47 protein-coding genes (2 of these 47 only partly in view) are annotated in these 57,671 nt (G+C 40.3%); 24 read left to right on the plus strand and 23 right to left on the minus strand.

Annotated features, from left to right (window positions below):
* The 6 genes from DVR12_RS01065 to DVR12_RS01090 all read right to left on the minus strand — a co-directional run.
* Positions 1-1,890, minus strand: partial view of an efflux RND transporter permease subunit gene (locus DVR12_RS01065; protein WP_116973601.1) — the 5' portion only. Its footprint begins 1,215 nt before the window's first position; only the first 1,890 of its 3,105 coding nucleotides appear in the window; the start codon lies at positions 1,888-1,890; its stop codon lies beyond the left edge, outside the window.
* 10 nt (positions 1,891-1,900) lie between these two features.
* Positions 1,901-2,938, minus strand: coding sequence for an efflux RND transporter periplasmic adaptor subunit (locus DVR12_RS01070; protein WP_116973602.1), 1,038 nt, complete (start codon positions 2,936-2,938; stop codon positions 1,901-1,903).
* A gap of 10 nt (positions 2,939-2,948) precedes the next feature.
* Positions 2,949-4,316, minus strand: coding sequence for a TolC family protein (locus tag DVR12_RS01075; RefSeq protein ID WP_116973603.1), 1,368 nt, complete (start codon positions 4,314-4,316; stop codon positions 2,949-2,951).
* A gap of 120 nt (positions 4,317-4,436) precedes the next feature.
* A complete protein-coding gene (locus DVR12_RS01080) occupies positions 4,437-5,054 on the minus strand; it encodes a TetR/AcrR family transcriptional regulator (protein ID WP_116973604.1) in 618 nt (205 codons plus the stop codon).
* A 51-nt stretch (positions 5,055-5,105) separates the two neighbouring features.
* On the minus strand, positions 5,106-5,948 hold the full coding sequence (locus DVR12_RS01085) for a hypothetical protein (protein ID WP_116973605.1): 843 nt from the start codon (positions 5,946-5,948) through the stop codon (positions 5,106-5,108).
* 24 nt (positions 5,949-5,972) lie between these two features.
* Positions 5,973-6,773 (minus strand): alpha/beta fold hydrolase, encoded by an 801-nt coding sequence (locus DVR12_RS01090; protein ID WP_116973606.1) that lies wholly within the window; start codon positions 6,771-6,773, stop codon positions 5,973-5,975.
* Between the two features lie 161 nt (positions 6,774-6,934).
* On the opposite strand from DVR12_RS01090, the gene DVR12_RS01095 reads away from it, so the two are divergent.
* Together DVR12_RS01095 and DVR12_RS01100 are read left to right on the plus strand one after the other, a co-directional pair.
* Positions 6,935-7,594, plus strand: a complete 660-nt coding sequence (locus DVR12_RS01095; protein ID WP_116973607.1) for an HAD family hydrolase — start codon at positions 6,935-6,937, stop codon at positions 7,592-7,594.
* Positions 7,595-7,662: 68 nt separating this feature from the next.
* The gene (locus DVR12_RS01100) at positions 7,663-8,367 is read left to right on the plus strand and encodes an NUDIX hydrolase (RefSeq protein ID WP_116973608.1); all 705 of its coding nucleotides are present in this window, start codon (positions 7,663-7,665) and stop codon (positions 8,365-8,367) included.
* 4 nt (positions 8,368-8,371) lie between these two features.
* Here DVR12_RS01100 and DVR12_RS01105 read toward each other — a convergent pair whose 3' ends face one another.
* The 3 genes from DVR12_RS01105 to queG all read right to left on the minus strand — a co-directional run bounded on the left by DVR12_RS01105 (position 8,372) and on the right by queG (position 12,384).
* A complete protein-coding gene (locus DVR12_RS01105; RefSeq protein WP_116973609.1) occupies positions 8,372-10,198 on the minus strand; it encodes an alkaline phosphatase in 1,827 nt (608 codons plus the stop codon).
* A gap of 86 nt (positions 10,199-10,284) precedes the next feature.
* On the minus strand, positions 10,285-10,830 hold the full coding sequence (locus DVR12_RS01110; protein WP_116973610.1) for an RBBP9/YdeN family alpha/beta hydrolase: 546 nt from the start codon (positions 10,828-10,830) through the stop codon (positions 10,285-10,287).
* A gap of 627 nt (positions 10,831-11,457) precedes the next feature.
* Complete coding sequence (gene queG, locus DVR12_RS01115) at positions 11,458-12,384, minus strand: tRNA epoxyqueuosine(34) reductase QueG (protein WP_116973611.1); 927 nt, start codon at positions 12,382-12,384, stop codon at positions 11,458-11,460.
* 87 nt (positions 12,385-12,471) lie between these two features.
* On the opposite strand from queG, the gene DVR12_RS01120 reads away from it, so the two are divergent.
* Both DVR12_RS01120 and DVR12_RS01125 read left to right on the plus strand, forming a co-directional pair.
* A complete protein-coding gene (locus tag DVR12_RS01120; protein WP_116973612.1) occupies positions 12,472-14,475 on the plus strand; it encodes a DUF3858 domain-containing protein in 2,004 nt (667 codons plus the stop codon).
* A 1-nt stretch (position 14,476) separates the two neighbouring features.
* Positions 14,477-16,387 carry a DUF3857 domain-containing protein gene (locus tag DVR12_RS01125; RefSeq protein WP_116973613.1) on the plus strand — a complete coding sequence of 637 codons (1,911 nt, stop codon included), beginning with the start codon at positions 14,477-14,479 and terminating at the stop codon, positions 16,385-16,387.
* A gap of 74 nt (positions 16,388-16,461) precedes the next feature.
* Here DVR12_RS01125 and DVR12_RS01130 read toward each other — a convergent pair whose 3' ends face one another.
* Positions 16,462-17,733 carry an OmpA family protein gene (locus DVR12_RS01130; protein ID WP_116973614.1) on the minus strand — a complete coding sequence of 424 codons (1,272 nt, stop codon included), beginning with the start codon at positions 17,731-17,733 and terminating at the stop codon, positions 16,462-16,464.
* Between the two features lie 272 nt (positions 17,734-18,005).
* Here DVR12_RS01130 and clpB point away from each other — a divergent pair, with 272 nt between their 5' ends.
* The 9 genes from clpB to DVR12_RS01175 all read left to right on the plus strand — a co-directional run bounded on the left by clpB (position 18,006) and on the right by DVR12_RS01175 (position 29,858).
* A complete protein-coding gene (clpB, locus tag DVR12_RS01135) occupies positions 18,006-20,606 on the plus strand; it encodes an ATP-dependent chaperone ClpB (protein ID WP_116973615.1) in 2,601 nt (866 codons plus the stop codon).
* Positions 20,607-20,932: 326 nt separating this feature from the next.
* Positions 20,933-22,513, plus strand: a complete 1,581-nt coding sequence (locus tag DVR12_RS01140; protein ID WP_116973616.1) for a WG repeat-containing protein — start codon at positions 20,933-20,935, stop codon at positions 22,511-22,513.
* A gap of 3 nt (positions 22,514-22,516) precedes the next feature.
* Complete coding sequence (locus tag DVR12_RS01145) at positions 22,517-23,539, plus strand: WG repeat-containing protein (protein WP_116973617.1); 1,023 nt, start codon at positions 22,517-22,519, stop codon at positions 23,537-23,539.
* Between the two features lie 22 nt (positions 23,540-23,561).
* Positions 23,562-24,593, plus strand: coding sequence for a WG repeat-containing protein (locus DVR12_RS01150; protein ID WP_116973618.1), 1,032 nt, complete (start codon positions 23,562-23,564; stop codon positions 24,591-24,593).
* Positions 24,594-24,611: 18 nt separating this feature from the next.
* A complete protein-coding gene (locus DVR12_RS01155; protein WP_116973619.1) occupies positions 24,612-26,213 on the plus strand; it encodes a WG repeat-containing protein in 1,602 nt (533 codons plus the stop codon).
* 28 nt (positions 26,214-26,241) lie between these two features.
* The gene (locus DVR12_RS01160) at positions 26,242-27,276 is read left to right on the plus strand and encodes a WG repeat-containing protein (protein WP_116973620.1); all 1,035 of its coding nucleotides are present in this window, start codon (positions 26,242-26,244) and stop codon (positions 27,274-27,276) included.
* Positions 27,277-27,283: 7 nt separating this feature from the next.
* A complete protein-coding gene (locus DVR12_RS01165) occupies positions 27,284-28,279 on the plus strand; it encodes a WG repeat-containing protein (RefSeq protein ID WP_116973621.1) in 996 nt (331 codons plus the stop codon).
* 3 nt (positions 28,280-28,282) lie between these two features.
* Positions 28,283-29,284 (plus strand): WG repeat-containing protein, encoded by a 1,002-nt coding sequence (locus DVR12_RS01170; protein ID WP_116973622.1) that lies wholly within the window; start codon positions 28,283-28,285, stop codon positions 29,282-29,284.
* A 94-nt stretch (positions 29,285-29,378) separates the two neighbouring features.
* Positions 29,379-29,858, plus strand: coding sequence for a nucleoside deaminase (locus DVR12_RS01175; RefSeq protein ID WP_116973623.1), 480 nt, complete (start codon positions 29,379-29,381; stop codon positions 29,856-29,858).
* A gap of 30 nt (positions 29,859-29,888) precedes the next feature.
* On the opposite strand, the gene DVR12_RS01180 is transcribed toward DVR12_RS01175, so the two are convergent.
* From DVR12_RS01180 to DVR12_RS01195, 4 genes are all read right to left on the minus strand, one after another.
* The gene (locus DVR12_RS01180) at positions 29,889-30,242 is read right to left on the minus strand and encodes an anti-sigma factor family protein (RefSeq protein WP_116973624.1); all 354 of its coding nucleotides are present in this window, start codon (positions 30,240-30,242) and stop codon (positions 29,889-29,891) included.
* Positions 30,243-30,260: 18 nt separating this feature from the next.
* A complete protein-coding gene (locus DVR12_RS01185; RefSeq protein WP_116974219.1) occupies positions 30,261-30,839 on the minus strand; it encodes an RNA polymerase sigma factor in 579 nt (192 codons plus the stop codon).
* 71 nt (positions 30,840-30,910) lie between these two features.
* Positions 30,911-32,035, minus strand: a complete 1,125-nt coding sequence (locus DVR12_RS01190) for a zf-HC2 domain-containing protein (protein WP_116973625.1) — start codon at positions 32,033-32,035, stop codon at positions 30,911-30,913.
* Positions 32,025-32,600, minus strand: a complete 576-nt coding sequence (locus DVR12_RS01195) for a sigma-70 RNA polymerase sigma factor region 4 domain-containing protein (protein ID WP_116973626.1) — start codon at positions 32,598-32,600, stop codon at positions 32,025-32,027. Before DVR12_RS01195 ends, DVR12_RS01190 begins: the two co-directional genes overlap by 11 nt.
* Positions 32,601-32,692: 92 nt before the next feature.
* On the opposite strand from DVR12_RS01195, the gene DVR12_RS01200 reads away from it, so the two are divergent.
* The gene (locus DVR12_RS01200) at positions 32,693-33,466 is read left to right on the plus strand and encodes a C40 family peptidase (RefSeq protein WP_116973627.1); all 774 of its coding nucleotides are present in this window, start codon (positions 32,693-32,695) and stop codon (positions 33,464-33,466) included.
* Between the two features lie 216 nt (positions 33,467-33,682).
* Here the strand turns inward: DVR12_RS01200 and DVR12_RS01205 are convergent, their stop codons facing one another.
* From DVR12_RS01205 to purE, 4 genes are all read right to left on the minus strand, one after another.
* Positions 33,683-34,222 carry an inorganic diphosphatase gene (locus DVR12_RS01205; protein ID WP_199417014.1) on the minus strand — a complete coding sequence of 180 codons (540 nt, stop codon included), beginning with the start codon at positions 34,220-34,222 and terminating at the stop codon, positions 33,683-33,685.
* A gap of 200 nt (positions 34,223-34,422) precedes the next feature.
* Positions 34,423-34,902: a DUF4878 domain-containing protein gene (locus tag DVR12_RS01210; protein WP_116973628.1), complete on the minus strand. Its 480-nt coding sequence runs from the start codon at positions 34,900-34,902 to the stop codon at positions 34,423-34,425.
* A 215-nt stretch (positions 34,903-35,117) separates the two neighbouring features.
* Positions 35,118-36,074 (minus strand): PhoH family protein, encoded by a 957-nt coding sequence (locus DVR12_RS01215; RefSeq protein WP_116973629.1) that lies wholly within the window; start codon positions 36,072-36,074, stop codon positions 35,118-35,120.
* 100 nt (positions 36,075-36,174) lie between these two features.
* The gene (gene purE / locus DVR12_RS01220) at positions 36,175-36,630 is read right to left on the minus strand and encodes a 5-(carboxyamino)imidazole ribonucleotide mutase (RefSeq protein WP_116973630.1); all 456 of its coding nucleotides are present in this window, start codon (positions 36,628-36,630) and stop codon (positions 36,175-36,177) included.
* 253 nt (positions 36,631-36,883) lie between these two features.
* Between purE and DVR12_RS01225 the strand changes: the two genes are divergently transcribed.
* Entirely contained in the window at positions 36,884-39,529 is a 2,646-nt protein-coding gene (locus DVR12_RS01225; protein WP_116973631.1) for a PAS domain-containing sensor histidine kinase, read from the plus strand.
* A 9-nt stretch (positions 39,530-39,538) separates the two neighbouring features.
* Positions 39,539-39,928: a response regulator gene (locus tag DVR12_RS01230; protein WP_116973632.1), complete on the plus strand. Its 390-nt coding sequence runs from the start codon at positions 39,539-39,541 to the stop codon at positions 39,926-39,928.
* Here the strand turns inward: DVR12_RS01230 and rpe are convergent.
* From rpe to thrA, 5 genes are read right to left on the minus strand one after another with little or no spacing between them, the layout of a single operon-like run.
* Complete coding sequence (gene rpe, locus DVR12_RS01235) at positions 39,909-40,574, minus strand: ribulose-phosphate 3-epimerase (protein ID WP_116973633.1); 666 nt, start codon at positions 40,572-40,574, stop codon at positions 39,909-39,911. The genes DVR12_RS01230 and rpe overlap by 20 nt on opposite strands.
* 28 nt (positions 40,575-40,602) lie before the next feature.
* Positions 40,603-41,610, minus strand: a complete 1,008-nt coding sequence (locus DVR12_RS01240) for a tetratricopeptide repeat protein (RefSeq protein ID WP_116973634.1) — start codon at positions 41,608-41,610, stop codon at positions 40,603-40,605.
* Positions 41,611-41,634: 24 nt separating this feature from the next.
* The gene (gene thrC, locus DVR12_RS01245) at positions 41,635-42,930 is read right to left on the minus strand and encodes a threonine synthase (RefSeq protein WP_116973635.1); all 1,296 of its coding nucleotides are present in this window, start codon (positions 42,928-42,930) and stop codon (positions 41,635-41,637) included.
* Positions 42,931-42,949: 19 nt separating this feature from the next.
* Positions 42,950-43,876, minus strand: a complete 927-nt coding sequence (locus DVR12_RS01250; RefSeq protein ID WP_116973636.1) for a homoserine kinase — start codon at positions 43,874-43,876, stop codon at positions 42,950-42,952.
* 41 nt (positions 43,877-43,917) lie between these two features.
* The gene (gene thrA / locus DVR12_RS01255; protein ID WP_116973637.1) at positions 43,918-46,359 is read right to left on the minus strand and encodes a bifunctional aspartate kinase/homoserine dehydrogenase I; all 2,442 of its coding nucleotides are present in this window, start codon (positions 46,357-46,359) and stop codon (positions 43,918-43,920) included.
* Positions 46,360-47,214: 855 nt separating this feature from the next.
* Between thrA and DVR12_RS01260 the strand changes: the two genes are divergently transcribed.
* From DVR12_RS01260 to DVR12_RS01300, 8 genes are all read left to right on the plus strand, one after another.
* Positions 47,215-48,372: a homogentisate 1,2-dioxygenase gene (locus tag DVR12_RS01260; RefSeq protein WP_116973638.1), complete on the plus strand. Its 1,158-nt coding sequence runs from the start codon at positions 47,215-47,217 to the stop codon at positions 48,370-48,372.
* Between the two features lie 67 nt (positions 48,373-48,439).
* Positions 48,440-49,570 carry a 4-hydroxyphenylpyruvate dioxygenase gene (gene hppD / locus DVR12_RS01265; protein WP_116973639.1) on the plus strand — a complete coding sequence of 377 codons (1,131 nt, stop codon included), beginning with the start codon at positions 48,440-48,442 and terminating at the stop codon, positions 49,568-49,570.
* A 203-nt stretch (positions 49,571-49,773) separates the two neighbouring features.
* The gene (locus DVR12_RS01270) at positions 49,774-50,580 is read left to right on the plus strand and encodes a hypothetical protein (RefSeq protein ID WP_116973640.1); all 807 of its coding nucleotides are present in this window, start codon (positions 49,774-49,776) and stop codon (positions 50,578-50,580) included.
* Positions 50,581-50,846: 266 nt separating this feature from the next.
* On the plus strand, positions 50,847-51,596 hold the full coding sequence (locus DVR12_RS01280) for a L,D-transpeptidase family protein (RefSeq protein ID WP_116973642.1): 750 nt from the start codon (positions 50,847-50,849) through the stop codon (positions 51,594-51,596).
* A gap of 280 nt (positions 51,597-51,876) precedes the next feature.
* Positions 51,877-52,452 carry a gluconate 2-dehydrogenase subunit 3 family protein gene (locus DVR12_RS01285; protein WP_116973643.1) on the plus strand — a complete coding sequence of 192 codons (576 nt, stop codon included), beginning with the start codon at positions 51,877-51,879 and terminating at the stop codon, positions 52,450-52,452.
* A gap of 48 nt (positions 52,453-52,500) precedes the next feature.
* Complete coding sequence (locus DVR12_RS01290) at positions 52,501-54,198, plus strand: GMC oxidoreductase (protein WP_116973644.1); 1,698 nt, start codon at positions 52,501-52,503, stop codon at positions 54,196-54,198.
* Positions 54,199-54,300: 102 nt separating this feature from the next.
* On the plus strand, positions 54,301-55,998 hold the full coding sequence (locus DVR12_RS01295; protein WP_116973645.1) for a GMC oxidoreductase: 1,698 nt from the start codon (positions 54,301-54,303) through the stop codon (positions 55,996-55,998).
* A 95-nt stretch (positions 55,999-56,093) separates the two neighbouring features.
* Positions 56,094-57,671: the 5' portion of a glycoside hydrolase family 35 protein gene (locus DVR12_RS01300; RefSeq protein ID WP_116973646.1), read on the plus strand. 234 nt of this gene lie beyond the right edge of the window; 1,578 of the gene's 1,812 nt are visible here — the first part of the coding sequence; its start codon is at positions 56,094-56,096; its stop codon lies off the right edge, out of view.

The following is a 57,671-nucleotide window of genomic DNA, read 5'->3' on the forward strand; positions in this document are numbered from 1 at the left end:
TTTTTGTACTTGTGAAGTATGCGGATCGAGTTGCACAAATATCTGGGCATAGTCACTACGTTCATTTTCCTGCCCCTCATTGTAATAAATCCTTGGATTACCTTTACCCACATTACTGGCGAAGGAAGAAATAACCGGTTCCTGCTTTAATTCTTTCTCTATTTGCTGAACTATAGTATTGGTATAGGTAAGATTACTTTGTGGAGGTGCCAGTATATTGATCAGAAACTGTGGCTTCTCTGATGATGGAAATAAACTAAATCCAATAGCTTTGAATAACCCTAACGAGGCTATGAAGATCACTAAAGATACCATCAGGGCAAGTATTGGCCGTTGTAATGCTTTATCTAACAAACGAGCATAACTTCCATGAATCAACTTCTTTAACCCCCTCATAAATATATTACCATCCGGATGGCCCTGATGCTCTTTCAGCAGGCGACTGGCAAGAAATGGAATTATAGTTAATGAAACAGCCATAGAAGCCAGTACACTGAATATTACGGCCAAAGGAAGGCTACGGATAAAGTCGCCACTTCCTTCAGGCATAAACACCAGCGGCATAAAAGCTATGATGAGAGACGCTGTACAGCCTACTACTGCCAGGCCAATCTGACTGGTGGCCTTCAGCGTAGCTTCCATTCTGTTATATCCGGCAAGCATCCATCTTTCTATATTTTCAACAACAACAATACTATCATCTACCAATAAACCCAATGCTACTACTAATCCCACAATACTCAACTGATTCAGATTATAACCAAACAGGTGCAGTAATACAATCCCAAGCGATAGCGACAAGGGAATAGAGATCATCACAATTAAGGATGGGCGCTGCCCAAGGGGTAGCAAGGTTAATGCTACAAGCAGGATAGCAATCAGAAAATCTTTACCTAAACCACTCAACCTGCTGTTCACAGCTGCTGCCTGATCAAAATACTGAATCATGTCTATATTGGCAGGCAAGGTTTTCTTAAAGGCCTCCAGAGTGGGTTTATAGAGCTGTTGGGTTTTGGTGATGTTTTCTCCGCTTTTCTGAGCTGCTGATACTATAACACTCCTATGGCCATTCAGGCGAGCAAAATACTTCTCATCTTCGAATCCATAATAAATAGTTGCAATGTCTTTTAGGAGGATGTTTTTACCATTGGGAGCGGCTACAATTGTATTCCCTATTTCATCTATATGCTCATAACTGCCACTGGTTTTTATATTGAATGTTCTTTCACCGGCATCGATGCTGCCACCGGGAATGTTGGCCATTTCACTCTGAATCGCATTGGTAATGGCACCGATTGGCAAATGTAATTGAGCCATCTTGTCGAGTGCCAGTTCAATTCTTACCTGCTGATCAGGTAATCCATGGATCTTCACTTTCTTCAGGGCCGGAATTTTTTCCAGCTCGTCCTGTAAGTTATCGGCATACTTTTTCAATTGATCCCTGGAAGCATTTTCTGAGATTAGTGCAACCTGTAATACATTTACATCTGAAGGTTCCTGCTTTTTAACATCAATGCTATAAATATCGGCAGGGAGGTCTTTTCGCTTGTTATTTACTTCTCTTACCAGCTCCTGGTATTTCTGATCTACATTACTGCTATATTTATATTCTACTCTGATAACGGCCACACCATCGCTGATATTGGTCCTTATTTTTTTGATATCGTCGAGTGCATAGATTTCTTTTTCCAGGGGATCAACAACCAGGCTTTCCAGGTCTTTCGGACTGGTACCAGGATATAATACTACCACTGTAAATTGTGGGGCTCTCATTTCCGGGTCTTCCGATCTGGGCATCGTAAGTATAGTGGTTATTCCCAGTACGATAATCATTATAAAGATGATGAGCGTGAACTGGTAATTTTTAACCGCGTATTTAGCTATTTTCATGATAGTATTATTAAGGAATGATGCGGATTAAAGATTGATCTTTTAAGTATGCGCTACCGGAAATAATCAGTGCAGAAGCCTGTTCCAGCCCCCCGCTAATTAATACCTGGTCTTTTTCTATACCAGCTACGGATACAGGAATTCTGTGTGCTGTTTGTTTATCATTTGTGATAAATACAGCACCGGTGTTTCCGTCACCATCCAGCAGTGCAGCATACGGTATACGCCAGATGCCTTTTTGATTATTGGAGGAGGTGAGAATCTGACATCTGCCAAACATCCCTGTGGCAATAGGAACGGAATGCCGGTCGGTGATTTGAATATCTGTAAGGAAAGTGCCGCTTGCAGCTTCTATACCTTCAGCTTTACGACTAATTCGGGCATATAATTTCTGATCACCCACTTCAATAATGGCGCTGTCTCCGGTTTTCACCTGGCTCCATTCCTTATCGCTTAAGCCTACACGCAGTAACCAGGTAGATTTCCCTGCTCCATTGGTTTGTAATACGGCAGTTCCGGAGGTAATAAGTTGGCCTACATTGGCCATTTTGCGAAGTACATAACCGTTTTGAGTAGCCCGTATTTCTGAATGACTTCTATTGAATCCGGTGGTATTAAGTTGTTGTTTTGCCAGATCCAGCGAGGTTTTGCTATTGTCGAGCTGCTCGCGGGTAGATACACTGTCGTTGAATAATCTGAGAGTTCGGTCGTAGTCGCGTTGGGCTTTTTCAACGGTTAGTACATCTCTTTGCCATTGGGCATTTATTTCAGTAAGGTCTAAAGTAGCGAGCACCTGACCGGCACTTATTTTATCACCTTCTTTTACAAAGATTTGTTTGATGATTCCATTTGTTTTAAAGGAGAGCAGTACTTCATCATCAGTGGTAAATTGTCCGGATGCCTGTATAATATTGCTGCCGCTTTGTTGACTCAGTTGCATAATACGTACGGGTATGGTATCACTAACCTGAGTGGTATCAGGCTCAGTTTTCCGGCCGCAGGAAAATAGTATAACGGAAAAGGATAGAAGTAGGAATGTATTTTTCATGATGAGTTTTTTATTGTTGATGATCGTTGATATCGTAACCAGCTACCGCACGTTCTACGGCTGCATAAGCCGTTTGTACTGCGGCGAGGGCAATGGTATTTTTAAGTTGGGCCTGCGTTAATTGGTTTTGCGCATCCAATAGTTCGAGATAGAGAAGTTGGCCTTCCTTGTAAACTTTTAGCTGATCGCGGTAGTATTTTTCAGAGAAGGCAAGCTGACTTTTAGCTGCCTGCATATTTGCCAGGGCTGTCTGATAATTCTGGGTAGTCTGATATAGCTGTAGTTCAAGTGCATCCTGAGTTTTAGCTGTTTCATTTACTATTTCATGTACCTGGTTACTGGCTTGTTGTATGCGGTATTTTTGTTTGTTTGAAGAAAAGATGTTCCATTCCAGGTTTACACCAATCAGGTAGTAGCGGGTATCCTGGTTAAAGTGGGCCATAGCACCTTGGGAGCCGAGATCAACAAATGTATTGAGCTTGGGGATTAGGTAGGAACGTTGCATTTTTTCGTTAAGCTGATAGGCTGTGGTGGCGCTTTTATACTGTTGTAATTCCTCACGGCCATTAATGTCCTTCGCTGGTAATGCAACCCGAATTCCAAGCAGGGTACTGTCTAAAGTAATATCGGATTCCAGGTCTCTGTTTAAGAGGAAATTGAAGTAAGCCTGGGCGTTACGTCTGTTATTTTCGGCCTGATTGATGTCGGAAATAATTTTCTCCTGTTCTGTACGGGCGCGATAAACTGCGGTATTATTTCTTACACCATTTTTCACCATGCTTTCATTGATGCGAATGTTTTCATTAATTAGAAGCATGGCATTCCTGTAAATATCTACAGACTGAAACGCCTGGTAGTATTGGAAATACGCAGATTTTATGTCTTTAACCAACTCACGTTTGTATACATTGAGAGCGGCCTGTTGTTGAGATATTTGTTGCTGCTTTATTTTCTGATTGTAATAGATTTCGGCATTGATGAGCGGCAGACTGGCCCTTACTTTCGCATCGTAAAAGTTTTCCGGATTGAGTTGAAAGGAGACGTTGCTGAGGGTTGGAAATTGATGACTATTGGTAAGTTGGTTCAGGCTGCTGTATACAGGGTTCATTAAATCGCCGATGGGGAAGTCGATGGTTCTGCCCCCTTTGGATTTGGTGTAGGAACCGAGAACAGCCACATTGGGGCCGAAGAGGCTTCTGGCTTCCTGTAGTGCCAGCATAGACCGGGTTAGCTCAAACTGTTGTGATTTAAGGCCTTTGTTGTTATGAAAGGCTACCTGTATATACTCATCGAGTATATTTTGTTGCGCGAATGTTTGAAGAAAGAAAAGCAGCATCGGGCTTATTAACAATGCTCCTTTTTTGATTGACGTATACATAGTGAACGGTGTTTAGTGGTATCGAAAAAAATAAAGCCTCTGGCTTTTATTAATCGATGTTGATATACTGAACGGTGTTTAATATTCCTGTTAAAAAAAAGGCCATTGCCTTTTTAATATTTATGCTTTCATATTATTTAGAAATTCCCGCGCCGCTTTTTCAATTACTTGCGGAAGATCTTCCACTGTGTAACTGGTAGCTTTCAAACACCGGCCTCTTAATTGTAAGCTGATCAAACCGTGTGCAAAGGCCCACATAGACATCGCAGCCAAATTTGGGTCTGTGTATTTGATCACCTTTTTCTCAACACACTCATTCACAAGGTCTAACAGTGCAAGATAAGAACCATCTCCACCTTCCCACCTTTCTTCTTCCGGAATAGCATTCATGGGAGCTTTAATAATGAACATAAGATCATACAATTCAGGGTTTTCCCATGCAAACCCGATATAGGCCATTGCAAGCTGCTCTAACCGCTTAAATGGATCCTTATCAGTTATTTTATCCCTAAAATGATCAGTAAGTTTATGAAACGCCTCTGTTTGTACTTCATACAATAACCTGTCCTTATCCTTAAAATAAAGATAGATCGTAGCCGGACTATATTCTATTTTGTCTGCAATATTGCGAATAGATACCTTTTCGTACCCCTCCTCAACAAACATTTTGATAGCTACATCCGCTATTCGCCTGCGCATCTCCGCTTTTTCGCGCTCTTTTCTTTCTACTATTCCCAAATTAGAATTGTTTACAGTGCAAATATACTGAACAGTGTTTATTTTCCAAATTTATTTATTCCTTTCTTCAAAAATCCATAACCTACCGCTCAATTGCTGCATATCTATCGGAATGCAGGAAACCAGTAAATTCCTGTCCTCCATCTGCCATTCCCAGTTGGTAACGGTTTCCATATACGAAAATAACCGTATCGCCTTCTTATAGATTTCTTCCCTATTAATTGCCCTATCCCGGAGCTGCGTCATCGCATCAGATAAAATAGCCGGCAACTGATCGCCCGGACTGGCAAGCCGTAAAAGCGCTGCCGCTTCATCATTTACCCAGCCGGTAAAGCCATCACTATTCACAAATACCAATGCATGCGGTATATGATGCAAAATGGCTGAATAACGTATAGCTATTTTTTGAAAATAGGTTAACTGCCTCGTTTGCTCCTTCGTTTCCTTCAACCGTATTTTTATAGTTTCAATACAGTCCTTGAAGTCGGAATTAAAATCCTGCCCCGATTCCCACCCTATCAACAACACACTTTCCGTCGACATAGAATTAAGAGGTATCAGCACCAGAGAACTAATACCCTTCAGGATATCTTTCATTAGCTGGTAACCTAAGGCCGGTATCTCATCCCAATAAAGGATTTTTGAACCGTTTCTCCTTATTAGTTGCTGAATAGGCGTAGGGGTTAGGATAAAGTCATTGAAACTACCAGGTAAACTGAATTTTACCTTGGCGGTTTCTTCATCCTCAAAATCAAGCAGCAGAATAATATCTGCTTCTGTTGTTTGTCTGACCAACTGTAAATTGCTCATCCAAATATTAGAAGCCGGCTTGTCTTTATTTAAATTACCGGTTTGATTTACGAAATCGAGCGCTTTGCGGACCCAGGTACTCACAACACTGATGCGATTAATGATTAATTAAAGAAATGATTGAATAGCTGCAATCACTTCATGTGGTGCAGTAATCTGCGGAAAGTGGCCTTCTGTATGGATTTTTATACGTCGGCAGTCCGGAATATGAGCCTCCATATACTCACTTACCACAGCTGGTACTGCAATATCTTCGGCCGTTTGCATAACCAGGGTAGGTACATGAATCTTCGGGAGTTCGAAGCGATGATCCAGATAAAATATTGCCTTTGCTACTACAATGGCTATATCTTGTCTGATCTTCTCCAGATTCCTGGCAAACTCTTCGGCCAGTTCAGGCTTATCCTCATGCCGCATTACTGCTTTTGCAAAACCAGCTGCCCAGGCATGATAATTATTTTCCATGGCCTCAAATAAACTGTTGAGTGTAGGAATATCAAAACCACCAACATAATTGGTGGTGGGCTCATTCAGATAACGGGGGCTTGAACCTAGCAACATCAACTTACTGAAGCGCTCAGGATAATGAGTATAGGTTAATACACCTGTCATACCACTTACAGAATGCCCCAGGTAATTGATATTACTCAACTCCAGCGCTGTAATGATTTCTGCAAGATCTGTGGCGTATCCATTGATGGTTTCATAACGCTTAGGACTAAACGCATTAATATCTGATTTTCCTCCGCCAACATTATCAAACAAAACTATTTTATAGTCTTGCTCAAAAGCCGGTATTATGTCCTTAAAACAAGTTTGATCCAATCCAAAACCATGATTCAGAATAAGTGTTGATGGGGCATTCAAATTTCCAATAACGTGAATATTGTTTCTATGAATAATATCCATAATGTTTTTTTGAGTTTAACAATATTAATTGACGGAGCCAACTGATTTACGAATTTAAAAACTCCCTGGATTTTGGCGTTGCCCAAATATAACACTCATCTTTACAATTTTTATAACTTCTTATCTCATACTTTTTTCTGGCAAATGTTTAATTTGGCGCCATGAAAGAAAAAAGTAAAGCGTTCATATTTGATATGAATGGAACAATGATCGATGATATGCAGTATCATTTGGAGGGTTGGTTCAATATGTTACAGCGCTTGGGGGCAAATCTAACCAAAGAACAGGTGAGAGGCCATATGTATGGCAAAAATGAAGAACTGCTCATGCGCATATTTGGTAAAGATCATTTTACTATGCCTCAGATGATGGAAATTGCACACGAAAAAGAAGTGCTCTACCAGGAGGCTTTCAGACCACATCTAACGCTGATTAAAGGCCTTTCCGAATTTTTAGACAAAGCTGCTAAAGCCGGTATTCCAATGGCTATAGGTACTGCCGCCAACAGGTTCAATATAGATTTTGTACTCGATAACCTCAATATCCGTCACTACTTTAAAGCTGTAATCAGCGCGGAAGATGTTGCCAGCAGCAAACCCGATCCTGAGGTTTTCCTGAAATGTGCGGAAGCCATTGGGGCCGATCCTTCCCAATGCATTGTATTTGAAGATGCGCCTAAAGGTGTTGAAGCAGCTGAGAATGCAAAAATGCAATCGGTAGTATTAACGACCATGCATACTCGTGATGAATTTGATGCTTATCATAATGCAATCGCTTTCATTAATGATTATACTGATCCTGTGTTGCAACAATTATTATAGGCTCAACAACTATATTTTCTAATATCAGGCAGGTACCATAAATTACTGCCTTACATAAAAATTGCTGTATGACACGTTACTCAGGGCAATCGAGAATGTTGGTGGCGGTAGACTGTATTATTTTCGGGTTTGATGGTGAAAAACTCAAGCTGCTGCTTATTAAACGTGGATTCGAACCACAGAAGAATAAATGGAGCCTGATGGGAGGGTTCGTACAACCCGGCGAAGGGCTCGAATCTGCAGCTGCCCGTATCCTTCATAAACTAACAGGGCTGGAAGGTGTATATATGGAACAACTATTCGCTTTCGGTGAGCCGGAACGCGACCCGGTAGAAAGAACCATCTCTGTTACCTATTTTGCTCTAATAGATATCAATCAGTATGTTCAGCAACTAACCGACGAATATAAAGCTGAATGGGTTAGCCTGGATGCCCTCCCAGATCTGATTTTCGACCATGTGGAGATGGTAAACATGGCTAAGGAGAAGTTAAGATACAAGGCAGCAATCCACCCAATACTGTTTGAATTACTGCCTAGCAAATTCACTATCCCACAGTTACAACTACTCTTTGAGGCAGTTTATGATGTAACTTTCGATAAACGTAACTTTAGCCGGAAAATCTTGTCCACAGGCCTTTTGATTAAACAAAAGGATAAAGAAAGACTTAGTTCAAAAAGAGGTGCTTTCTATTATAAACTGGATAAACGAAAGTATAATGCGAAGTTCAACTCATTCCTCAATTTTGTAACTGATCCCGGAAATCTGAAGTAACCTGCTACTTACCGTAGCATGCCAGTATTTTTCTAAAGATCTCATTATTCTCATATACTCCTCTGAAGAGCTGTGAGTTTGGCCCATAGGCGAATACCATCACAGGAATGCCTGTATGATCATTGGTAGCAAAATGACCGCGCAACCAACCTTTGGATATTTCTCCATCCATTAATGCCAACCCACTTGTTTCATGATCCGCTGTTACAATTACGGTTGTCTGTTTGTCTGCATCTGCAAATTTCAATGCTTCGCCTATGGCTTCATCAAAATCCAGCATTTCCCTCACTAAATAATCGAGATCATTACTATGTCCTCCATTATCTATCCGCGAACCCTCTACCATTAAGAAGAACCCTTTGCCTTTGCTTAATTGCTGTAATGCCTTGCGTAATGCGGTTGTCAGATAATTGCCCCTGCCATTTCTCATGGTGGTAACTACCTTATCCGACAAAATCACCATCGTTCTTTCATTCTTCCCGGTATTCCAGGTATCGAGATTATCATAAAAAATTACTCCGGAAGAAGTCAGACTCTCTCTGAGCTCAGCGTCCAATTGTTCTTTACCTCCTCCAACTGCTAATTGTATGTTGCTTTTCAGAAGCTGATGTGCCAGGGTTGCTACACTATCACGGCTCCTGGTATGCCCATAAAAGGATGCTGGTGTAGCGCCCGTAATTTCTTCCGTTACAATTACTCCGCTTTTTATTCCTTTTGGTGCCAGCAGCTCCGGAATAACTGGTACGGCAACATAGGTATTATCTTGCCCGATTACTCCATTATTCGTTTTATGGCCACTACTGATCGCTGTACCTCCTGCTGCTGAATCGGTATGATAATTATCAACAGATTGGGTTTTGGATAACCCCAGTTGCTTCATCAGAAACAGGTTTAAAGCTCCCTTATTTGCTGTGTATCCTGCAAACTGCTGTGCCAGACCTGTTCCATCACCAATCATCAGAATTACATTCTTCGATTTTATGTTAGTTGCATCACTGGCATACGTAGGGGTGTATACGTTATGAACTGGCAGATTACTTACGGTAGTAGTTGCGGTATTATGCATTACATCATAAAGCTCGCTTGGGTAATCAGTTCCTATCCAGTCTGCTCCTAAATCCATTAGCTTGAAATAACATGATTTAGTAGACGGGGCTCCCCAGAAACGAAACGGGAATCCCAGTTGATGTACCTGGTCTATTACTGCCTTTACTTTTTGCAGCTCTGAAGGTATCATCGTTCCTTTTCCATTCCATCTGCTGTAATGATCAAAACTCACACTAATCATGGCTACCCGGTCTTTAACAGATGCAGGGTAGGTGCTGTCTGGTCTTCCGTCGAAATAAAAAATCTGATCAAACTTCTGCCAGTCGCTCATCGGTGGAAGATTTCCGGAAAGCACAATCTTTACGGCATTGGGATTAGCTTTTCTGTCGAAATACTGTTTGTATGGTGTAAGCAAAGTTTGTAATGCCTGTAGGGTAGGAGTACCTTCAGTCTTCAGGTCGATCAATAGTTGAAGCGGACTACCGTCGGCATACGGTTTGCCTTTATATAATGCGAATTGTCTGATAACCGGCTGTAGGTAAAGTGCTTCAAAGGTTCTGAAAGGATCAATATCTCTGCTGTCGTGTGCCACATACAGAACACCGTTTTGTAGATGAATATCGGCTTCTATAGACCCAAAATTCAAGGCAGCTGCAGCATAAAATGGAGTGGCGCGTTCATAGTCGTTGTGCGAATGAGCCTGTGCCATAGTATACTGTTTGTCTTGTGCCTGGGCGTTCGACAACAGTAACACGGCAGATACCCATGGGAGAAGTTTCTTCATTGTTTCCTGGAAATGTTGAAAAGATTGCGAAGGTAGTAACTAAAAGATGATATCAGCCAATCACTGGTTTACCTTTTTGTTAAGGGTTAAAGGGTTGGCCAGTTGTGAATTAATTCCTCTAAAAGATGTTGGCCTTCCTGCCAATCTCCAAGCCCCGACTGGCTGTTGATATGTCCTTTTGCTCCTACATTAACGAATCGGCTGCCCCAGTTTTCGGCAAAGTACATGGCACGTTCCAGTTTGCAGTAAGGATCGTTGTTGCTGGCAACAACAATACTTTTAAAAGGCAAACGCATTAGTGGTATTGGTGAAAAGCCGGTGGCTTCCGGCGGGAAGCCTGGTCGTTCTGCATCGGCAGGAGCTACCAGTAAAGCAGCTCTTATTTTTAATTTCGTTTGTGCGGCCCAGTGAGCCATTGTAATACAGCCCAGGCTATGTGCTGCAATAACTACATCTGGTCCGCTGGCAGCTACTACTTGCTCTACTGTTGCTACCCATTCACTACGCACCGGAGTATCCCAATTCGATTGCTCTATTCTCAAAATTCCTGGTAGTGTATTTTCCCAGACAGATTGCCAGTGAGTAGGACCTGAACCATTTAATCCAGGTAATGTTAAAACTTTAAGTTCCATGACAGGAAGATGTTGTAGATCCGAAATATAGTAAAATTAAATGGCTGCTTATAATCACCTGCACTGCCGGAAAAAATGAAAGGTCGAAAGAATTCGACCTTTATTGCTAAAATTCCACGTTATGGCACTCAGGTCCATAAAAAGTTAATATCTGTCTGAAATATATGCTTATAGCTGGTTCTCTTCACAATCTCCTTCTCACAAATTTTATTCAAACTACCATAAAAAGACTCAAAAAGGGGCAGTTTAGACATAAATTCAGACATATCTGATATGAAAAATTTATTCTCTTTCTTATACTCGTTTACGTTACATCAAGTGTAGCTTTTCTCTATAATTATCATGATATGTAGTTAGAAGCTGGCTTGTTGATATACCGTACTGACTTTATTACGATTTGTTTTGATGTGGTAAACCCTGATGATTAATGAGTTCTACCAATTTCAATTTAAAAAAATTTAATAAACGACGTAAATAAACGAAAAGTCACTACAAAAGTAGGGGAAGGCGGAAGGATTGTCAAGAAATCATTAAACAATCTTTGAAAAAAGTTGTGAAACTCGTCATTTTAACAATAATTTTTAATCTGGATAACTTTAATGGTCAGATTATCTGACAGATAAAAACTTATGTAGAGTGTCCATCCTGCCAAAACCGAAGATTTCGGCGAATGCCTGCAAATTTGCTTCTCTTTAGTGGCGAATGCCTGAATATTTCCTTAAACGACTCTTCAGTCATCTCTTCCCAGTCGGCCGTACTAAAATTCAGGATGGCTGGTAAAGGAGTAAACGCCTCCTCCTTATTAGCCTTTGAAAACCTGTTCCAGGGACAAACATCCTGGCAGGTATCACAACCAAAAAACCAATTTTCAAATTTGCCTTGCATCTGATCAGGAATCAGCTGTTCCTTTAGTTCTATTGTGAAATAGGAAATACAACGGCTTCCATCCACAACTCCCGGTGCCACCAACGCGGCTGTAGGACAGGCATCCAGGCAACGGGTACAGGTTCCGCAAAAATCTGCAACCGGCCCGTCATACTCTAATTCGAGATCCGTAATCAAGGTAGCTATAAAGAAAAAGGACCCGGCCTGCTTATGAATCAGATTACCATTTTTTCCTATCCATCCCAAACCACTACGTTTTGCCCAGGCCCGCTCTAAAACAGGGGCAGAGTCTACAAACCCTCTTCCCTGAACCTGACCAAATTTTTCCTGCATCTGCGCTAGCATGGTTTTCAACCGCTCTCTGATTACTTCATGATAATCTTGCCCGTATGCATACTTAGAAATTTGGGGCGCATCACTTCTTTGCTGCTCGGAAGGATAATAGTTGAATAAGAGGGTAATTACCGATTTAGCCCCATCAACAAGTTTTCGTGGGTCGATCCGCTTATCGAAGTGGTTTTCCATGTACTGCATATTGCCATGCATACCCTTATTCAACCAACTCTCGAGCCGCCGCGCGTCATCGTCGAGTAAGGTTGCTTCGGCTATCCCACAATAATCAAATCCCAATGTGGTGGCAAGCTGCTTTATGTACCGGGTTGGACTCATCTCCGCAAAATTACGTTTTTATAGAGTGATTCTATGCAATTCGAGTTATTGATTATATTTGCCCACAATTAACTTTCCCTGTACTATATGAAGCCAATTTTTGTTATCCTGATTTGTTTGTTTTCTGTTTCCACCTATGCTCAGACTGGAAGCAAGATGAAGTTCGGTAAAGTATCCAAAGAAGAATTTGCTATCAATTCCTTTAATGATGATACAAGTGCTCATGCCATCATCCTTACTGAAATCGGAAGTTCCCAATTCGAATCAGAAGGCAACTGGTTTAAACTAATCTACAGAGTACATCGTAGAATTAAGATCATCGATAAATTTGGTCTTGATGAAGCCAGGCATAAACTAACCCTTTACCGGGGCGGTGAAAAAGATGAGGAGTTGCTTAACCTGAAAGCTTCTACCTATAACCTGGTGAATAACGAGATCGTAGAAACACCAATGGACAGCAAAAGTGTGTTCACCGAGAAAGTAGATAAGGATTTTACCAATAAACGTTTTGCACTTCCCAATGTGAAGGAAGGTTCTATTATTGAATACAGTTATACAATCTCTTCACCCTATTTTCATCATCTGAGATCCTGGCGTTTTCAAGGGCAATACCCACGTTTGTGGAGTGAGTATAAAGTCGCTATCCCGGAGTATTTCGACTATATTCAGGTGCAGCAGGGGTTTGAAAAATTTGAAGTGAAAACCCGGGAGGTGAGCAGGCAAACCTTTTCCTTCCAGGACAAATCAAGTGCAGGGATAATGACCAATCAGACTTATACTGCATCTCCAACAGTTGGTAAATATACCTGGGCATTGAAAGATGTACCATCTATCCACCACGAAAATTTTATTACTACACTTGATAATTATTTTAGTCAGATAGAGTTTCAATTATCAGCAATTAATTTGCCGGATCGGGATAAGAAACCTACGGAAAGTACCTGGCCAGAGCTGATGAAAAGCTTGCTGGAAGACAAGGATATGGGTGCCTGTTTGAAAGAAGATAACTATTTCCTTACTTCAAAAGTAAAAGAGCTTACTGCAAAATCTACTGATGAAGAAGGAATGGCCAGAAATATTTATCAATGGGTACGTGATAATTTTGTAGTAACCGGAGATGATAAAATCTGGACCAATCAATCACTTAAAACAACATTCAACAGTAAAAAAGGAAATGTTACTGAAATTAATCTCCTCCTTACTGCAATGTTGTTGAATGCAGGTTTTAATGCACATCCCCTTGTTTTAAGTACGCGTGATAATGGATATGTTTTTCAGCAGTATCCCCTTTATACCCACTTTAATTATACGATAGTAGGATTATATTATGCAGATAAATATGTTTTGCTGGATGCTGCTACACCTTGGTTAGGCTTTGGGAAATTACCCGTGGAATGCTATAATGGCGGAGCCAGAAGGGTAGATGCTACCGGAGAAATGGTTATGCTGAGCGCAGATTCCCTTTTCGAGCAAACAATTACATCTGCTACGGTTACTGCCATAGAGGACGGACAATTAAAAGGGTTTATATTCCAGAAGCCTTCCTATTTCTCTTCAATCGATCTTCGGGAAAAAGTAGCCTCAATTGGAAAAGAGAAATTTTTGGAGAAATATAATAAGGAGCATAACGGAATTGTAGCGTCTGAAATGCAATTTGAAGAGTTAGATAGTTTAGAGGTTCCTTTAATGATAAACTATCAATTTAAGACAAATTTCGATAATAATGCAGATTTGATCTATTTCAATCCTGTTATGATTGACAGGCAGCAAAAAAATCCATTTATGGCTATGGAAAGAAAGTTTCCTGTAGAAATGCCTTTTGTAAACGATGAGCTTTATACCTTAAATCTCACCATTCCGGATGATTATGAAGTTGATGAGTTACCTAAATCTGCCAGAGCTACTTTAAGCGATAAGGATGGGTCTTTCGAATATCTGATCAGTCAGTTCGAAAATCGGATTCAATTCAAATTCCGACTGCAATTAAAGAAAGCGTATTTCGAACCTGATGAATATACCGCCCTGCGTAGCTTCTTTGATCTTGTAATAAAAAAACTGAATGAGCAAATCGTTCTGAAAAAGAAAAAATAATATGTCTTTATTCTTTAGGGTTATTTGTTGCCTTATATTTCTTTTGCCAAATTTTGTTGCGGCATCAGGCCCAAACTATGCTGTTGCTGATATTCCTTTAAACCTGAGACAGAATGCAAACGTAGTGGTCAGGCTGGATGAATTGGAGGTGCAGATCAGAAGTTTATCTGATATGAGAAAGACACACCATTATGTCATTACCATTCTTAATGAAGAAGGGGCTGAAGCTGCTGAATTCATAGTCGGGTATGATAAACTTAGTTCTATCAGATCTATTAGCGGTGTTTTGTATGATGAGTATGGTGCACAGGTAAAACGTCTGAAGAATAGTGAAATAAAGGATTATAGCGCTGTTGATAATTCAAGTCTGATGACAGATAATAGAGTAAAGGTGCATAGCTTTTACTATAACAGTTACCCGTATACAGTTGAATATACTATTGAACAATCTTCAGTAGTCACCCTTTTCTTACCGGTCTGGAGGCCTCAAAAAGGCTACAATTGTTCGCTGCAACATGCTAAACTTTCTGTAGAAACTCCAAAGGATTTTGTGTTAAACTATAAAGAATACCTGATTAAAGATAAACCTCAGATTACACAAAATAAATCTACAACCAACTACCTATGGGAACTTAACGACATCCCTGCTACGAAGTCGGAATATTTTACCAGCAAGCATTATCAGCTTTTACCTACAGTATATTTTGGTGCTAAGGAGTTTGAATATGGAGGAATAAAGGGAGATTTGAGTAGTTGGAAGACCTTTGGAGATTTTTTTTATAAATTGGATAAAGGTCGGGATGTATTACCAGCAAATATTAAAGCCACCGTACACAAATTAGTAGATGGACAAACAGATTCCAAAGAAAAGATAAAAATCCTTTACGAATATTTACAAAAAAATTATAGATATATCGGCGTGCAAATTGGTGTGGGCGGCATGCAGTCTATGGATGCTGAATCAGTAGCCAATAAAGGGTATGGCGACTGTAAGGCACTGACAAACTATATGATGGCAATGCTGAAGGAAGTTGGTATTCCATCAAATCCCGTAAATATAAAAGCAGGAGCCGGAGATTATACTATACGTGAGGATTTCCCATCCTGGCAATTCAATCATGTTATTCTATGCGTACCACAGGGAAACGACACCACATGGTTAGAGTGCACCAGTCAATCTTTACCGGTTAATTATTTAGGTGAGTTTACAGACAATAGATATGCACTTTTTATAGATGAAAATAATAGTAAGTTAATTCGTACTCCAACATATGGTTTGAAAGACAATCTCAAAATCCGGAATATTGATGCTACTATTAATGAGGAAGGAGATGCTACATTAAAAGCCAGTACACTATATACTGGTTTGCAACAAGACGACCTGAGCGATAGGTTACATGCGCTTAGTAAAGAAAAACAATTAGATTATTTGCGAAAGAACTTAAGTTTTTCGAGCTATGATGTAACCGGTTTTGAGTACAGGGAATTGCCAGCTTTAATACCGGCCATTCAGGAAAACCTCACGATACAGGCAAATAACTATGCATCTGTTACTGGTAAAAGGATCTTTATTGCTCCTAATCTATTGTCTCAAACTAATTATAACCTGAGTAAAAATGAGTCGAGAAAATCTACTATAGAGATCAAAATATCATACAGGGAAGCGGATACTGTACATATTAATCTTCCAGTTGGTTATGTACCGGAAAGTATGCCCGGGAATGTAGACCTGAGCACTAAATTTGGAAAATATTCAAATCAATATATCGTAACCAACAACAAGTTGGTAATGATCAGGAATAGAGAAAACTATGCTGGTGAATATCCTCCTGCTGATTACTCCGCATTGGTTGAGTTCTATAATGCTATATCCCAGGCCGATAAAGCTAAAATAGTATTCGTTAAAAAGTAAATGAGCTTTCAATAAACGAAGAAGAGGTTACCATAGCGTGGTAACCCCTTCTTCGTTTATTAGTATTTAGAAGCTTATTTTTCTCGTACACTAACGGAAATATGTCTGTCCATTTTTCTTTCTTCTTCAGGAGCATTGGCTGCTGCTTTGGCGAATTTAGAGCCATAACCTTCAGCGCCTAACAACTGTGCCGGATTTGTATTAGCTTTTTTCAGGGCTTCTTCTACTGAAACAGCACGTTCTTTAGAGAGCTTCATATTTGCTGCTTCATCTCCGGTTTTATCGGTATATCCACCAATCTTAATTTTCGCTTTAGGGAATGACTTTAAAATAGCAGCTATGTTATTCACCTGAACCATACTTTCCTCTGTGATCTCAGCACTACCGGTTTTAAATGTCAGGTTATCAAAATCGAACCATATATCATTACCAGGCTTTTTGGAGTCATCTTTCAGGAATCCAACAAGCTGGTCTTCTATTCCTCCCTTATATGCATTCAGTACAGTTCCATCCGGTAATGTAACCTGAATACTTTCCCGTGCAGGTGGAGTAGTGACTACCGGGGTAGTGGCAGAATCAACCAATTGACTGGTAGTAACACTATCCATCACCGGTGCGGCATTTTTACTACCTCCGCAACCACGCATTAAGTACCATAAAAGCACTATTGCTACAAGGATTAAGAGTAACGACCAAATCCACTTAGAACCTCCCTGTTTGGCTGTATTGATGCCACTATTCACAGCTGAAGTAGCGGAATGACCTACACCACTAACCAGGTTGCCCATTTTCTTTCCTAATTCTCCAAGGCTTCCCAATCCTAAGATACCCGCAAGATTTAAACCTCCTGGAACTGCATTCAGGATATTGTCTTTTTGCGTATTAAGGAATGAAAGGAAAGTGGAAGGATTAAGATTATTTTGTGTTGCATATTGTCCGACTGTTCCTAAGGTTGCCGGTGTTGCAGATTGTAACAGTGTATTAGCTGAAGATTCTTTGATCCCTGCAAAGCTCGACAACATTCCGATAATTGAATTTACCTTATCGCCGAACAGATTATGTAAAAGTTCTGAACCTTTACTGATTAAGCCGCCAGAGCCACTTTGAATGGCACCGGTCACTGCTGCAGGATTCGCATTGTCCGCTACACCTTTTACCATATTCAGCAAACCACCTGCTTCTCCTGATGATCCGGCTTTATTTAACAAGCCAGTCAGCACAGTAGGTATTATCCCACTCAATGCTTTTTGTATTCCTCCTTCACTCTCTCCAAGTTGTGAGGAGGCCTGGCTAATAACATTACTGTCAAAAATACTTTTTACACTCTCTAATAAGTCGAAAGCCATAATTGTAGGGTTTTGTATTGATGAAGAAATTTTGTTAAGGCTTATGGTTTAATATTCACCTATTGCTATGTAGGAATGATAGGTTAACATCCTTATACCCTTTGTTGTTTGGATTTTGCCCCCCAAATCTGAAAAAATAGCAGTTTAAAACCCATCAACCTGAAAAAAATGCAGTAAAAAATTAACTTATATGTCATAATTTCCGAATGTAGAACATTGGATTAGGATTTGTTGTTTTCTATAAACGTTCGAAAATCATCAAAAAGGAAGATATGAATCTGAATAATTTCACTATAAAATCACAGGAAATATTACAACAAGCCCAACAGCTTGCTTTTAATAATCAAAACCAATCCATTGAAACTGGTCACTTACTTAAGGCCCTCCTGGAAGACCAGGACAGCCCTATCGAGTACCTGTTAAAAAAGAATGATGTAAATCTTTCTTTTGTTAATACCAAGCTGAATGAACTACTACAAAAATATCCTAAAATAGTCGGTGGCGATGCCGGGCAATCGCTTAGCAGAGACGCAAATAACGCTATCCTCAGAGCAGGGGCGAACATTAAAGAGTTTAAAGACGAATTCGTAAGCGTAGAACATCTGCTTTTAGGAATCCTTCAGGGAAGTGACGATACCGCCAAATTACTAAAAGACGCAGGTCTTACAGAAAAAGGTTTGAAAGCAGCTATACTCGAGTTGCGTAAAGGTCAGACCGTCAACTCCCAAACTGGTGGTGCGCAATTCAACACCCTACAGAAATATGCCAAGAACCTGAACGAAATGGCCAGGGAAGGAAAGCTCGATCCGGTAATCGGGCGTGACGATGAAATCAGAAGAACACTGCATATCCTTTCCCGCCGATCCAAAAATAACCCGATCCTGGTTGGTGAACCAGGTGTTGGTAAAACTGCCATCGTAGAAGGATTAGGCCATAGAATCATCAACGGAGATGTTCCTGAAAATCTGAGATCCAAAACCATTTACGCTCTTGATATGGGGGCGTTGATGGCCGGTGCTAAATATCGGGGTGAATTTGAAGAGCGCCTCAAAGGTGTAGTAAAGGAAGTGGCTGAAAGCAATGGGGAAATCATCCTCTTCATTGATGAGATCCACACCCTGATAGGTGCCGGAGCCATGGAAGGAGCTATGGATGCTGCTAACATCCTCAAACCGGCATTGGCCAGAGGTGAGCTCCGTGCAATTGGTGCCACCACCCTGAATGAATATCAAAAGTATTTCGAAAAAGATAAAGCACTGGAAAGACGCTTCCAGAAAGTAATGGTAGATGAACCTTCTGTTGAAGATGCTATCTCCATCTTACGTGGACTCAAAGAAAAATATGAAAGTCATCACCATGTGCTGATTAAAGATGAAGCTATCATCGCAGCCGTGGAACTTTCACATCGCTATATCACTGATCGTTTCCTGCCCGATAAAGCAATTGACCTGATCGATGAAAGCGCAGCCAAATTAAGGCTGGAAATGAACTCCATGCCTGAAGAACTGGATGAACTGGAAAGAAGAATCAGACAACTCGAAATCGAAAGAGAAGCCATTAAAAGAGAAAATGATGAGGATAAGCTGAGAGAACTCGGTGAAGAGATCGCAAGATTAAGTGAAGAGAGAAATACTTTCAAAGCCAAATGGCAGGCAGAAAAAGAAATCGTAGACAAAATTCAAAATGCTAAATCCGATATCGAAAACCTTAAACTCGAAGCCGAACAGGCAGAAAGAAACGGTGATTTTGGTAAAGTAGCCGAGATCAGGTACGGAAAAATAAAAGAACAGGAAAAACTGGTAGCCGATCTGACTGAAGAACTGGATCAGATGTCGGCCAACCACAAACGTTTGCTCAAAGAAGAAGTAGATGCTGAAGATATAGCCGAAAATGTTGCTAAGGCAACCGGTATCCCGGTATCTAAAATGATGCAAAGCGAAAAAGATAAATTGCTGCATCTCGAAGAAGAATTGCATCAAAGAGTAGTAGGACAGGAAGAAGCCATCATCGCTGTATCTGATGCTATTCGCCGTAGCAGGGCCGGCTTGCAGGACCCGAGACGTCCAATAGGTTCCTTCATATTCCTCGGTACAACCGGGGTCGGTAAAACAGAGTTGGCTAAAGCATTGGCCGAATACCTGTTCGACGATGAAAATATGATGACGCGTATCGATATGAGCGAATACCAGGAAAAACACTCTGTAAGCCGCCTGGTGGGAGCGCCTCCGGGATATGTAGGTTATGACGAAGGTGGACAGCTTACTGAAGCTGTGCGCCGTAAACCATACTCAGTAATCCTGCTCGATGAAATTGAAAAAGCACATCCGGATACTTTTAACATTTTGTTACAGGTGTTGGACGACGGAAGACTCACCGATAATAAAGGTAGGGTCGTGAATTTCAAGAACACTATCATTATCATGACCAGTAACATGGGTAGCCATGTTATTCAGGAGAATTTTGAGAAGATAAACGACGAAAACAGGGATGAAGTAGTGGATGCTACTAAAGAAGAGGTAATGACCCTGCTTAAGCAGACCATTCGCCCTGAATTCCTGAACAGGATTGATGAGGTTATTATGTTCCAACCACTCATGAGAGAGGAAATTAAAGGAATAATTAACATTCAATTACAACAACTGAAAGACATGGTAGCTAAAAATGGCATGATATTGGAATTTTCTGATTATGCCATTGAGTATCTCTCTGTTCAAGGTTATGATCCTCAATTTGGTGCAAGACCATTGAAACGTTTGATTCAAAAAGAAATAATCAACCTGCTGAGTAAGAAAATTCTGGCAGGAGATATCGATAAATCCAAACCAGTACTCGTTGATGTTTTCGATGGTGTAGTGGTTATCCGAAACAAGTAATTCTAAATACGACGATACATAGTTACAATAAGCCCCGCGATTCTTCGCGGGGCTTTTCTATTATTTTTTTGTTATATGCGTTTGTATATGAGTATTATGCTATATATTGTGGCAAATATTTATGAGAAAATGATTACGTAGGGTAATTATCCTGTACCGAGCCATATCCAAATGCCAGTGCAGCAACCAAGATCTGACTACTTTTTCGTACGGCAGCCTGACTGAAAGAAAGAAAAACTTTGTTTACCTGTTGCTAACGTCTACCACTCAACGTAAGGTCTTGGTAAGTTGATGCCCGACTTAAATTTTAATGCAAATAAAAATCTATGAAAAAAGTGAACCGCCATCACTTCATTTCCTGGGTTGTTATGCTTTCATTTGTAATAGGGCCAATCTATGCCCAAACTATAGCAACAACCAAAGCTTCCAATCCCGAAAAATGGTACCCGATTTACAGAAAGGGTGATTGCAGTATGCCTGCCTTCATCAATAAAAAAGGTGAAGTAAAGCTGGCATTCGATAGCACCATCAAACTGGCATTCGAAAACCGCGTGATCGAAAATGTATTTGAAGGCCAGTACATCAGCGTAAAACGTAAAGTCGGAAATGACGTAATTTATTACCTGTGCGATAGAAAAGGAAATCTGACACCTTTACCGGTAGATATCGAAATTGTTGGGATCAACCCCAATAGCATAACTGTTACGAATCTCTACAGAAAATATGCACTCTGGAAATTTGACCTTACTCCACTTACCCCTTTTAAATACAAATATATTGCTGCGTATAGCGAAGGATATTTACTTGCCCATCCTATTAGCTCCACAGGATTTACCCTGTTAAATGAAAAAGGAGAAGAAACAATTCAGCCGGTTCATGAAGCAAGCCTTAGTGCTATTAAAGGCACCAATAGAGTTTCTGAAGGTATTGTGGGATATGTTTCAAATGACAAAATGGGAATAATGGATACAAAAGGTAAAGATATTACTCCCGCTATCTTCAACTTTGTATTGGACTTCAAAAATGGACTTGCCTTTGCTTCAAAAGATTATAAGTGCGGATACATCAATAAGAAAGGCAAATGGGTAATGGGGCCAGATAAAAATACTTATTCCGGCACCTTTGGTAATGGTATGTCTATTATCTGCAAAGTAGAAAATGGAGAAGAGTATTACACTTTTGTTGATACCACCGGCCAGATTGCAATTAAACAAAAGTTTAAGCGGGTAACTTCCTTTGAAAACGGCTTTGCAGTTGTGACCACCAAACAGAATAAGCCTAACGAACGGTCTGTTATTAACACTAAAGGAAATATCGTATTTACAGGTATGATGAGCTGGGTCGATTTTCTGGACGATTTAATAGTTATCAAAACTGAAGACAAGGACCCATCTGATAACATTAGAAAGAATAATTGGTATTATCTGGATTATAACTTTAAACCGGTTTGGGAACCCGATTGTACCGAAAAAACACTCAGTAGCATTAATAACTTAAGAGGATGTAAGTTTAAAGACTTTAAAAAAATAATTTTTGAAGGAGAGATCTGCAAAAGCTATTCACTGAACGATCTGAAAGAACTATTTGAAAACGCTAATCCCATAGAACTTTCAATTCAACTTAATTCCTCAATTTCTAAACTTCCCTCTGGTCTTAGTACTATGACCAACCTTGAAATACTGAAACTATCGCGCAATTACATTACCGAGTTACCTGATTTAAGTAAACTCACTAATCTAAAAGTACTGGATCTGGATAATACCAGTATCAAATCTCTGCCTAAAAGCATTTATAACCTAAAACAGCTAAAGCAAATCTCTGTAAGAAATACCAATCTGAGCCTGGATGATATTATGGAATTGAAAGAGCAGCTACCTGATACTAAAATTTTTTTTAAATCTAATTAGTTTATGTACACTAAAAACTATTCTGTTCTGTTGTTTGCAATTCTTTCCTGTTGCTTTATTCATCAGGTATCTTTTGCACAGATTGATGTTGGGATTATAGAATCAAAATCAATTGATAATTCCAAAAGGCCCGCCAGGGAGCTTGTTCCTTTCCTCAAAGGAAGACTATGGGGCTATTGCGATATTAATAAGAATATTGTCATTGAACCGAAATTCGACAAAGCAGAATTCTTCATGGAATATAAGGATACCTATTATGCTAAAGTTATTCTCAATAATGGCAAAACAACAATAACTGCTGATGGCAATACTGTTGGCATAAAAGTTCCGGATACCGAAATATTTGTAGATGAAGAACCACTGATGGATCAAATCAGACGTAATGTAACCATAGATGCAACTATACCTGGTTTCCAATATGATAAGGAGAAAAGACAATTAAAATTATCGGCAACCTACAGAAGTATTGAAAGTTTGATTGATGATGGAAAATTCGGAGTTGTAAGAGATAAGCATACAGGCCTGATAGGAGCAATTAATCCGGCTGGTAAAATACTTGTTTCCTTTAACTACGATAAGTTTATCGGTGTAGCCGGAGCAAATAATGAGTTGTTGATACTCCAGAATAACTGGAAAGTTGGAGTAGTGGATCTTAATAATAATATCATTGTTCCATTCGATTATGCAACAATTGAAGTAGTTAACAAACCAGGTACCAGTCTGCTGCTAACCAAGCCTGCTGAGATTTTCGAAACTCATAGCTACCTGGTAGATACCTCCAATAAAAAACTATTTGATGGCGAACTTTTGTTTGCCGAATATGGAGATGGACTTATAATGGCCGTAAGTAAAGGATATTTTGGTTATATAGATGGATCAGGAAAAGAAGTGATTCCATTTAAGTATGTAAATGCAAGACCATTTGGTGAATTACCTGCAGTGCGTGGATTTGCAAAGGTCACAAATACCAATAGTCAAACCTTTTTTATCAATAATAAAGGTGTTGAATTTATTAGTGAGAAATAATTTAAACGAATAACTTATCTATATGAGAATTCTAAGCCTGACAGCCTCTGTAATTGTAGCAGCTTTATGTTTATCTGACCTGAATGCCTATTCCCAGATTGGCGAACCAATTTATGAAGCTCCTGCCTATTCTTCCAGTGAGCATAAACTATTGGTGCCATTCCTGAAAGGTAAACTATGGGGCTTTTCCGATGTAAATAAAAAAATGGTTATTCAGCCAACCTTCGAAAAGGTTGAGTTTTTCAGTGAGTCCGGAAATATGTACTATGCTAAAGGGGAATTAAATGGGGAAAAAATTATTATTTCCGAAACTGGCAAGTATATGAAAGATGATACTCCGGGTTATGAAGAAATTCTAATGGGAAGTGGCCTGATTTCTGGCTACTCCGTTAGCTCTCAAATAATAAAAAAGGATGACAATTTAGATAAAAACGGCTTACACGGTTATACGTATGATGCTGAAAATAATGTTTTAATCACCTCTGGTTACTATGATAGTTTTATAAAACTAATTAATAAAGGAAAGTTGGCGCTTGCGAAAAACAAGAATCAAAAAATAGGATTGGTTGATCCTGGAGGTAAAGTTATTATTCCGTTTGAGTATGATAAATTCATTGGCTCAATAGGCCGTGGAAATGATTTGCTAATTCTGGAAAAGGATAAGAAAATGGGAATATTTGATCTTACAGGTAAGATACAGCTCCCGTTCGAATTCGATAAAATAGAAAAGCTGGAAGGGTACGGCAATATATTACTTCTGACAAAAAATACTAAAACATCAACCGAATCCTTCCTGGTAAATGCCTTTTTTATGAAATTATATGATGGTGTATTAACTGATGCTGTATACAGTAACGGATTAATCAGAGGGGCAAAAGATGGTAAATACGGATATATCAACACAGATGGAACTGTAGTAGTACCATTCAAATATAAAAAAGCTCTGCCTTTTGCAGAAAGACCTGCAATCAGTGGATTTGCGCTGGTTACCAATATGGATGGAGTAAGCTACTTCATCAATCAAAAAGGTGTTGAATATTACAGTGAAAAATAATCAAATGTCATTTTATCTATGAAAAGAGTGAACCGCCATCACTTCATTTTCTGGGTTGTTATGCTTTCATTGATAGCAGAGCCAATCTTTGCTCAGAAGAAAACTTCTACTGCCAAACCTGCTGTTCCTGAAAAATGGTACCCGATTTACAGAAAGGACGATTGTATTATGCCCGCACTAATCAATAAAGCGGGAGAAGTAAAATTGGTGTTCGATAGTATTACAACGTTTGCTTCTCAGATGATCATCGAAGACAACATATTTGAAGGTAATTATATCGGTGTTAAACGGAGAATTGGGGATAAGAAAATTTATTGCCTCTGCGATAGAAATGGAAAATTTACGCCCTTGCCTGAAGGAATTAAAATTGTTGCATTAAATCCTAACAGTATCACTGTGGAGAATGAATCCGGGAAGTCTGCGCTTTGGGGATTTAATCTTACTCCGATTACTCCTTTCATTTATTTAAGCATTCAGAGGTTTAGCGAAGGTTTGGCTGTTGCATTTCCTGCTGCCTCCAGAACATTTACCTTCTTAAATGAAAAAGGAGAAGAAACAATTCCGGCTACACATAGAATTAGCACGGTCGGTGATCACAGAAGTAGTTATGCTATGCGTAACCAGGTTTCGGAAGGCCTTTCAAATTATTCGCATAATGGATTATTGGGAATAATGGATAAAAATGGTAAAGATATTACGCCTGCTGTTTTTAGTAATTTATTTGAATTCAAAAATGGATTAGCTTTCGCTATAAGAGATAGAAAGGCTGGCTATATAAATAAAACAGGCGATTGGGTGATTGGTCCGGAATCTGGTGATACTTACTATGGCAATTTTGCAAATGGATTAGCGCCTAAAGAAATAAATGAAAATGGTGAATACTATTCCAATTATATCGATACTACTGGTAAAGTAATAATTAAGACTAAATTTAAACGCGCAAGTCTCTTTAATAATGGCTTTGCGGTTGTTACCACAAATGAGAATAAATCTTCAGAAAAATCTATTATTAATAAAACCGGGGAAGTTGTATTTACCGGCAACTTCTCACATGCGGCCTTCCTGGATGATCTGATTGTTATTACAACAGAGGTACAATTAAACAGTGATAATGTGAGAAGAAATAATTGGTACTATCTGGATTATAACTTTAAATTGATTTGGGAACCTGAATGTGGTGAAAGAGCACTTAGAAGCCTTACCAGTATTAGAAACTGTCAGCTTAAAGACTTCAAAAAAATAATTATCGAATCAGGAATAAGCAATGAATATTCATTCAGTGATCTCCAGGAATTATTTGAGAATGCCAACCCTGTAGTTCTTTCTCTTTCCTTAAATTATACTATTACTAAACTACCTAACGGACTTAGTAATATGACCAACCTGGAGGAACTTCGACTTTCAGGCAGGTTTACCGAGTTACCAGATTTAAGTAAGCTTAACAAGCTTAAGGAGATAGACCTGGATTATACGGATATTCAATCTCTACCTAAAAGTATTTATAAACTAAAACAGCTGAAAGAAATCTCTGTTGTAGGTACTAAGCTGAGTTTGAATGATATAATGGCACTGAAAGAAAATCTGCCGGATACCAAAATCACTTTTAAACGTTCTTTTTAATTCATAATTGCTGAAGAAGAAAATCTCTATGAAAATTTCGACTATAACAGCTACTCTTATAGTAGCAGTGCTTTGTTTAACCAGTATAAATACTTATTCACAGGTAGATGTCGGGTTGCTAACTGATGATGAGTTTGGTCCTCCTGTGAAAGACCCACAATTATTGGTTCCTTTTCTTAAAGGTAAATTATGGGGTTATACAGATGTAAATAAACGAATGATTATTGAACCAAAGTTTGATAAAGCCGGTTTTTTTCTGAGGAGCACTTCTTTATACTTTGCCAACGGGGTATACAAAGGAAAGAATGTGTTAATCTATGAAGACGGGAAATTTGTAAATAATGATTATGCCGATGGCAATTATATATTAGACGGAGGTTTGCTTGGCGCATCCCGAGCCGCCACTAAGGAGATACAAAAAGATTTTAATCTCGATAAAGATGGTTTACATGGTTATACCTATGATACCATAAGCGGTATTCTAACCTCCTCTTACTATTATAATCGCTTTATCAGATTGATTGAGAAAGGGAAACAGGCCATTGCAGAAAACAAATATCATAAAGTAGGACTGGTTGAACCAAGTGGTAAAGTAATTATTCCTTTTGAGTACGACGAGTTCATAGGTGCTGCTGGTGGTAGAAGAGAGTTGTTAATACTTCAAAAAAATAGAAAGCAGGGTGTAGTGGATTTCACAGGAAAGGTAGTTCTGCCTTTTGAATATGACGAAATAAAGATGGTAAATACATACGGAACAAGATTACTCCTAACAAAGTATACAAGTACATCAAAAGAATCTATTCTGGTGAGCGCTGCCTTTAAAAAGGTATTTGATGGGGTATTAACAGATGCTTCATTTGACGATAAATTTATTATGGGCGCAAAAGATGGTAAGTATGGATATCTGAATGACGCAGGAGAAATTGTCATTCCATTTATTTATAAGCAGGCATTGCTCTTTGGTGCAAGTCCAGCCATCGAAGGTTTTGCATTGGTTACAAATATGAAAGGAATAAGTTATTTCATTAATGAAAAAGGTATAGAATACTATTCTGAAAAATAATCAGCATATGAATATTATTAAAAACATAAGTGCAGCTACTATTATGAGTTTGTTGGTTTGCTCGGCAACTGCACAGGAAATGGGAGTAGTAACCGGCCCAACAAAAGAAACAGTCAAAGGTGAGTTCCTTGTACCTTTTTTAAAAGGAAAGCTTTATGGGTATAGCAATGAACAAAAGAAAATTATAATTGAACCTAAATTCGAGCATGTTAGTTTTTTCCGGGGAACAGCAGCTAAAGGTGTGTATAAAGGGAAGGACGTGCAGATTATGCGTGATGGCACTTTTAAAACTGTTATTGTAAAGAAAGAACCACCTCTTGTTGTTGAAAGAGTGCCGGTTCAGTCAATGTTTACGCCTGCCCAACAGGCAGATGACGCTACACTCGATATAGCTGGTAAGCACAGTTTTAAATTCGATAAGAAAACAAATACGCTATACAAATCACCGGCATATGATTCGGTATTATACTCGTTCAGCGACTGGAAAACTGTCCTTGTAAAACTTAAGGGTACTGGAAAAGTAGGAATGGTGGATAACTCCGGTAATATCCTTATCCCTTTTGAGTATGATGAATATGTATATGATTTGGGTTATTTTATGGAACCAGAATTAATTATGAGAAAGGACGGCAAGCTAGGAGTAATTAATAAACTGAACAGAATATTAGTTCCTTTTGAATATACGAGAATTGAGTTTTGTGGTTCAGTAGGCAACCTGTTTCTTTATAAAGGTAATAAAGCCACTTTAGTAGATTCTCAATACAAAAGTTTATTTGCAGACGAGCTGATAGATCCTGTTGTATGTATAGATATAATCAGTGCCTACACAGCAAAGGGTGCCGGGTATATTGATCAGAAGGGCAATGTAATAGTTCCGTTAAAGTATAAAGAAGTAAAGCCCTGGGGAACAGAACCAGCTGTATATGGTTTTGGATGGGTGACTGATAAAAGTGGAAGGAGCTTTTTTGTAAATGATAAAGGTGTTGAATTTTATAGCAATTAAAATATGAAAAAAACAAAATTCCTTATACCGTTTATAGCGGCAGTATTTCTTACAAATACATTGAATGCGCAGGTAGCAGGTTCACGCGTGTATGCGATGCCTGAAAGTAATGGCGCCTATAAATTAGTACCGTATCTGAAAGGCAAACTCTGGGGATTCAGCGATGCTAATGGCAATATAGTTATTGAGCCGGCCTATGAGCAGGTTGATTTTTTTGATTACTTTTCAGGTGTTGCCAAGGTCATTTTAAAAGGAAAGCAATTATTGATTGACCCTTCAGGAAAGGTTAAAGAAAATAAAGACAGTAGAGTGTTATTTGACGATTCACCAAGGATGGCAGAGCTTAAATCTGGTAAATACGGGGAGGATATTCAGGAAGCTTCATTATCTAAAAATGGGAAGCATGGATTTTATATTGATTATGATGAAGGAGTACTTCACAAAGCCCCGGTTTATGGAAAATCCAGAGGATACTTTGATAACTATAATAGCCTGATTATAGAATTGAAAAGTACTGGTAAATATGGTGGAGTCAATAAAGATGGAGATATTATTATTCCATTTGAATATGATGATTGGACTAATCATTTTGGAGATGGAGTATTCTTTGTAATGAAGATAGGAGAGAAGCTTGGAATGATTGATAGAAAGAACAACGTTATTTTTCCTTTCAAATATCAGAAAATTGAGAAATTGAATATGGAGGGTACCAACTTTCTGGTAAAAGATTCCGTTTATGGCTATCTGTTAGATACTGCTCGTAAACCTTTATATAATAAGCCTCTCAGGGATGTAGAATTTGCCAGAGACATGATAAAGGCCCGTGACGATAAAGGTTTATATGGCTATTTGAATACAGCCGGGCAGGTTGTTATTCCTTTTATTTATAAAGAAGCCAGGGCTTTTGGTGATTCAATCTCCAATAGTAACTATGCCTGGGTAACCAATAATAAGGGTGTTAGGTTTCTTGTTAGTAAAACAGGGCGTGAATACTATAGCAAGTAATGCATTATCATAATTCATTCAAAGAGGATGTATCTCAGATACATCCTCTTTTATTTTATATTCAGTAAATTTGGTTGAACTAAAACATCTGCTTATGATTGGTCCAAGAGAAAAGCGATTTATGCAACATGCCATTGCATTGTCCAAAAAAGGAATGGAAAAAGGAGATGGTGGCCCATTTGGTGCAATAGTAGTGAAAGGGGATGAAATAGTTGGAGAAGGCTGGAATCAGGTACTTCTCAATACCGACCCTACTGCTCATGCCGAGGTGGTAGCTATCAGGGATGCTTGTAATCGACTTGGCACTTTTCAGTTGACCGACTGTGAAATTTATACCTCCTGTGAGCCATGTCCAATGTGTCTGGGAGCTATTTACTGGGCAAGGCCTCAACGTGTTTATTACGCTAATTCTAAGGAAGATGCAGCAGCAATTGAATTTGACGACTCTTTTATCTATAGGGAATTGAATGTGCCGCATAGTGAAAAGAAAATTCCTTTGATTTCTATGCCAGATAATGGAGCGTTGGAGGTGTTTGCTGAATGGAAAAATAAAAGTAACAGAACTTTATATTAATAAAAAAGACAGGATACTGTCCTGTCTCTTTTATCTTCTGGCAACAAAGTAATAAGTCCAGAATATGCCAAGTAAGATCATCAGAATAATAAAAATTAATACCGCCAGAGAAATGTAGGTTTGCAACCGTCGTTTTGGCCTATACCGCTGCCTTAATTTTTTCAGCAGGTTCCACCTCATCTCAATAATCCACCCAGGGATTTTTTCCTTGTCCTTTATTGCAGCTAATCCATCGAGGGCTTCACTGCAAAGCTCACAATCTGCCAGATGCATTTCTACTTCATGTTGTTCACTGGCCGACAGTTTGCCTTGAACATAGTCAAGCAACTGTTGCTGAGATGGACAACCTGTAGTAACAAATATATCGTTGAAATGCTCGTTCATATCGTTATTAAATGCAAGTTAATGGTTTGTTCGTTGTTGTTTCTCCAACAAAAGTTTTAAATTCCGCTTTCCGTTCTGGATATAGCTTTTGACCTGAAGTAAAGAATAACCAGTTTGATCTGCTATCTCCTGGTATGACTTTTTCTGCATATAAAATAATTGGATGCAGGTCCTTTGTTCAGGGCTTAATTGCTGAATAGCCAGCTCCATATTTTCCAACAACAGATCTTTCTCCTGAAAGCTTTTCTTATCTAAGGGTTCGGCTTCCATATCAGCAATATGTTTCTCAGTTATCTCTGTTTTGTACTTCAATGGATTATTCCGCAACTGCATCAGGCAATAGTTTTTAGCAACCTGATAAATCCAGGCTTTAAAAAACTGGATTTCGTGCTTATTTACTTCTGATAAAACCTTAAGGAAGATTTGCTGTACAGCATCACGTGCATCTTCTTCATTTTTCAGATATTTCATGCACATACCAAGTAATAGCACGGCGTATCGGTCGAAGAGCACACCAATCCACTCACTGTTTTTGTCAGCTTTGAACCGTTGCAGTAGCTCCTGGTCTGTAAGTTGTTGTATGGCTGGATTATTCACAGGCAAAAATAATGGAATACTTAAGCTAAGATGCAGTTTTCACAAAATTGCATAAATAAATGCAAATTTTTTCACATAGCATCCAAAGCTAGTTGGGCAGAGTTTTTCATGGCACCATCCATTCTTACTACTTCTCTGAACATTCGTCTTGCTTTTCCCATTTGTCCTTTGCTTCTGTAGCATACAGCAATCTGATATCGTGCCATTTCCTGGTATCTGCCGGAGCTGACAGATTCTAATTTTCTGTATCTGTCAATTGCTTCACCATAATTGCCTTGTTGTTGGAATCCCATAGCTGCCTTATAGAGGTACTCATCACTATTAAGTGCTGCGGGAGGAGGGGTTTCTTTTTTAGCAGGTTCAGGGTTTGTTTCTGTGGTATTTTCCTGTTTTTGAGATTTCTTTTCCTCTTCTTCTTTTTCCTTTTTATTCTTCTCGGCTTCCTTCGCTTTTTCGGCTTCACGACGAACAGAATCCTGCTGGTTCTGCAGCATTTGAGCGCGTCTGATACGGGCCAGACTGTCGGCAGTTGCTTTGCGTTGCTGTGCTTTCAATGCGGCTGCTTTCTTTATTGCAGCAGAATCTACAGGTACGCTACCAGGGGTAGTGGTAGTTGCTGTAGTTGTTGCAAGTGGAGCATCCGGAAGTTGAATCGGATTAGGAGTAGATACCTCTGGCTGTGTATTGTTCACTGGTGTTACAACCGGGGGAGTAGCAGCAGGAGCAGGGGTACTTGTTTCAGCGGCTGAAGGTTCCCGGCTGGGGGTTACAGCAGCTACATATCGCACGGGAGGAGGTTGATTTCTGATATGGCCCTCCAGTACGTATACGCTACCGATACCTAGTCCAATAAAAGCAAGGAGCCAGAAATATAGCAGGAGATGTTCTTTCGCTTTCTCCTTCCTTGTGTATTGTGCTACTTTCTGTACGTGTGAAACAGGTTGAATACTGTTTCTCACAAAACGTTGCAGTTTATAGGTCAGATCCTGGTACTTATCCTGGTCATCTTCCTTTTCCAATGCCAGCAGGGCATTATAACACAGGTCACAATCGGCCAGATGTTGTTCTACCAGATGTTTTTCTATATCCGTTAATCTGCCATCCATATAGCGGGGAAACTGGTCTTTATTGAGGCAACGGATAGATGAAAAAATCTTTAGTACTTTATCATTTTTATGTTTGTTATTACTTAACATATCCCTGATTCATAAATAGCTTGGCTAGTTTTCCTTTGGCGCTTTTCAGTTGGGCCCTTACCTTATCACGAGGTTGTCCTGTTATGGCTGAAAGGTCGGCGAAGGATTTATTTTCTAGGTAAAATTGTTTTAATAGTGTTTTTTCTTCATCGTGAAGTCGATCCATGGCCTGTTCTAATCTGAGCATCAGTTCATTGCTGTCAATAACATTATTGGTGGCTTTATCTACCAGATTTTCTATATGCAGCAAATCTCTTACCTCACGAGATGGATAAAACGGGGTATTTTTCTCAGGTTTTCCCAGGAAGCCTTTTTGAATATGCAGAATCCATTCACTGGCTTTGTAAATGGTTTGAGTTTTGAGGCTAGCGCTTAACCGTTGCAGCAAAACAGGGAATATAGTACTGGGGTCCAGGGAGCTATCTTTATGCAATTGGGGCATTGTAACAGCAACCAATAAATGACTATATCGTTCCATCAATACACCTTCTGCCTCGCGATCATTTTGTCTTCTGGCGCGGGATATCAACTCTTTATCGGATAAATTGGTTAACTGTTGTTGCATACACTTATTAATTTATATTTACGTACAAAACCGGAAAAAGTTCATTTGAAGCATAGATTTATTGAATTATAAAAGGGAATTTTACAATTTATATGCCATACGCCATTATTATAGTGCCGATTGCGCCATTAAGAGCAACAGCTGCCCATAGAAGTGAAATGGTTTCTCAGTTGTTATGGGGAGCATGTGTGGAAATACTTTCTACAAGTTCTGATGGGTGGGTAGAAGTAAAGAATCAGTACGACGATTATGTTGGCTGGGCTACCATGTCACATCTGGAAATCATAGATGAGGGGCTTTATCGGGCAAAAGCTATTCATTATACTGCTTCCTGGAGTAACCGGGTTACGATGAATGGATTGCCTATGCAGGTTCCTTTTGGGTGTCTTATTAAGCATTATGCTGATAAAGGCGCTCAATGGGGCGATATCCAGGTGCGTTTTGAGGATCCGGTAAAAGCGGTAATGAGTCATGAGCCGGTAGATTTGGAGGCATTTAAGGCCACAGCATTCAATTATCTGAATACCGCCTATTTATGGGGTGGGGTGAGTGTTTTTGGTATTGATTGTTCGGGATTCACACAAAATGTATATAAATTATTTGGAATTCATCTGTTGAGAGATGCCTATTTACAGGCCACACAGGGTCAGGTGGTTGATTTTCTTCAGCAGGCCAGGTTGGGAGACCTTGCATTTTTTGATAATGAGGAGGGAAGAATCACGCATGTGGGCATTTTGCTCAATGATGAGGAAATAATCCACTCTTCGGGTAAAGTAAGGGTTGATATTATCGATAACCAGGGGATTATTAATAAGGATACTGGAGTACGCACCCATAAACTTCGGATTATAAAGCGGTATATTTAGCTCGCCGGCTCGCTTGTTTCTCGCAAAGAAGCAAAGCTTAATATTAAGAGGTATAAGGATTATTTAAGATAAAAAGATCGAAGCGAATATTTTAAGGACTTCTATTAGGTTTCAATAATATAAGAAACCAATCAGCAGTCCTTAAAATATTCGCTTCGATCTTTTTATCTTAATATTAATCTTTGCTTCTTTGCGAGAAACAAGCGAGCCAGCGAGCTAGCTTTGTTTGAAGATTTTACGGTAGTCTTCGAAGCTTTTAGTGATAATAGCTTCTGCTTTCACTTTATCCTGGAATTCTTCTACCACAACGGTTTTCTTCTCTAATTTTTTATATTCTTCGAAGAAATGGCGCATCTCATCGATGAAGTGAGGAGGTAACTCAGAAATATCGTTGATATAGTTTACGCTCATATCGTTAGCAGCAACAGCGATGATTTTATCATCGGCTTCACCGCCATCTACCATTTGCATAACGCCAATTACTTTAGCTTCGATGATGCACATAGGCACGCATTCTACCTGAGAAAGTACCAGGATATCCAGTGGATCATGATCATCGCAATAAGACTGTGGAATAAAACCGTAGTTGGCAGGGTAGTATACAGATGAATATAATACACGGTCCAGTTTCAAAAGACCGCTTTCTTTATCCAGTTCATATTTGGCACGGCATCCCTTTGGAATCTCTATAATAGCATTAACGATATGCGGCACTTCTGATCCAGGACTTACACTGTGCCAGGGATTTGTCATCATAATAAATCAACTTTACTTTGTATATAATTATTCTTTCGCTTAATGCAGCAGAAATAGGTTACTTTTCCTAAGTTCGTTGATATGGCTAGGTTTCCGGTATATAAAACTGGAAATCATCACCTATCCTTGCATTATTGCGAGGCAAAATTAAGGAACTAGGAGATAATTGTTAAAAATATCCTTTGCTTTCCCGAAGAAAATCAGTTTACTGGTATCTTGGTAGCGTTAGTAGCGGAGGAGTCGGCCTCTTCTTCTATCGTTGAATCAGCTGTATTACCTGATTGAGGCGTATAGTTAGGAATGATACTGTCAAATGTCAGTGATATTTTCCATTGTCCATTTTCTTTAACCATCTGTAATACCTCTTTTTGATGGGCAGAAGAGTTTAAGATAGTCACAGCAGCTTTATCACCGTTTTCTTCGATATTCACCACTTCAATCTTTGCATTCTTAATTTTTTCTCTTTCAGCCCCACTTCTGCGGCCGTCGAAGATTGCATAGATCTGAATTACCTGTTGAGATTCCTTTGTGGCATATTCTCTAGCCTGGTCGTAGTTCGAATCCTGAATGGCATGCATGAACGCTAGCGCTACCTCCTCCGGAGAAGCTCTTTTCTTACAACTACCCAACAGTATGGTTGTAAAGAGTGCCAGTGTTATGATTCGAAAAAATTTGGTCATGCGGTCGATAAATTATAGTATATCACAACAAAAATAGGGGTAAACTTCAATTCTGCAAAGTCAGGATCTATCGAATTGCTCATTCACAGGCTTCCGGACTGAATTTCCCACAGATGAACTTACGGCAATTGCCGTTAATAAAGCGTTAATATTTCAGGTTGGATTTAAATAAATCCGGTTCCCCTCCTGAGCTGGAAAGGAACCGGATTAATATCCTAACTATTCTTATGAGCGTCGTAGGCTTTAATAATAGCTTTAACCAAACGGTGTCTTACCACATCTTCTTCATCCAATTCCACATGCCCTATTCCATCTATATTACGTAAAATCCGGGTAGCCCTTTCCAAACCAGATTGCTGGTTTTTAGGCAAGTCGATTTGCGTAAGATCTCCGGTGATAATTGCTTGTGCGGAAGCGCCTATACGGGTTAGAAACATCTTGATCTGCAAGTCTGTGGCATTTTGCGCTTCATCCAGAATAATAAATGAATTATCGAGGGTACGTCCACGCATATACGCCAAAGGAGCAATTTCAATGATTCGGTTGGCCATATAATAACTGAGTTTCTCAGCGGGGATCATATCATCCAGTGCATCATACAACGGACGTAAATATGGATCGATCTTCTCTTTTAAATCTCCAGGCAGAAATCCCAGGCTTTCACCTGCTTCAACCGCCGGACGAGTAAGAATGATCTTTTTTACCGCCTTGTTTTTCAGTGCCCTTACAGCCAGTGCCACAGCTGTATAGGTTTTACCAGTACCAGCAGGGCCTATTGCAAATATTATATCGTTCTTCTCCGCCAGTGCTACCATTTTCTTCTGGTTACTGGTACGAGCCCGAACGGTACGACCATTAGGACCAAAAACTAATACTTCATTGGGATTGCGCTCACTGAAATTATCTATCCTTGCTCCTTCCTCATCTCCCAAAATCTGCTCAAAATAGTTCTCCGTCAGATTGCCATTTCGTTCCAGATATTTCACTATCTGATTGATCTTTTCTTCTGCTGTTGCCACTTCCTCCGGCGAACCACTCAACTTAAGCTGAGTACCTCTCGAAAGAATCTTAAGCAATGGGAACTTCTTCTTCAGCAGATCAAGCTTTCCGTTGTTAACACCGAAAAACTCTATGGGATTAATGCTGTCTAAATTGATAATGGATTCAGTCAATGATTCTATAGTTTAATTTTCCAGGAATATAATCGATACTTTCTATACCGAATTTATTTAATTATTGTGCAACCTGGACGACGTAGCTGTTAAGCTAATACTAAATTCTGTATCCGTTCTGTTTGAAGGATTCAACCTTAGCAGCAATATCTTTATTACCTAAGGCCAGAATACGTGCTGCCAATACAGCCGCATTACGCGCTCCCGCCTTTCCAACTGCTAATGTACCTACCGGTAATCCCGCTGGCATCTGTACGATAGAATATAATGCGTCAATTCCTCCAGGCAACCCGCCATCCAATGGAACACCTAGTACAGGGAGTGAGGTATAAGCCGATACAACTCCAGGTAAGGCTGCTGCCATACCCGCTGCGGCAATAATTACGCCAAACCCTTTTTCCTGCGCTGTAATACATAATTCTCTTACCTTATCCGGATTACGGTGCGCTGAAGCAACAATCATTTCATTTTCAATTCCAAAATACTGAAGGTGCTTCTGAGATTCTTCCATTACAGGTTTGTCACTCTCGGAACCCATGATAATCAAAACTTTCATTTGATAATATTTGTAAAAAATTAATGTAATAAATCATCCCAAAGATATTACTCGTTTGACAATTTCAGAAAATTGAAAATCCACAACGAGTGGATAAGAAATACTAAAATCTCCCCGCATTCCCGCTAATGGCCTATTACAATCATTCTCGTTATCATACATTTTCTTACTTTTATAGTAAATAATAGTGTTTTTTTATTATATAATGCCTACTTTGGGAATTGCTATACACAACGAATAGACTTGCTATCATATGAATGTAGTTAGGCTGGAACAGCACTACCGGTACTTACAGCATCTGGAAGCCGCTATCAATGCCTGTGCCTTTTCTGTTTCTATCGACGCATTAGGTATTGTTACTGCTGTAAATCTGCAGGTAACTACCTTATTGCATCAGTCGCCCGACCTCCTGATCGGCCGACCGCTTACCAGTATCCTCCCCCCCGAATCTCTCGTCCAATGGTACGATTGGTATTCGAAGGTGCTGGACGGTGCTTCCGTTAGCGGCGAAATAGGATTCAAATTGCCAGATAACTCCCCCCTCTGGCTCGAAGCCGGTTGCAGCCCTGTTTGTACCAACGACGGCCAGGTAGAAGGTTGTATTATCATCGGTATGGATATCACTTCCAAGAAATTGGCTGCTATTAAACGCGAACAAAACGAAATCTATTATAGCCAGGTACTCGAACACCTGCCCCTGGGCCTCCAACAATTCGGTACCAACGGCGAAAATATCGATATGAACAGCCGGCAACGTGAAATTTGGGGCGATGCCCATCCATTTTTCATAAATCCCGACTATAAATGGCTGCAAGACCCTTTCTACCGCCTGAACGGACTCGCAGCCATCTTTGAAGAAGCCAGAGATACCGGTAAAACAATCAAAAAAGAAATATTACTGCGTTACCGGGAGAAAAGAATCAGAAATATTACCCGACTTTATCCCGTGTATTTTGAAGCCACTGTTTTCCCGCTGACTGATAAAGCCAGAAACATGGCCAATTTATTTCTTATCCTCGATGATATTACCGAAAAGAAACTCTCTGAACTCAGCCTCCAGAAAAGTGAACGCCTCCTCGATAATATTATTGAAAACCTCCCGATAGGATATATCCAATTCGATAACTTCGGTTTTATAAGAAGAATCAATCAAACACAAAGAGTCTTCTTTAACTCCCCTAATCCCGCCATGCGACAGCCCTTCAATGTTATGAATGATGAACTGTCCATCGCTTTCGAATTGGATAAACTCTTTGCCCAGGCTCTCGATCAGAATAAAACCTTCAGAATAGAAAAGCGGATCGACTTCTCCCAGGATAGCAACTGGACCACCGTCGATCGTGAAGTATACCTGGATCTTACAGTGTTTCCCGTTGTTGAACCTGTAGATAAGGAAATGATAGTAGTGGCTCTGGTTAATGATATAACCGAAAAAAGAGCTCAGGAAGAAGAGAACAAGAAAAACCAGGTATTCCTGCAGCAAACCGGCAGCATCGGCAAGATCGGTGGCTGGGAACTGGATACGGATACCAGGTTTATGAGATGGACAGATCAATCTTACTTTATTCACGGTTGCCTGCCCCAGGAGGAAATCAGCTTACATAAAGCCCTCTCATTCTATTCTGCCGAGGCCAGAGAAAATCTGCAACAACTGCTGAAAAACTGTAGTGACACCGGCCGCCCTTTCGATGTGTATCTCAGCGTAGTGGCAAACGGACAGCAAAAAAGAGTGAGATATATCGGCCAGCCTGGCTATGAAGATGGCAGACTGGTAAGAATATACGGAGTAGTGCAGGACGTAACCGAGCAACTGGAGATCAAGGATGCGCTGACACGGAATACAGAACTGATGCGCCTCTTCTTCGATACGATAGATATGGGCTACGCAGCTATGGAAAAGAACGGAAACCTGAACTTCCTCAATAGAAAGGCAGAGAAAATGATAGGGCACTCTGTGGCTATCGGCAGCAATATCTTTGAAGAATTTCCCCGTTTATCCGGTACCGTATTTTATCCGCGCCTGCAGGAATGTATCGAACAACAAACTTCACAATCCTTTGGTATCTACTTCTCCGGTGCCGATAAATGGTACGACTTCCTGCTAACACCCATGCAGGATGGAGGAATCTCCGTTTTTATGCGGGATATAACTGATAGCCGTAAACTACAGAAGGAACTGAGAAAAGCAAATGAACAATTATCCAATCTGAATAAAAATCTTGTTAACCAGAATAAGCAACTGGAAGATTTTGCCCATATTACATCCCATAACTTAAGAGCGCCAATTGCAAATCTGAAAGCTTTAATGGTCATGCATAACGAAGCATCTTCCCAACATGAGAGAGAGCTTTATCTGAGCATGCTTCACGAAGTAATTAAGAAAATCGATGAAACACTAAATGACCTGGTAGAAGTAGTGCAGATACGGAAGGATGTAAATGTTGAAAAGGAAAAACTGCTGTTTGCAGAACGTTTGCAAAAGGTAATGGATATATTATTGGTAGATATAGAAACCAGTAACATCAAAATTACGTATAACTTTGAGGCAGCACCTTTTATAGAATATCCTAAAGTATATTTAGATAGTATTCTTCAGAACTTTATTACTAATGCTATTAGATATCGTTCTCCGGATCGGGATCCAGCCTTGCATTTAGAGACAACAAAAGTAAATGAAAGTATTATTTTAACGGTTCAGGACAATGGGATAGGGATAGATATGGAGCGATTTGGAAATAAACTATTTGGATTCCGTAAAACTTTCCACAAGAATAAGGATGCAAAAGGAATAGGTTTATTTATTACCAAAACTCAGGTGGAAGCCATGGGAGGCAACATTAAAGCAGAAAGCCATCCGGGAGAAGGAACAAAATTTATTATTACTTTTAGAACTGAATAAACCCCCTTTATGAAGTTGCTCAACATGATTTTTATTGTAGATGATGACCCGATTCACCAGCAGATTGCTAAAATCATGATCGAACGTCAGGCTATCAGTACAGGTATCAGAGTATTTTCTGATGCCCAGGAGGTGTTAGACTATCTCCGGGATAAATCCGGAGATAGTGAGGCTTTGCCTGATCTCATATTACTCGATCTAAATATGCCAGTGATGGATGGTTGGGAGTTTCTGGAAGAATATGCCTTGTTCTGTCAGCAGTTGCCTAAGCAAATAAAAATCTTTGTACTAACATCCTCTATCGATGAAAAAGATAGGGAAAGAGTTGCAGGCTATAGTTTTGTTACCGGTTATCTAACTAAACCATTGTCGAAAGAAATCATTTCCCACTTATCTTAAGCAAGTGTATGGTTGCCTCCGGATCAGGAGAGGCGAATATTGCACTGCCAGATACTAAAACATTAGCACCTGTCTTAATCAATTGTGCCGCATTAGAGAGTTCTACTCCTCCGTCAACCTGTATTAATGCCGTTGATCCGGTATCTGCAATCAACTGTTTTACCTGTCGGATCTTGTTATAGGTTTGCTCTATAAATGTTTGCCCTCCAAAACCAGGGTTAACACTCATTACCAATACTATATCAATGTCCTGTATAATGTTTTCAAGCATTACAACCGGAGTATGTGGATTTAAAGCAACTCCGGCACGCATTCCGAGGTTTTTGATCTGCTGTATATTTCTATGTAAATGCACGCAGGCTTCTACATGCACGGTCAGGCTATCTGCCCCCGCTTTTTTAAAGGCCTCTGCATATTTTTCAGGTTCTTCTATCATCAGGTGTACATCCAGCGGCTTTTTCGCCAGCTTCTTAATCTGCGATATCACCGGCAGCCCATAGCTGATATTAGGCACAAAACGCCCATCCATCACATCTAAATGGAACCAATCCGCTTCGCTGCGGTTTACCATTTCAACGTCTTTACCCAGCTCCAGAAAATTGGCCGCCAGTAAAGAGGGTGCTACTAAAACAGGATTTTTTTCCAAATGCACTGAGTTTTTGTGTATTGTAAATTTAAGAATTTAGTTTTTTTAAGGCTGCCAGGGCTTCTTTAAAATCTTTTTTAAATGAAGCGGCTTTAGAATAGTCTTCTATTGCCAGTTCTTTTTTGCCTAGCTCTTCCTGGCATACAGCCCGGTAATAATAAGCCCAGGCATCGGTAGGAGCCGATTTAGCCGACAGATTAAAATAGGTATATGCTGTTTTATAGTCTTTCTTATTCAGATAAATTTTACCCAATGCCATATATGCCCCGGTAAATCCAGGATCTGCTACTACACATTGTTTATAAGCCTGAATCGCCCCATTCGTATTATCTAATTCTTCCTGATATCTTCCTACCTCATACAGCGGATGGGCATTGGTAGTATCCAGCCTCCAGGCCAGCATATAGTAATTTAATGCCATTGGGGCTTTGCGGCTTCTAAGCAGATCGGCCAGTTCCATTACGGCTTCAAATTCAGGCGCCTGACCTGCGGCATGAATAGCCGAAGTAAGATGCTTGATGGCTGTAACTGTATCCTGTCTGTCTTCTGCTATACGGGCTTTCAGATAAAAGGCTTTATCTCTGCCTTCCGCACTTTGAGCCAGAATATTAGCCAAACTGTCTGCCGATTCGTATTGCTTATTCTCGATCCAGGCGGTAGCTAACCTGTATTCCAGGTACGTATAACCAGGTGAGTTGGTAAGGGCATGCTGAAAATTGACAGCTGCCTTTTTAAAATCATTAATGACCAAAGCCGCTTCCCCGGCTCCCGCCCAGTAATCCGTAGTGGTGGGAGAAAGACTGGCAGCCTTTTCAAAATCGATCAACGATAACTTTGGATCTGTATTGAATAATAGGAGGGCACGACGATAATAAAGTTCAGGCTTCTCAGGGAATTGTTGGATAGAGTCGGTAACCGGGCGTACAATATCACTATACAAAGCAGAATCCACTGATTCTACTACCGGTTGCCGGGTGCCGGCATTGTTACATGCCGCTGCACCCATCAATAAGATAAGGACTGGTAAATATTTCATACTGGCTTCAAAACTACATAATCCTTATCGCATTAACCAGTTTTTGAATGTTATATAATCAGTCGATAGCAGTGTTGATTGTTTCTCTTTATGGTAAAGCGACATTACTTTAGCCGGTGTATAAATTTCCTCCCTGATAGAACGGGGAGCTGTATCTTCAAATTTCACAGGATGGGCTGTTTCCAGGAACACGCCAGTAAGCTCGGGAGAGTATTGTAAATACTTTTGTAATCCGAGGAATCCTACCGCCCCATGTGGATCGAGCATATAGTGGTTTTCCTTCCAAACCTGCTCCATCGTTCTGCTGGTTTCTTTATCTGTAAAACTATATGAACTTAGCTTTTGCTGTAAGGAAGGCAGACTATTGTTAAATAACTCAAGGATTCTGACGAAATTGCTTGGATCAGCTACGTCCATTGCATTGGATAGTGTAGGTACAGCCTTGTGAGGGGTATACTCTCCATTTTGCATAAACCGGGGGATAGTATCATTTACATTTGTTGAGGCAACAAAATGCGATACTGGCAATCCCATAGCTGCAGCCATCATACCTGCACATATGTTTCCAAAATTGCCGCTTGGAACAGAGAATACCAGGTTGGGATGTGCGGCCTTCATTTGCTTATAAGCAAGGAAGTAATAGAACATTTGAGGGAGCCAACGCGCAACATTAATACTATTAGCACTTGTAAGTGGCCTGTGTTGCTGTAACTCCTGATCCAGAAACGCTGTTTTTACCAGCTTTTGGCAATCATCAAAAGTACCCTGGATTTCCAGTGCATGGATATTCTTTCCAAGGGTGGTAAGTTGTTTTTCCTGTAATACACTTACCTTTTTAGAAGGATATAATATTACAACTTCTACTCCGGGTACATTATAGAAACCGCTGGCAACAGCACCTCCGGTATCCCCACTGGTGGCAACCAATACAGTTACAGGGTCTTTACTGTTTCTTCTGAAATACCCCAGACAACCAGCCATAAATCTGGCACCCACATCTTTAAATGCAAGGGTAGGGCCATGAAATAGTTCCAAAGCATAAGTATGACCCGTTACTTTTTGGATAGGAAACTGAAAGCTAAGCGTATCAGCCACTATTTTTCGCAAGGCTTCCTCAGGAATTTCAGATCCGATAAACGGGCTAATTACTTTATACCCGATTTCATGATCTGAATAATCGTGAAGGTTTTCTATGAAGGAAGGATCCAGCGTAGGAATCTGTTCCGGAAAATATAAACCTTTGTCTGGTGCCAATCCCTGAACTACTGCTGTTTCAAAATTTACCTGATGTGCTTTATTATTTAAACTGAAGTATTTCATGTAACGTTCTTTTTAGAATTTATCCTATCACTTTCACACCTTCGGTATTGATCTGTGATACATATATTTTATAGTCCACTCCTAATGGGGCATACACATCATTCATAGTGGCAGCTACTTTTCTTGCATTTTCTTCTCCCTGGCTCAACATAAAAACTGATGGGCCGGAACCTGAAATACCTCCGCCTAAAGCGCCTGCTTCTTTGCATTTCAACTTTAATTCATGAAAGGCAGGGATAAGAATAGAACGTATAGGCTCTACTATTACATCTTCGAGGGAGCGGGATATCAGGTCATAATTTTCCTGATACAAACCGGCTACCAGAGCAGCAACATTTCCCCATTGCTTGATGGCATCGGTCATTAAAATTTTTTGCTTTAAAATTTCCCTTGCATCAGAAGTCTTTACTTCTATCTGTGGGTGAATAACTGTTACCCAAAGATCTTTAGGTGTATGAATAGTAGTTATATCTAATGGTCTGTAACTTCTAACTAAAGTAAATCCACCTAAGATAGCCGGGGCAACATTGTCGGCATGTGCCGCGCCGCTGGCAAGCCTTTCACCTTCCATGGCAAACCTTACCAGTTGTTTTCTGGTAAAAGGTTCTCCCAGCAGCTGATTTACAGCTACAACTGCACCGGCACTGCTGGCGGCACTGGAACCAATACCACTGCCGGGATGAATGTTCTTAAATATCTCTACATCGAATCCAACTTTTGTGGCTTCATATTTCTGTAATAATGCCTGAATGGCAACACCGGCAACATTTTTAGCCGGGTCCAGCGGCAGGTCGGCACCATGAATGGCACTAATACGGATTCCCGGAGTATCTGAGCGCTTAACGATCATCTCATCGCCAGGTGCATTTAATGCCAACCCAATTACATCAAATCCACATGCCACATTAGCAACTGTTCCGGGGGCAAATACTTTTATACTATCCATATACTCATTGATTAGGTCTGTTTGAAGAATTGGTTTAATTATTATCTGGCACTGCGAATAATATCTGCAAAGATTCCTGAAGCTGTTACATCTGCTCCGGCCCCTGCTCCTTTCACAATTAATGGTTGATCTTTGTACCTGGTAGTAGTATATAATACGATATTGTCTTTCCCTTCGAGTTGATAAAAAGGATGGGAAGGCGCAATGCTTTGCAGGCCAACAGATGCTTTACCATTTTCATATCTGGCAACAAACTTTAAGCGTTTGCCTTCTTTATCTGCAGCAATTCTCAGATCCTGGAAATGATTTGAAAAAGTATCGAGAGTATCATAGAAATCGGCGACGGAAGGAGCATCCAGGCATTCGGCCGGGAGGAAAGAATGATTGGTAATTTCATCCATTTCAATGGCGGCACCACTCTCACGGGCAAGGATCAATATTTTGCGCATTACGTCCTTACCACTTAAATCAATTCTCGGATCTGGTTCGGTGTATCCTTCATCCTGTGCAGCCTTAACTACTTCCTTAAAGCTGGCACCATTTACGAAATGATTGAATACAAAATTCAGACTACCGGATAATACAGCTTCAATACTGTGAACCTTGTCTCCGCTTCTTACCAGGTCGTTGAGGGTGTTGATTACTGGTAATCCGGCTCCCACATTGGTTTCGAACAGGAAGGATGCATTGTATTTTCTGGCCAGGTCTTTCAACTTTTTATAGTAGGAATAGTCGGAAGAACACGCTATTTTATTGCAGGTAACAACAGAAATACCGTGTTGCAGGAACTCGTGATAAGTGGCTGCAACTTCTTCGCTGGCGGTATTATCAACAAATACGCTATTTCGTAAGTTGAGAGATTTTATTTCAGTTACAAACTCACTGGTACTCATTCTGCTTCCTGTAGCCAATTGCTGACGCCATTCAGATAATGAAATGCCGGTAGGATTAAATACACAATGCTTACTGTTTGCGAGCGCAATAACTCTTATTTGTAAACCAAGTTCCTGTTGCAGGTATTGCTGTTGTTGTTCTAATTGCTCGAGTAGTTTACCACCTACATTTCCGACACCTGCAATGAAGAGGTTTACCTGTTTCAGAGGAGCTTCAAAGAAAGTTTCATGCATCAGGTTCAATGCTTTTCTGAGATCGGCTTTATTGATTACGGCGGAGATATTCTTTTCGGTAGAACCCTGGGCAATTGCGCGTACATTCACACCATTTCTGCCAAGAGTGCCAAACAAGCGGCCGCTGGTACCATGATGATTTTTCATGTTGTCGCCAACCACTGCAACAATGCACAGATCCTTTTCCACAATAAGGGGAGCTATTCTTCTTTCCAGTATTTCCTGTGCAAACTCACTATCTACTGCGGATTTGGCTTTCAGCATTTCAGCTTCATGGATTCCTACAGTAATTGAGTGTTCGGAGGAGCTTTGGGTGATTAAAATAACGTTGATGCGCTCGTGTAATAATGCTTCAAACAAACGTTTGGAGAATCCGGGGATACCCACCATTCCGCTTCCTTCCAGGGTTAGGAGTGCGATATTCTGAATGCCGGAAATACCGGTTACAGGGTAGCTTTTATCAGTGTTATCCTGAATTAAGGTACCATGATCTTCCGGTGCGAAAGTATTTTTAATCCAGATAGGAATACGTTTGTTCATCACCGGCTGAATGGTAGGAGGATAGATCACCTTTGCACCGAAATGGGAAAGTTCCATTGCTTCTACATAAGAGATATGAGAAATAGGGATAGCTTGTGAAACAATCCTTGGATCGGCGGTCATCATTCCGCTGACGTCTGTCCATATATCCAATACAGAAGCATTAACAGCGGCTGCAATGATGGCGGCAGTATAATCAGAACCTCCGCGGCCTAATGTAGTAGTTTCACCGTCGGCGGAAGCGGCAACGAATCCGGGCAATACTACATAATCGGCTGCTTGTTGAGCAAAGTATTGCGCGATATTATGATTGGTAGTGGGAAAGTTTACTGCTGCATGTCCGAAGTTGGAGTCGGTAACAATGAGTTCTCTGCTGTCTTTACAGGTAGCATTGAATCCGAGTACTTTCAGTTTTTCGGCTACAATTACGCAGGAGAGAAGTTCGCCATAACTCATGATTTTATCCAGTGATCTGGTACTGAGTTCGGCTACCTGATAGATGCCATCACAAAGCGTTTCGAGGGCATTTAGTTTCTTTTTAAGTTGGCTGATCTGGCTGCTTTGAGCGGTAATCGGGAAGAGTTGGCGGATAGTATCGAGGTGCCGGTTTTCTATTTCCTGGAGTATCTCTTTATAAGACTCCTGGCCTTTTTCAGCTTGTTGTCCGCAACGTATAAGCATATCGGTTACCCCACCCAGAGCTGAAACAACGATAGCATATCTGCCGGCAGGCTTATGTTTTTGTAGGATTAAACAAACTTGTTCTATTGCTTTGGCGCTTCCGACGGAAGTTCCTCCGAATTTTAATACTTGCATATGGAAATTTTATACGTAGAAAGTAGTTCCGGGAACCTCTCCCGGTTTGGTATACCACATTTGTGGTCGCTGGCTTATATGTGAAAACTAACCCCGTACTGGGGTAATTGTAATGGTAGACGTTGTAGCAATAGTGCCCGTGATCACCGATGTAATAGCGGTAATGGCTGAGGATTGATATGTAGAAAACGGTTTCACTATTGAAAAATGACGATTGTGTAACAAAAGTCTATAATTACAACGGTAAATAAAAGTGCAGTGGCGATTTTTTGAAATGTTTTAAATTTTGGGTTTTTTGTTTGAATGTTTTTATAAATCGATGTTTTTATTTTGATTTTTATATTATTTGATGTGTTTTTGTTGAAATGAATGAAAGTGAATTGGTTTTAATATATAAATTCAATGACGTTTTTATGACAATAAAATCGGTTTTTTATAAATCAGGAAGAAGAGTTGATAATAAAAATGCAGAGAGGTGTTAAGTAATTTTATTTTTAATATTCCAAATTATTCCCCTACCTTAGTCTCTTAAACTTCAGCCACTTGTCCATTTCTCTGAAATATACAAGCAATAGTCAGCTTAACTACTACTTTCTCATGGCCACTCTCGCCATGGATTCGACTTTGGCGTAACCTTTCCTTTCTGTTTATTGATTTTTAATTCATTTGCTATACGGCATAGGTGCAATATTTGCTGCACTATAGTCTATAAGCTTCGGATTTTCTCATTAGGCATACATCCTTATCGCAGGCAATTTGTTATTGATTTTAAACATACACCAGATTACAATCAATTCAACATATACCAAACAATTACATCATACACCAGACAATCTATCTTAAAAAACATCCGTTATGCCACATTATTATAAACTCGGACAAATACCGCATAAGCGACACACCCAGTTTCGTAAGCCGGATGGGCAACTCTATTCCGAGCAATTGTTTTCAACTGAAGGATTTTCCAGCAATTCAAGCCTGCTATACCATTGTCATCCGCCTACCGAAATAGTAAAAGTAGATGAGCCGTACTCTGTAGCACCTAAAGTTGCTGAAGAAAAAATGTTAAAACACCGCAGCTTTACCGGTTTTAACATCAAACCAACAGATGATTTCATGGAAAGCAGAAAACCAGTACTCGTGAATAACGACCTTCATATTGTACTGGCCGCTCCACGGAAAAGTATGGAAAGTTATTTCTATAAAAATGCCGACGCAGATGAAATGATCTTTGTGCATGAAGGAACCGGCGTACTTAAAACGCAATACGGACAACTCTCTTTCGGCTATGGCGATTATCTGGTTATCCCAAGAGGTACTATTTATCAGATCCATTTCGATACACCTGATAACAGACTGTTTATAGTTGAATCATTTAGTCCTATTCGTTATCCTAAAAGATATCTCAGCAAGTACGGACAACTACTCGAACATGCACCTTTCTGCGAAAGAGATATTCGCCAGCCTCAAAACCTCGAAACCTTTGATGAAGAAGGCGATTTCCTTATCCGTATAAAAAAGAAAGGAATCATTTATCCCATCCATTACAAACATCATCCTTTTGATGTAATAGGCTGGGATGGATGCGAATATCCGTTTGCATTTTCTATTCACGACTTTGAACCGATTACTGGCAGAGTGCATCAGCCCCCTCCGGTACACCAGACTTTTGAAGGAAACAACTTCGTTGTTTGCTCTTTCTGCCCCCGACTTTTTGATTACCATCCACAAGCAATTCCTGCTCCTTATAATCACAGTAATATAGATAGTGATGAGGTATTGTATTATGTAGATGGCGATTTTATGAGCCGTAAGCATGTTGTGAGAGGTATGATCACATTGCATCCTGCCGGCATTCCTCACGGACCACATCCGGGAGCTGTAGAAAAAAGCATCGGTGCTAAGGAAACAAAGGAATTAGCAGTAATGGTGGATACTTTTCATCCGCTTCAAATTACTGCCGACGCATTGGATATTGAAGATGGCAGCTATGTAATGAGCTGGGCAGAGTAACACATCAATATAAAAGTTACAACAAATCATAAACCAACTAACTAATAACCAAAACAATTTTAAAGTGATGGAAACTGCATTGAAATCTGCGAAAGAACAATCAGGATTGCAAGATTTTTTACCACTCAACGGTACAGATTATGTTGAGTTTTATGTAGGCAACGCCAAACAAGCAGCTCATTTCTATAAAACTGCTTTCGGCTTTCAATCTGTTGCCTATGCCGGCCCTGAAACCGGGGTGAGAGACAGAGCCTCATATGTTCTCGTACAAAACAAATTACGCTTTGTACTCACTACCTCCCTGCTGCCGGATGGCGATATCACTCACCATGTTACCAAACACGGTGATGGTGTTAAAGTATTGGCATTATGGGTAGATGATGCCCGCTCTGCCTATGAAGAAACAGTAAAAAGAGGCGCTACTCCCTATATGGAACCTACCGTTGAAAAAGACGAATTTGGTGAAGTAGTTAGAAGTGGAATACGCACCTATGGCGATACCGTTCATATTTTCGTAGAACGTAAAAATTACAAAGGTCTTTTCCTCCCTGGATATAAAGAATGGAAAACAGAGTATAATCCAACTGATACAGGTTTACAATACGTAGACCATTGCGTTGGTAATGTTGGTTGGAATGAAATGAATACCTGGGTAGAGTTTTACGAAAGAGTAATGGGCTTTAAAAACCTGATTTCTTTCGATGATAAAGACATTTCTACCGAGTATTCTGCCCTCATGAGTAAAGTTATGAGCAATGGAAATGGTAGGGTTAAATTTCCTATCAACGAACCAGCCGAAGGAAAGAAAAAATCGCAGATCGAAGAGTATCTCGACTACTACGGCGGCCCTGGTGTTCAGCACGTAGCTATCGCCACCAACGACATCATTAAAACCGTTGGTGAATTACAGAAAAGAGGAGTAGAATTCCTTAAAGTACCTTCTTCTTACTACGAAACCCTGCTTGAAAGAGTTGGGCATATAGATGAAGAAATTAAACCTCTTCAGGAACTGGGTATCCTCGTAGATCGCGATGATGAAGGATATCTGCTCCAGATCTTTACTAAACCGTTACAAGACAGACCTACCGTTTTCTTTGAAATTATTCAGCGTAAAGGTGCTCAGTCATTTGGTAAAGGAAACTTTAAAGCTTTATTCGAGTCAATCGAACGGGAACAGGCTTTAAGAGGAAATCTATAGGCTTTCATTGCTGAAGGTTACATAATCTGTTAATACAGGGGGATGCAATAGAAGGCATCCCCCTTTTTTTTCTAATAGTACTCCTAATAAAAGTTAATTTTTCATAATATGTTATTTTTTCATTAACTTAAAACCCTGTAGACCCATTAGCCCGTATATATCGACCGAACGCCACCTTTAGATTATTTTAATTTTTAAAACCTATGCTACGCAAATCTCTGACTCATGGAGTCATCTGCGCCTCTTTGGCCGCATCATTTACCTTGTTCTCTGCTTTCAATACAGGCAGTAATTTCGAAACCTATCTTTATAAGGTCATTTCACCTGCCGGACAAACTACAATGGAGTATAATCCGGATAAGACATTAAAGAAAATAATTCAGCAACAGGGAACAGGGTCCGAAAAGTATGCAGTGGTACAAATACCGGTATACGAAAATGGCCGGATTGTTAAAACACTGTTGGCAGAAGAATCGGGAGCCGACGAAGAGCTGTATAAAACCTTCGAATACAATTCGGCAGGTCAGCTGACCAGGATTAACTCTTACCGTCAAAATGCCTTAATTGCCATAGATTCCCTGGTTTATAACGCAGACGGACAACTAAGTACCCGATATTTATCTGGTTTACAGGCTTCTACGAAGCAAATAGTTCAGAATGGGTATCAGGAATGGAACTGGGATAAGGAGGGTAATGTAACAGAAGTAGCTACGTATGGTAAACAGCCGGGGTATAGCAAATTTGTGAATACCTCCACCACTTCCTACACTTACGATAACAAGCAAAATCCTAAACAGCAAAGAGATCTGGCCCTGATCCTCGATGCCGGAGCAGCCAGTTTATCGGCTCATAACGTGCTTTCTGAAACAATCAGTTCACCTACTTCCTCCCGGGATATTAAAAACACCTGGACTTATGCCTATAATGCCGGAAAATTTCCAGTAAAAGCCACGCTGAACGCGGGATTAGACGGAAGTACCATAAAACTGGAATGGATAAAGCTACAGTAAAGGAATAAACACTTAACTTTACGACAATAATTAAAAGTATTGTTCCGTTTTTTATGAGGATACAGACACTGTTCGGGATACTGTTTTTGTTGGGAGGTATTTTTCAAGCTTTTACTGCTATACTGATCTATCAAGGGCATAAACATTATATACTTAAAATCGCGAACCGTAAGGTTGGGATGATTGTATATTTTATTATTGCATTTGTGTTATTTTTCCTTGCATATACGAATCTGGTATAAATTAAAATTTTGTTGTATTAGTGTATGAAGCGACTTGTTGTTATGGTGTTGCTATTGCTGGGCGCGGGCCAAATTTTTGCTCAGCAATCATTTTTAGAAAACCAAAAAATGTTCCCTAAAGTAGGGGAGGCCTATCGTATAAAGGAAGAGCTTCTTAAAAAGGAGTTTGAAAAGAAAGGGTTGGCTTATCCGGCCAGGTATATCTTTGTACGCTCTTTTAAGTTGGATAGTGAGATGGAAATCTGGGTTAAAAATAATCCGGCCGATACATTTCGTTTATTCAAAAGCTATAGAGTATGTACGCTTTCCGGAAAAATGGGCCCTAAACGCAAGGAAGGTGACAGACAGGTACCAGAAGGCTTCTACTACATCAACGATTTTAATCCGAACAGTAATTACCATTTATCACTGGGTATCAACTATCCCAATTTCTCTGATCGCATCCTAAGTGACCAGAAAACTCCGGGTGGGGAAATCTATATTCATGGTAACTGCATCACAGTTGGGTGCATTCCGCTTACCGACGAATTTATTGACGAAGTATATATTCTCGCAGTGAACGCTAAGAACGCAGGCCAGGACTTTATTCCCGTGCATGTATTCCCTGTAAAATTCAATAACGCAGGATCTATGAACTATCTTGGAACGTTTACTCTAACAGATAATACTTCCAAACAATTCTGGACAGAACTGAGAAATGCATACGACTACTTCGAAAAACATCATCGCCTGCCAGTAGTATTGGTAGATGATAAAGGGAAATATGTAATGTAACTCGCGTTGCTCGTTTTTGTTTCACGCAACGGCGCGGAGATTAATATTAAGGGGCTTAAGGATCGAAGCGAATGTTTTTAAGGACTCCCGTTAGGTTTCAATCATAAGGAAACCAGTCGGTAGTTCTTAATAGTATTCGTTTCGATCCTTAAGCCCCTTAATATTAATCTCCGCGCCGTTGCGGGCAATACCAGCGAGCCTGCGAGCCTATCAATAAAAAAGTTGGTTTTCAGAAATTTTTTTTCTTACCTTGTTTTAAGGTCAAATCAATTAACTATCTATGCAGAGAAGAGAAGCCATACGGAATGTGGCCATTTTATTAGGTACTGCCATTTCCGCTTCCACGTTATCAGCTTTAGAAAGCTGTACTGGTTCCGCTCCAAAGAATTACGACTTACATAAGCCAGAAACCAAGGCATTGCTGGCAGAAATAGCGGAAACCATTTTGCCGAAAACAAATACTCCCGGCGCTAAAGATGCCAAAGTAGAAGAGTTTATCATCGTAATGATGAACGATTGCTACAAAAAAGAGGATCAGCAAAATTTCCTTGATGGCCTGAAGAAGATTGACGATGCCAGCCGTAAAGAATTTAAAGCCGGGTTCATGGACATTACACCTGAACAACGCACCCAACTTTTAACAAAGATTGAACAAACGCGCGTCGATTATAACAAACGTAAGGATAAAAAAGAAGGTGACCCTACTCACTACTTCCAGTATCTGAAAGAGTTAACCCTCCTGGGTTACTTCACCTCAGAACCGGGTGCTACCAAAGCATTGCGTTATGTAGCTATCCCTGGAAAATACGAAGGTTGTATTCCATACACCAAAGGTGAAAAAGCCTGGGCCATGTAATACATCCCTATGGATGCCAACTTCTATTTTTATTTTTAAATCATCGTTATGAACCTGAATTTAAAAGCACAGGAACAGAATACTTATGACGCTATCGTTATAGGTTCTGGTGTTAGTGGTGGCTGGGCTGCTAAAGAGCTTACCGAAAAAGGATTGAAAGTGCTAATGCTCGACAGAGGTAAACAACTGGAGCATGTGAAAGACTACGATACCGCTACCAAAAACCCTTGGGAATTTCCTCACCGCGGCAGAATTACCGTAGATCAACGTGAAACCCACCCTAAATTAAGCCGCGATTACCCATATAGTGAACACAACGAAAAATATTGGATCAACGATTCTCAAAGTCCATATAACGAAGTAAAACGTTTCGATTGGTACCGCCCGGATATCGTTGGTGGTAAATCTATCATGTGGGGCCGCCAATCATATCGACTTAGCGATATCGATTTCACGGCAAACCTGAAAGATGGTATTGCGGTTGACTGGCCTATCAGATACAAGGATATTGCTCCATGGTACGATTATGTTGAGAAATTTGCCGGGATCAGTGGTACAAAAGAAGGTCTTCCTCAATTACCTGATGGCCAGTTTATGCCGGCAATGGAAATGAACTGCGTGGAAAAAGACCTGAAAAAGAATGTAGAATCTAAGTTCAAAGGCCGTATCATCACCATGGGTCGGGTGGCCAATATCACCGAGAAATTGCCAGGCCGCGAAAAATGCCAGTATCGCAACCTCTGCAGCCGTGGTTGTCCTTTTGGTGCTTATTTCAGTACTCAGTCTTCTACCCTCCCTGCTGCAATGGCAACAGGTAATCTTACTCTTCGCCCTGATTCTATCGTAAATTCTGTGATTTATGACGAGAAACAAGGTAAAGCTACCGGTGTAAAAGTAATTGATAAACATACCAAGCAGGAAGTAGAATATTATGCTAAAATCATCTTTATAAATGGTTCTACCCTAGGTTCTACCTTCGTAATGCTCAACTCTATTTCTTCCCGCTTCCCTAATGGCTTGGGTAACGATAGTGGTGTATTGGGTAAATACCTGATGGATCACCACTTCCGTACCGGTGCTTCCGGAACCGCTGAAGGATATGATGATAAATATTATTTCGGTCGTCGCGCTAATGGTATTTATGTGCCTCGTTACCGCAATATCGGAAATGATAAACGCGACTATATCCGTGGTTTCGGTTATCAGGGTGGTGCCAGCCGTCAGGGTTGGAGCCGCGGTATTGCTGAAATGGGTGTAGGTAAAGACTTTAAGGATATGATCGAAGAACCTGGTAAATGGTCGGTAGGCCTTGGCGGATTTGGAGAATGTTTGCCATATGAAAACAACATGGTAACACTCGATACTTCAGTTAAGGATGCATGGGGCCAGCCAGTGCTGAAGTTCGATGCAGAATTCAGAGAGAACGAGAAAAAGATGCGTGTTGATATGATGAATGATGCCGCCGAAATGCTGGAAGCTGCTGGTATGAAGAATGTGAAAACATACGATAACGGTTCATACCCTGGTATGGCTATTCACGAAATGGGAACCGCTCGTATGGGCCGCGATCCTAAAACTTCCATACTGAACGGTTTTAATCAGATGCATGCAGTGAAAAACGTATTTGTTACGGATGGGGCTAGCATGACTTCCGCTTCCTGCGTGAATCCTTCACTTACTTATATGGCGCTCACAGCAAGAGCTGTTGATTATGCCGTAAAGGAACTGAAGAAAGGAAATATCTGATAACGATAGTAACATGATTAAGAAAGATCGAAGCAGGAAAATATCATACTTGCTTCGATCTTTCATATTACTCCACTTAATGCCAATATAAATATCACTTGTATGAATCTGAACATTAAAGCTGAAAAGGAAAATACATACGACGCAATCGTTGTAGGTTCTGGTATCAGTGGTGGTTGGGCCGCCAAAGAACTTTGTGAAAAAGGGCTTAAAACCCTGGTTTTGGAAAGAGGCCGGAATGTGGAGCATATCAAAGACTATACTACTGCAACCAAAGCTCCCTGGGAGTTTGGCCACCATTTGCAGCATACTAATAAAATGAGAGAAGATCACCCCATTCAAAGCCGTTGCTATGCTTTCGATGAAGGTACTCAACAGTTTTGGGTGAATGATCTCGAGAATCCATATAATGAAGTCAAACCCTTCAACTGGTTACGTGGCTATCATGTAGGCGGCCGCTCATTAATGTGGGGCAGACAGGTATACAGATGGAGTGATCTCGATTTTAATGCCAACGCAATTGATGGCCATGGTGTTGATTGGCCTATCAGATATAAAGACATTGCTCCCTGGTACGAATATGTTGAAAAATACATTGGTGTAAGTGGTCAGGCAGAAGGATTACCACAATTACCTGATGGTGTATTTATGCCTGCAATGGAAATGAATTGCCTTGAAAAGCACGTAGCAGCCAGAGTAAAGGAACATTTCACCGATCGTATCATCACCATTGGTCGGGTAGCCCACGTTACTCAGAAACATAACGACAGAGGACCTTGTCAATATCGTAACCTTTGCGCCAGAGGATGCCCTTTTACAGGTTACTTCAGTAGTAATGGTGTTACATTACCAGCGGCCGCTAAAACCGGAAATCTCACCCTCCGCCCAGATTCTATCGTTTTGGAAGTATTATACGATAAAGATAAAAGTAAGGCTACCGGCGTGAGAGTAATGGATTCGCATACCCTCCAAACTGTAGAGTATTATGCCAACATCATTTTCCTCAATGCTTCTACTTTAGGTACCAGCTGGATTATGCTCAACTCAGTATCAGACCGCTTCCCTAACGGATTTGGTAATGATAGTGGACAACTGGGTCATAACCTGATGGATCACCACTTTGGTGTGGGTGCCTGGGGCGAATATGATGGATTCGAAGATCAATACTACAGCAGTGGAAGAAGACCTAACGGTATTTATATTCCTCGCTTCCGAAATGTGAACGAAAAAACGAAACAGGCCGACTATGTACGCGGATTTGGCTATCAGGGTGGTGCCGGTCGTGGCAGAGGTACCAGTTGGGAAGGTATTGGTGTGCAACTGAAAGAATCTCAGACCGAACCTGGCAAATGGGGTATGGGTATAGGTTCCTGGGGTGAACACTTGCCATATTTCGAGAATAAAGTAGCACTCAACAAAGACAAAAAAGATAAGTACGGACTTCCTACCTTGGATATAGATTGCGAGTTCAAAGCCAATGAAAAGGCGATGAGAAAAGATATGAAGGCCAGTGCCATGGAAATGCTGGAAGCGGCAGGACTGAAAAATGTTGGTGGTTATGATGAAGCGCCACCTCCGGGTCATTGTATCCATGAAATGGGAACTGCACGCATGGGCCGCGATCCTAAAACTTCAGTACTCAATGGTTTTAACCAGGTGCATGCTGCTAAAAATGTATTCGTGACGGATGGTGCCTGCATGACTTCTTCTTCATGTGTAAACCCATCTATTACTTATATGGCTTTAACAGCAAGAGCATGTGATCATGCTGTTAGTGAGCTTAAGAAAGGAAATATCTAAAAATATGAATACGCTTACGGTACGGAATACACGTAAACCGTAAGCGTATTTTTCGAAATATGCGCGTAAATTGTGCGCACGATAATAGTTGAACAATGAAAAAACTGCTCTTTTACAGTGCATTTGCACTGTCGTGCTGGTTAGCGCTCCCTGTAAACGCACAACAACGCCATTCTTTTGTCTTATCGAAAACAGACTTCCTATTAGATAATAAGCCGTTTCAGATGGTCAGCGGGGAAATGCATCCTGCAAGAATTCCGCATGAATACTGGCGCCATCGTATTCAGATGGCGAAAGCAATGGGTTGTAATACCATCGCGGCTTATGTATTCTGGAATTATCATGAACCGGTAAAAGGGGAATTTGATTTTACAAACGGCAACCACAACATCGCTGAATTTATTCGTATAGCCCAGGAAGAAGGAATGTGGGTGCTGTTGCGCCCTGGGCCTTATGTCTGTGCAGAATGGGAATTTGGTGGCTTACCACCATACCTGCTTGAGATCCCCGATATTAAAGTTCGGTGCATGGATCCACGTTATATGGAGGCAGTAAAACAGTATGTCGGAAAATTGGCTGCTGAAGTAAAACCGCTTCTGGTGACCAATGGAGGCCCTATTGTAATGGTGCAGATAGAGAATGAATACGGTAGTTACGGAAACGATAAAACGTACTTAAATACCCTGAAAGACTTATGGGTTAATAATGGAATTAATGTTCCGTTCTATACATCAGATGGGGCTACTGCTTATATGCTTGAAGCAGGGGGAGTAGACGGCGCGGCAATAGGACTGGATTCTGGTAGCTCTGAAGAAGATTTTGCAGCAGCCCGTAAACAAAACCCAAATGTTCCTTCCTTTAGCAGTGAAACCTATCCTGGTTGGCTTACACACTGGGGCGAACAATGGCAACGGACAGGCATCGACGGCATCACTAAGGAAGTGAAATTTTTGATGGACACCAAACGATCTTTTAATCTATATGTGATTCATGGAGGTACAAACTTTGGATTTACTGCCGGGGCCAATTCAGGAGGTAAAGGATATGAGCCGGATGTAACAAGTTATGATTACGATGCACCTATAAGTGAGCAGGGCGTTGCTACTCCAAAGTATATGGCATTACGACAATTAATGGCCAGCTATTTGCCTAAAGGCAAAAAGCTACCTGCTATTCCGGCTGCTATTCCTACGATTACAATTCCAGCCGTTACACCAACTAATTATACCTCTATCTGGGATCATCTTCCCACTGCAATTAAAACACCGCAGCCTAAGCCGTTTGAGGCTTTTGGCCAGGACTATGGTTTTATGCTCTATAAGACCAAATTAATAGGACATAAAAACGGCAAACTTAGAATCAAAGACCTGCATGATTATGCAACTGTATTTCTGAATGGTAACTATATCGGAAAACTGGATCGTAGGTTAGGAGAAACATCTATAGACATACCGGTCAGCAATGTAAAAGATCCGGTGCTTGAAATATTGGTAGAAGGTATGGGGCGCATCAACTTTGCGGATGCAATGATAGATCGGAAAGGTATTACAGATAGGGTGGTACTTAACGGAATGACCTTAATGGATTGGGAAGTATTTTCTCTGCCATTGAACGATGACTTTGTGAAAACACTGACTCCATCTTCCAACCATACAACTAAACCAGGTCAGTTT

Origin of the sequence: Chitinophaga silvatica, assembly GCF_003419895.1 — a bacterium.
GTDB lineage: Bacteria > Bacteroidota > Bacteroidia > Chitinophagales > Chitinophagaceae > Chitinophaga > Chitinophaga silvatica.

Bases quoted from the DNA above. Each gene is read 5' to 3' on its own strand.
- DVR12_RS01070 (WP_116973602.1), bottom strand. From the start codon at position 2,938: ATGAAAAATACATTCCTACTTCTATCCTTTTCCGTTATACTATTTTCC.
- DVR12_RS01075 (WP_116973603.1), bottom strand. From the start codon at position 4,316: ATGTATACGTCAATCAAAAAAGGAGCATTGTTAATAAGCCCGATGCTG.
- DVR12_RS01090 (WP_116973606.1), bottom strand. From the start codon at position 6,773: ATGGATATTATTCATAGAAACAATATTCACGTTATTGGAAATTTGAAT.
- DVR12_RS01095 (WP_116973607.1), top strand. From the start codon at position 6,935: ATGAAAGAAAAAAGTAAAGCGTTCATATTTGATATGAATGGAACAATG.
- DVR12_RS01100 (WP_116973608.1), top strand. From the start codon at position 7,663: ATGACACGTTACTCAGGGCAATCGAGAATGTTGGTGGCGGTAGACTGT.
- DVR12_RS01105 (WP_116973609.1), bottom strand. From the start codon at position 10,198: ATGAAGAAACTTCTCCCATGGGTATCTGCCGTGTTACTGTTGTCGAAC.
- DVR12_RS01110 (WP_116973610.1), bottom strand. From the start codon at position 10,830: ATGGAACTTAAAGTTTTAACATTACCTGGATTAAATGGTTCAGGTCCT.
- queG (WP_116973611.1), bottom strand. From the start codon at position 12,384: ATGAGTCCAACCCGGTACATAAAGCAGCTTGCCACCACATTGGGATTT.
- DVR12_RS01120 (WP_116973612.1), top strand. From the start codon at position 12,472: ATGAAGCCAATTTTTGTTATCCTGATTTGTTTGTTTTCTGTTTCCACC.
- DVR12_RS01125 (WP_116973613.1), top strand. From the start codon at position 14,477: ATGTCTTTATTCTTTAGGGTTATTTGTTGCCTTATATTTCTTTTGCCA.
- DVR12_RS01130 (WP_116973614.1), bottom strand. From the start codon at position 17,733: ATGGCTTTCGACTTATTAGAGAGTGTAAAAAGTATTTTTGACAGTAAT.
- clpB (WP_116973615.1), top strand. From the start codon at position 18,006: ATGAATCTGAATAATTTCACTATAAAATCACAGGAAATATTACAACAA.
- DVR12_RS01140 (WP_116973616.1), top strand. From the start codon at position 20,933: ATGAAAAAAGTGAACCGCCATCACTTCATTTCCTGGGTTGTTATGCTT.
- DVR12_RS01145 (WP_116973617.1), top strand. From the start codon at position 22,517: ATGTACACTAAAAACTATTCTGTTCTGTTGTTTGCAATTCTTTCCTGT.
- DVR12_RS01150 (WP_116973618.1), top strand. From the start codon at position 23,562: ATGAGAATTCTAAGCCTGACAGCCTCTGTAATTGTAGCAGCTTTATGT.
- DVR12_RS01155 (WP_116973619.1), top strand. From the start codon at position 24,612: ATGAAAAGAGTGAACCGCCATCACTTCATTTTCTGGGTTGTTATGCTT.
- DVR12_RS01160 (WP_116973620.1), top strand. From the start codon at position 26,242: ATGAAAATTTCGACTATAACAGCTACTCTTATAGTAGCAGTGCTTTGT.
- DVR12_RS01165 (WP_116973621.1), top strand. From the start codon at position 27,284: ATGAATATTATTAAAAACATAAGTGCAGCTACTATTATGAGTTTGTTG.
- DVR12_RS01170 (WP_116973622.1), top strand. From the start codon at position 28,283: ATGAAAAAAACAAAATTCCTTATACCGTTTATAGCGGCAGTATTTCTT.
- DVR12_RS01175 (WP_116973623.1), top strand. From the start codon at position 29,379: ATGATTGGTCCAAGAGAAAAGCGATTTATGCAACATGCCATTGCATTG.
- DVR12_RS01180 (WP_116973624.1), bottom strand. From the start codon at position 30,242: ATGAACGAGCATTTCAACGATATATTTGTTACTACAGGTTGTCCATCT.
- DVR12_RS01190 (WP_116973625.1), bottom strand. From the start codon at position 32,035: ATGTTAAGTAATAACAAACATAAAAATGATAAAGTACTAAAGATTTTT.
- DVR12_RS01195 (WP_116973626.1), bottom strand. From the start codon at position 32,600: ATGCAACAACAGTTAACCAATTTATCCGATAAAGAGTTGATATCCCGC.
- DVR12_RS01200 (WP_116973627.1), top strand. From the start codon at position 32,693: ATGCCATACGCCATTATTATAGTGCCGATTGCGCCATTAAGAGCAACA.
- DVR12_RS01205 (WP_199417014.1), bottom strand. From the start codon at position 34,222: ATGATGACAAATCCCTGGCACAGTGTAAGTCCTGGATCAGAAGTGCCG.
- DVR12_RS01210 (WP_116973628.1), bottom strand. From the start codon at position 34,902: ATGACCAAATTTTTTCGAATCATAACACTGGCACTCTTTACAACCATA.
- purE (WP_116973630.1), bottom strand. From the start codon at position 36,630: ATGAAAGTTTTGATTATCATGGGTTCCGAGAGTGACAAACCTGTAATG.
- DVR12_RS01225 (WP_116973631.1), top strand. From the start codon at position 36,884: ATGAATGTAGTTAGGCTGGAACAGCACTACCGGTACTTACAGCATCTG.
- DVR12_RS01230 (WP_116973632.1), top strand. From the start codon at position 39,539: ATGAAGTTGCTCAACATGATTTTTATTGTAGATGATGACCCGATTCAC.
- DVR12_RS01240 (WP_116973634.1), bottom strand. From the start codon at position 41,610: ATGAAATATTTACCAGTCCTTATCTTATTGATGGGTGCAGCGGCATGT.
- thrC (WP_116973635.1), bottom strand. From the start codon at position 42,930: ATGAAATACTTCAGTTTAAATAATAAAGCACATCAGGTAAATTTTGAA.
- DVR12_RS01250 (WP_116973636.1), bottom strand. From the start codon at position 43,876: ATGGATAGTATAAAAGTATTTGCCCCCGGAACAGTTGCTAATGTGGCA.
- thrA (WP_116973637.1), bottom strand. From the start codon at position 46,359: ATGCAAGTATTAAAATTCGGAGGAACTTCCGTCGGAAGCGCCAAAGCA.
- DVR12_RS01260 (WP_116973638.1), top strand. From the start codon at position 47,215: ATGCCACATTATTATAAACTCGGACAAATACCGCATAAGCGACACACC.
- hppD (WP_116973639.1), top strand. From the start codon at position 48,440: ATGGAAACTGCATTGAAATCTGCGAAAGAACAATCAGGATTGCAAGAT.
- DVR12_RS01270 (WP_116973640.1), top strand. From the start codon at position 49,774: ATGCTACGCAAATCTCTGACTCATGGAGTCATCTGCGCCTCTTTGGCC.
- DVR12_RS01280 (WP_116973642.1), top strand. From the start codon at position 50,847: ATGAAGCGACTTGTTGTTATGGTGTTGCTATTGCTGGGCGCGGGCCAA.
- DVR12_RS01285 (WP_116973643.1), top strand. From the start codon at position 51,877: ATGCAGAGAAGAGAAGCCATACGGAATGTGGCCATTTTATTAGGTACT.
- DVR12_RS01290 (WP_116973644.1), top strand. From the start codon at position 52,501: ATGAACCTGAATTTAAAAGCACAGGAACAGAATACTTATGACGCTATC.
- DVR12_RS01295 (WP_116973645.1), top strand. From the start codon at position 54,301: ATGAATCTGAACATTAAAGCTGAAAAGGAAAATACATACGACGCAATC.